The organism is Mycolicibacterium aubagnense, from assembly GCF_010730955.1.
Taxonomy (GTDB): Bacteria; Actinomycetota; Actinomycetes; order Mycobacteriales; family Mycobacteriaceae; genus Mycobacterium; species Mycobacterium aubagnense.
The window spans coordinates 4563648-4619881 of the sequence record NZ_AP022577.1; the positions used below are offsets into that span (position 1 = coordinate 4563648).

Consider the following 56234-nt stretch of genomic DNA (forward strand, 5'->3'; position numbering starts at 1 on the left):
GTCGATCTCTACGACGCAGTGCGTGCCGGCGATCGCGCACGCGCGCAGGAGATTTACGACGAGCTCGCGCCGCTGCTGCGCTTCATCGTCGCGGGCGGACTGCCGACGACCGTCAAAGCCGGACTGGAGCTGCTCGGCCGCAATGCCGGTGACCCGCGGCCGCCATTGTTGCCGCTTGACGAGGCCGGCCGCGCGGAACTCAAAGGCCTGCTGGCCAGTGCGTGAGTGCGCCTACTGAACCGGGCAGGCGTACTTCCTGGCCACGTCCAGTACTCGCTGCTGTGCTCCGGGGCCGATGACCCCCTGAGCGGCCAGCTCCAGGTTGATGTAGCCCGGGATGCCGCCGATGCAGGCCTGGTGGGCGACGCGCCATGCGGTATCCGGGTTCAGGTTGTAGCCGTTGCGCTCCAGGCCCTGCATGTACTGGTCGAATTCCGGCGTGCCCTGGTCCGGTATGGCGCTGGCCGCGCCGGCCAGGGCAACAGCGGTGGCCATCGCTGCGAAAAAAGCCGCGAATGCACGTCTCATGTCCGTTCCCCCTACAGGCATGTCACCGGTTATCGGCCTACACGTTCGCACATCGCACCGACGCGGAAACTCTGAACCGGCGGAATCCGTTCGCGGCTCAGCCGGCGCGGAGCGGGGTCCTAAACTGGCGTGATGTCGAAGCTGCAGCTGGTCCAGGAGCCGTCCGCCGACGCACTGCTCGAGTCCAACCCGTTCGCACTGCTGGTCGGGATGCTTCTCGATCAGCAGATCCCCATGGAGGTGGCGTTCGCCGGGCCGAAGAAGCTCGAGGACCGGATGGGTGGTCTCGATGCCCGCGAGATTGCCGACCACAACCCCGACAAGTTCGCCGAGTTGTTCGCGCAAACCCCTGCGGTGCACCGCTTTCCGGGGTCCATGGCCAAGCGGGTGCAGGCCCTGTCGCAGGTGATCGTCGACGAGTACGACGGCAACGCGGCGGCCCTGTGGACCACCGGCGCCCCCGACGGCAAAGAGGTGTTGCGCCGCCTCAAGGCGCTGCCCGGATTCGGAGAGCAGAAAGCCAAGATCTTCCTGGCGCTGCTCGGCAAGCAGTACGGCGTCACGCCCGACGGCTGGCGCGCCGCCGCCGGCGACTACGGCAAGCAGGGCACTCACATGTCCGTCGCCGACGTCGTCGACAAAGGCTCACTGGACCAGGTCCGCGCCTACAAGAAACAGATGAAGGCGGCGGCGAAAGCAGCCAAGGGCTGATTCCACGCTCGGCGCAATCACAGCGGCGGACCGTCGAACCGCTCCCGGGTGACGAACTCCGAAACGGGTCGACGGGTCAGCTTCGTCACCTGCTTGACCGGCTTGCCCAGCGGCAGCATGCACGCCACGGCGTAGTTGTCGGGGATGCCGAGTAGTTCGCGCACGGCGGGCTCCTGCGCGACCACCATGGTGGTTAGCACGCCGCCGAAGCCTTCGTTGCGGGCGGCCAGCAGAATGCCCCAGACGAACGGGTAGATCGAGGCGCCGCTGATCACCCCGATGCGATCCAGGTGCTGATCGAACGCCGCGGCCACGCCGAGGTCCAGACACACCACCAGCACCACGTCAGCACCCAACAGGGTGCCGGTGACCATGCCGTCGGGCACCGGCGTGGCATCTACGACAGCAGGGTCAACCCCGCAGGGCTGCAACGGGTTCCAGGGGCCCTCGCCGGCCGCGATCTGCGCTATGTACTGCCTGGCACCGGGCTTGGAGAGCTCGCCCAACTTCTTGCGGGTTTCGACGTCACGCACCGCGATCACCCGCGCGCCCTGCCGGTTGCCGCCGCTCGGGGCGAACCGCGCGTTGTCGAGGATGCGCTCGAGCACGTCGTCGGGGAGGGGCTCGCCGCTGAACTTGCGGACGGCACCGGTCGTGCGCATGACGTCGTAAATCTCCATACCGACCATCATGCGTATGGGAAGGTGATGTGTATGGCTAAGACACACTTGAATTGCCCCTGTGGCGAGGCGATTTCCGGCAAGGATGAGGACGATCTGGTCGAGAAGGCCCAGACCCATCTCGCCGAGCAGCACCCTGGTCGCGAATACGACCGCGAGATGATCCTGTTCATGGCGTACTGAGCCAAAAAGCAAGCGAGCGTGGCTGCCGTTGGGGGGCGGCCACGCTCGCTGTTGTGTAGGTGTGTCGAGTCCGACCGTCATACTGACGGGCGTGACGCCGAGAAAGGTGGGGGAGACACCCGAGCGGGGATGGCTCACGCCGAAGCAGCAGCGGGCCTGGGTGGCCTACATGCGGGTGCAGCTGCGGATGAATTACGAGATGAACCGGCAGCTGCAGGCCGATTCTGGGCTGTCCCTGGCCGACTACGACGTCTTGGTGGCGCTCAGCGGCGACAACGACGCCGGACTGCGGGTCAGCGACCTCGCCGCACAGATCGGCTGGGAACGCAGCCGGCTCTCGCATCAACTGCGGCGCATGGAAGAACGTGGCTTGACCGAGCGCCGGCCGAGTGCCGAGGACGGCCGCACCACCAATGTCGTGCTGACCGTGAGCGGTCGGCGGGCGATAGCCGAGGCCGCGCCCGGACACGTCGACCTGGTCCGGAGCCTGTTCTTCGATCCGCTGCCGGAGAACCTCCTCGGACCGTTCACCGCCGCATTGGAGCACATCCACGTCAACCTCGATCACAACAGCTCGCTGCCGCCGACACCAAGCTAGATTTAGGTGATCTATCACCTAAATAATCTGGAGTTGCGCAATGAGTGAAGTCGTCACCCGCCTAATGGAAGCGAACCTGCTGGCCGTGTTCGACGAGCGCGACCCGCAGCGGCGTGCGGCTGCGATTGCCAAGACCTACGCCGAGGATGTGAAGTGGATCGATGACGATGGTGTCGCCATCGGCCACGACCAACTGAACGCCAAGGCCGCTGAACTGCAGGAAAAGTTGACCGGTCTGCGTTTCGCGAAGGCTGGCCCGGTTCGCCAGACGCGTGGCCTGGGCATCCTGGCGTGGGAAGTTCGCGCCGCGGGCGAGGTCGCGGTGGCGTCGGGTCTTGACGTCGCCGAGATAGTCGATGACCGCATCGTTCGGTTGTGGACGGTGCTGAACAGTCGGGAATAGGTGATACATCACCTAAGTTGCTACGGGCGAAAGCGCCATCCACCCAGACAAGGAGCCCGATTATGGGACAGCTCGACGGCAAAACGGCACTGGTCACCGGAGGGACGTCGGGCATCGGCCTGGCGACCGCGAAGCGCCTCGCTGATGAGGGTGCGTACGTCTTCATCACCGGTCGTGATCGCACTCGACTCGATGAGGCGGCCGCCGCCATCGGCGCTCACGGTGTGCAGAGCGACATCAGCAAGCCCGAAGAACTCGACAGCCTGGCCGCCGAGATCGCCAAGCGCGGCCAGGGGCTCGACATCGTCTTCGCCAATGCCGGCGGTGGCGACTTCGCCACCCTCGCCGACGTGACACCGCAGCACTACCGGGACAACTTCGACCGCAACGTGGCCGGCACGGTGTTCACCGTGCAGAAGACGCTGCCGCTGCTCAACGAGGGCGCCTCGGTCATCCTCGCCGGATCCACCGCAGCGTCCGAGGGAGTCCCCGCTTTCGGGCTGTACGCCGCGTCGAAGGCCGCGATCCGGTCACTGGGCCGGACCTGGGCCGCCGAGCTGGCCGACCGCAAAATCCGGGTCAACACCATCGTTCCGGGCCCGATCGAAACTCCAGGGCTCACCGGCCTGGCACCCGCTGATCAGAAACAGGACCTGCTCGACGGTATGGCTGCTCAGGTGCCGATGAAACGTCTGGGTCGTCCTGATGAAATCGCTGCCGCCGTGCTGTTCCTGGCCTCGGACCAGAGCAGCTTCATGACCGGCGCGGAGTTGGCTGTCGACGGCGGCCAGATTCAGCTCTAGAAACAGGTCGAGAGGACGCCGGTCGGCGTCCTCTCGACCTGTTGGGTGAGGGTTTACGGCACCACCGACGAACCGATGGTGGGCATGAACTGGCACTGCTTCTCGGTCGTCGTCACCTGACCGAAGATCGTCGACATGATGCTGCCCGAGCCGGTGTCGACGATGGCGGTCAGCGTCGTCGGACCCTGCGGGTTGATGTCGGCTTGCGGCTTGAGGGTCGCGCTGCCCGACTTGCCGGTGGTCAGGTTGACCCAGGTGACGTTCAGCGGCAGCTTCTGCTCGGCGGCCGGGCCGGGGGTGCCGACCGCGGTGAACACATAGGCGGTCTGGCCGGGGCCGGGGCCCGGGGTCGGAATCTTCGCCGGGCCGGCGACCGAGATGGCCGTCGCGAGGACGTTTCCGCCATCGGCCAGGCATCCGTTGCTGATCGACGGGTACATGAAGTCCTGCGTGATGGGCGTGCCCGGTCCGAATGCCCCGGCCGCAGCCGGAGCGGCCGCCGGAGCAGGAGCTGCGGCGGGGGCGGGAGCCGCGACAGTCGCCGCGGCCTGGGTGACCGGCGCGGCGGCCGGCGTTGCGTCGGGAGCCGGAGCCGGAGCGGGCGCAGGGGCAGGGGCCGCTGCGGGGGCAGGGGCTGCGGCAGGTGCCGGAGCCGCCTCGGGGGCTGGTGCGGGAGCCGCCTCGGGGGCCGGTGCGGGTGCAGCTTCGGCCACCGGCCCGACGGCGTGCGCCGGGTCGATGCCGGCGGGCAGGTGGGCCTCGGCGCCCGGCACCGCGCCGGGGGCCGGGACGTGCGCGGACGCCGGGTCCGCCGCGAACTGGTTCACCGCGTTGGCCAAGTTCTTCGAATCCGACGGTGCGGCCTTGTTCCCGGCGAACGCCCGGGCTGCTGCCATGAGCAGCTCCGCGGCGCCCGCCGGGTCAGCGGCGGCTTGCTGGATCACCGGGGCGAGGGTCTGCATGGCCGGCAGGCCAGGGGCCTGCAAACCATCGATGGGCAGCGGCAACGGCAGTGGCGACGCCGGATCAGCGTGGGCGGCAGTGGCCGCGTTGATCGCGAGTGCGACGGATGCGCCGAGTGCGACGAACAGCTTCCTCGATTGCATGACTCTCTCTCCGGTTTCGTATCAGTTATCTAGTTGCGGATCACGGCAAGCCGGAGGTGATGACCGGCGCCAAGCTGGTCAGGCTCATGAGTCCCGGCACGACACCGGGGATGGCCTGTGCGGCCGGCGCTGCCGCGGCAACGGCGGCGGGCGCGGTCGCCAGCGGAGTCGACGCTGCCGGAGCGGCAGCCAGCGGTGCGGCGAGCGGTGCGGTGGCGGCGGCCAGCGGAGCTGCGGCAGCAGGAGCAGCAGCGGCCAGCGGTGCGGCAGCGGCGGCGAGCGGCGCGGTGGCAGCAGCCAGCGGCGAGGTCGCAGCGGTGGCGGCGGTCGCAGCAGGAGCGGCGGCGGCAGCCGGCTGGGGCAGCAGGTTCGCCAGCGGCGTACCTGCCGGCAGCAGCGAGGTCAGGTCACCCGGGAAGGCGATCTGCTTCGGCAGCGGCACGGGCGAGCCCGGAATCTGCGGCAGGTTGATGTTGGCCGAGGGGATCAGGCCCTGGGCCGGCGCAGCGGCTGCGGCTGCGGGTGCGGCAGCAGCGGCCGGCGCGGTGGCGCCGGGGACCAGGTTCTGCGGCAGGGTGACCGACGCGGTGGCGGCGGGAGCGGCCGGAGCGGCGGCCGGCGCGCCCGAGGTGAGGGCCTGGGTAACGCCCGACAGGGCCTGGACCGGAGCCTGGGCGAGTTCGTTCACCAACGGCGTGCCGGGCACGACGGGTGCCGGGGCCGCGGGGGCCGGGTCGGCGGCCGCCACCGCGCTGAGGGCGATCGCCATCGGGACTGCGCCCGCGGCGGCAATCATGCTGGTGGCCAGTAATTTTCCAGTGGTTCGGTTGCGCATGTTAGAGGTCCTCCCGGAGCGGTCGTGGTGCGTCAGGACCGACGCTATGCCGTTACTGGTGTTACTCAAGTGACACGTGTGGCATTTATAGATCCGTTACTGATCGGAAGGCGAAGGGTGACCGACCGTTACAGTCGTGCGATAAACACCGCCACGCGATCGGTCCTCCGCTGGGCGCCACTGATGCTGGCGCTCAGCGTCGCTGCGCGCTTCGCCTGGACCTATCTGGTGCCCAACGGGGCCAACTTCGTCGACCTCCACGTCTACGTCGGCGGCGCGGCGACGCTCGGCAGCGGCCACCCGCTGTATGACTACGTCTACGCCGACCAGACCCCGGACTTCCCGTTACCGTTCACCTATCCGCCGTTCGCGGCTGTGCTGTTCTATCCGCTGCACTTCGTGCCGTTCGGTTTGCTGGCGTTCTGCTGGCAGGTTGGCATCATCGGTGCGCTCTATGGCGTGGTGTGGATCAGCCTGCGGCTCATCGGATTATCGGATCCCGCGCACCGGCTGGCCATGACGTGGACGGCCGTCGGCATCTGGACCGAGCCGTTGCGCAGCACGTTCGACTACGGGCAGATCAACGTCGTCCTCGTGCTGGGCGTGCTCTACGCGGTCTACAGCACCCGCTGGTGGTGGTCCGGTCTGCTGGTCGGCGTGGCGGCCGGAGTGAAGCTGACGCCGGCGGTGACCGGGCTCTATTTCCTCGGCGTCCGCCGCTGGGGAGTGGTGATCTTCGCGGCCCTCACGTTCGTCGGCACGGTATTGGTGTCGTGGCTGGTGCTGCGCGATCAGGCGCTCTACTACTTCACCGACCTACTGGGCGACGCCAATCGGATCGGCCCGGTCGCAACGTCGTTCAACCAGTCCTGGCGCGGCGCGATCTCGCGCATCGTCGGGCACGACGCCGGTTTCGAGCCCGCCGTGGTGATCGCGGTGGTGCTGACCGCGGTGCTGGCCGTGTTCGCCTGGCGCGCGGTCTACGGTCCCGATCGGCCCGATCGGCTGGGCGCACTGCTCGTCGTGCAGTTGTTCGGGCTTCTCTTCTCGCCGATCTCGTGGACCCACCACTGGGTGTGGCTGATCCCGCTCATGATGTGGCTGTGGCACGGGCCGTTTGCGGCGCTGCGTTCCGCGCGGGCTTTGCGGTGGACCTGGCTGGTGCTGATGATCGTCGGGGTGCCGTGGCTGCTGAGTTTCGCGCAGCCGACGATCTGGGTGATCAGCCGCCCGTGGTACCTGGCATGGGCGGGGCTGATCTACCCCGTGATGACGGTGGCGACGCTCGGCTGGATGGCGAGACGAGCCCGCTAGACGAGCCCGTTGATGTCCTCGGCCATCGCGACATCCTTGTCGGTGATGCCGCCTTCGGAATGCGTAACCAGGACGAAAGTGACTGTCCGCCAACGGATATCGATGTCCGGATGGTGACCCTTGGCTTCGGCGTGGACCGCCACCCGGCGGACCGCATCGATCCCGTCGAGAAACGCCGGGAACTTCACGGACCTGCGTAGGGCGCCGTCGGCTCGTTCCCATCCCTCGGGCAGTGCGGCGTCTACTTGTTCATCGGTGAGGACGGCCATGGCCCCATTGTTCCGGCGAGCGTGGGAGATTACGAGGAATTCCTGCTGCCGAATTTCCGCGTAACCCGCACGCTCGGCGAGCAAGTAACCTGACCGACGTGATCGTCGTCGCGGGCGCCCTTATGGCAGACACCAAACTGCTGGTCGCTCAGCGCAATCGGCCGCCCGAGCTCGCCGGCCTCTGGGAGCTGCCCGGCGGAAAAGTCGCGCCGGGGGAGACGGACGAACAGGCGCTGGCCCGCGAACTCCACGAAGAACTCGGGGTCATCGTGACCGTCGGGAAACAGGTGGGCGACGACGTGCCGTTGTCCGACACCGTCACGTTGCGGGCGTACCGGGTATCGACCGACGACGCGCCCCACGCCCATGACCACCACGCCGTGCGTTGGGTGACCGCGGCCGAACTCGATGACCTGCCGTGGGTGCCTGCGGACCGCGCGTGGCTGGTCGAGCTGAAGGCCGCGCTGGCTCAGTAGTGCAGCTTGTCGCCGACGACGCGCGCCGAGGCCATCGCGGTGCCGTGCTGCGCGGTGTACAGCGGGTGCAGCAGCACGGGGTACTTGCAGTGCGGACAGTCGGTCTTCGGTTTGTTCACCGTGGAGAACGCCAAATGGTGACACGCAGCACACCTGACCACGAAGAATCCGCCGGCCCAGTTGGCCAATCCGGCGAATATCGCGGCTGTTGCGCCGAGCGCCAGCACGAACCCGACGATGCCGGTCAACACTTCGTAGATGGTCATGGCGACGACCTCCCCGCGCTGGTTCCCTGGAACTGACGAGACGCTTCCACGGTACTCGCGAAACCAGTAAAGAGGCAGGTCAATCGCTGTATATCAAGCCTTGCGGGCGCGCTTGTAGACCTTCTCCAGATCCTTGCCGTCCACCCCGTGGTGCGCTGCCTTCTGCACCTTGTGCAGCACCAGCGGACACCGCTTGCACCGGGGCTTGCTGCGACAGCATTTCTTCTTCGGTTTAGCCCCGGCGAGCTTGCTGGCCTTCATCGATGAGCAGTTTTGCCAGGGCGTCGGCAGTTTCGCAAACCGACCCCCTCGCTGCGACAATCTTGGGCGTGAGTGAGCAGCCCAAATTCCGCAATGTTGCCATCGTCGCGCACGTCGACCACGGGAAGACCACGCTCGTCGACGCCATGCTGCGGCAGTCCGGTGCGTTGACGCACCGCGGCGACGACGCTGTCGAGCGACTGATGGACTCCGGTGACCTGGAGAAGGAAAAGGGCATCACCATCCTGGCCAAGAACACCGCGGTGCACCGGCACCACGCGGACGGGACCATGACGGTCATCAACGTGATCGACACCCCGGGCCACGCCGACTTCGGCGGCGAGGTCGAGCGCGGTCTGTCGATGGTCGACGGCGTGGTGCTGCTGGTCGACGCCTCCGAAGGCCCGCTGCCGCAGACCCGTTTCGTACTTCGCAAGGCGCTGGCCGCGCACCTTCCGGTGCTGCTGGTGGTCAACAAGACCGACCGGCCCGACGCCCGCATCGCCGAGGTCGTCGAAGAGAGCCACGACCTGCTGCTCGATGTCGCGTCCGACCTGGACGAGGAAGCCCAGGCGGCCGCCGAGAAGGCACTGGACCTGCCGACGCTGTACGCGTCGGGCCGGGCCGGTATTGCCTCGACCACGCAGCCCGCCAACGGCGAGAACCCCGATGGCGAGAACCTCGATCCGCTGTTCGACGTGCTGCTCGAGCACATCCCGCCGCCAGCGGGCAACCCCGAGGCCCCGCTGCAGGCGCTGGTCACCAACCTCGACGCGTCGGCCTTCCTCGGTCGTCTGGCGCTGGTCCGCATCTACAACGGCAAGATCAAGAAGGGCCAGCAGGTGGCCTGGATGCGTGAGGTCGACGGCCATCCCGTGATCACCAACGCGAAGATCACCGAACTGCTGGTCACCGAGGGCGTGGAACGCACCGCGACGGCGGAGGCGGTGGCCGGCGATATCGTGGCCGTCGCGGGCATGCCGGAGATCATGATCGGCGACACCCTGGCTGATGTTGAGCACGCGCATGCGCTGCCCCGAATCACCGTCGACGAGCCGGCCATCTCGGTGACCATCGGTACCAACAGCTCGCCGCTGGCGGGCAAGGTTTCCGGTCACAAGTTGACGGCGCGGATGGTCAAGTCCCGCTTGGATTCCGAGCTGGTCGGCAACGTGTCCATCAAGGTGGTCGACATCGGCCGGCCGGACGCCTGGGAGGTCCAGGGCCGTGGTGAGCTGGCGCTGGCCGTGCTGGTCGAGCAGATGCGCCGCGAAGGCTTCGAGATGACCGTCGGCAAGCCTCAGGTGGTCACCCGGCAGGTCGACGGCAAGCTGCACGAGCCGTTCGAGGCCATGACCATCGACTGTCCCGAAGAGTTCGTCGGCGCCATCACCCAGCTGATGGCCGCCCGCAAGGGTCGCATGGAAGAGATGACGAACCACGCCGCCGGTTGGGTCCGCATGGACTTCATCGTGCCGTCGCGTGGCCTGATCGGTTTCCGCACCGACTTCCTGACTCTGACGCGTGGCACCGGTATCGCCAACGCCGTGTTCGACGGCTACCGCCCGTGGGCCGGCGAGATCCGCGCCCGGCACACCGGGTCGCTGGTCTCCGACCGCACCGGCACGGTGACCCCGTTCGCGATGATCCAGCTGGCCGACCGCGGTCAGTTCTTCGTCGAGCCGGGCCAGGACACCTACGAGGGCCAGGTCGTGGGCATCAACCCGCGCGCCGAGGACCTGGACATCAACGTCACCCGCGAGAAGAAGCTGACGAACATGCGCTCGTCGACCGCGGACGTCATGGAGACGCTGGCGCGGCCGCTGGAGCTCGGTCTGGAGCAGGCCATGGAGTTCTGCGCGGAGGACGAGTGCGTCGAGGTGACGCCTGAGATCGTCCGCGTCCGTAAGGTCGAGCTCACCGCCAGCCTGCGTGCCCGGGCCAAGTCCCGCGAGAAGGCTCGCAACAACTAACGACGCCGAAAGGCCGGCTGCCGCACGCGTTTTCGCGACGTGCGCTAGCCGGCCTTTTGGTTTTGGTCCAGCCAGGCCACGCCGTCCTGCGCCGCCTTGTTCAGCGCGCCGCGCTCGCCGAAGTATGTGGAGACGGCGCCGACCCAGGGCAGCGCGCTCATGCGCTGCCACCACTTGGTCGGTTGTGGCCGCTTGGCGATCTCGTCGAACGTCGCGCGCAGGACGCCGGCCAGCTGCCAGACGGTTTTGACGACCACCACCGGCATCGACGACGTGATGGCCTCCAGCGGCTTCCAGCCCGGCGGCGGCGTTTCGGGGAGCGGTTCGAGATTGGCGGCCGCCGGGGTGTCCAAGAATTCTTCGGGCAACTGCCGACGGCACAGCACCGCCGCAAGGAGCCGGACCTGCTCGCGCTGATCGGTGACGCCGTATTCGCGGGCCACCGCGCACAACACGATGGCGTGGTTGACGAACGCGGCCAGCTCGCTCACCGGCAGCACCCGGGCGAGCCAACCGAAGGCGCCCGGCGTGGCCACCAGCAGAGTGTTCAGCGCGCCGACGCGGTGTACCCACCAGTGGATGCGTTCGTCGCGGCTCATGCGCTCCCACGCGGCGGTGCCCGGCAGGTCGGCGGCATTCATCAGGTGGGCGCCGGCGTTCAGCGCACGGTCTGTGGTGCTGGGGCTGCGGCCGGCCTCGGCGCGCCGGTGCCGTACCCGCAGCCGACGGACCCGGTCGCTCAGCCCGCGGGGCGGGCGCAGCAGCCGGTGGGTGCGCTTGCGGAGCCCGATGGGATCGGCTTGCGACAGCACATTGAGCAATGGGTTGATGATCGCGACGGCGCGGCGCAACGCGTCGGCGACATCGGCATCGGAAAGCGGGGTGTACGGCTTCGGCAGTAGGCCCATACCGCAGATTGTGGACCACCAGGGGCGAGCGAAGCGACGGGGAACGGCCACGGATGGTGGTCGCGCAGTTGCCAGCCGATACCCTGAACGGCGTGCCGACCGCCCGCCGCCAGCTGATGACGACTGGGGCACTGGTATCGGTCCTGGCACTGGCCGCCTGCACGGTGAGCCCGCCACCGGCGCCCCGCAGCACCGAAACGACCAAGACTGTCAGCCCACCGCCGCCCAAGATGAACCAGATCATCATGGCCATCGACTGGATCGGCCCCGGGTTCAACCCGCATCTGCAGTCCGACCAGTCGCCGGTCAACGCGGCCATCTCGGCGCTGGTCCTGCCGAGCTCGTTCCGGCCCATCGCCGATCCGGTGTCGCCGTCGGGATCGCGCTGGGAACTCGACCCGTCGTTGCTGCTGTCGGCCGAGGTGACCAATCAGAACCCATTCACGGTCACGTACAAGATCCGTCCCGAGGCGCAGTGGACCGACAACGCGCCCATCGCCGCGGACGACTACTGGTACCAGTGGCGGCAGATGGTCAGCCAGCCCGGCGTCGTCGACCCGGCCGGCTACGACCTTGTGACCGGCGTCCAGTCTGTCGACGGCGGTAAGACGGCCGTCGTGACGTTCGCCCGCCCGTACCCGGCTTGGCGGGAACTGTTCAACAACATCCTGCCCGCGCACATCGTCAAGGACGTGCCCGGCGGTTTCGGTGCCGGACTGGCGCGGGCGATGCCGGTGACGGGCGGTCAGTTCCGCGTCGAGAGCATCGATCCGCAGCGCGACGAAATCCTGTTGGCACGCAACGACCGCTACTGGAGCGTGCCGTCGGTGCCCGATCAGGTGCTGTTCCGGCGTGGGGGATCGCCTGCCGCCCTTGCTGATTCGATCCGGAACCGGGACACCCAGGTGGCCCAGGTGCATGGCGGGCAAGCGACGTTCGCGCAACTCGCGGCCATCCCCGGCGTGCGGACCGCACGAATCGTCACTCCGCGGGTCATGCAGCTGACGTTGCGGGCACAGCGGCCGGGGCTGACCGACTCCCAGGTCCGCAAGGCACTGCTCGGTCTGCTCGACGTCGGCCTGCTGGCAGCTGTCGGCGCGGGCAGCGACAACACCGTCACGCTGGCGCAGGCCCAGGTGCGGACACCGTCCGACCCTGGCTACGTGCCGACGGCGCCGCCCGCTCTGGACCGCAACGCCGCGATGGACCTGCTCCACCAGGCCGGGTACAACATCGAGCCCGCTGTCGCGCCGCCATCGCTTCCCGGCACGCCGCCGCCACCGGGTCATGATCGACTGGTCAAAGACGGCAAGCCACTGGAGCTGGCCATCGGGGTCGCCGCCAACGACCCGACCTCGGTAGCGGTGGCGAACACCGCGGCCGACCAACTGCGCAGCGTCGGGATCGAGGCCACGGTGCTGGCCATGGATCCGGTGGTGCTGTACGCGGACGGTCTGGAGCGGGTCGATGCGATCGTCGGCTGGCGCCACGCCGGTGGTGATTTGGCGACGGTGCTGGCGTCGCGGTACGGCTGCCCGGGACTGGAGGCCACTGCGGTGTCGACCACGACGTCCCCGGCTCCCGCCCCGCAGCCGACGTCGACCTCCAAAACCGTTGCGCCCAAGCCGCAGCCGCCGACTCAGCCGCCGCCGCCGACGGTTACCTCCACCGCGCCGACCGTTCCGCTGCCCAAGCCACTCGGTGGCGATCAGCTGGTGCAGGCGCCCAGTAACTTGACCGGCATCTGCGACCACACAATTCAGCCGAAGATCGATGCGGCCCTGGCCGGTACCGAGAACATCGCCGATGTGCTGGGTGAGTTGGAGCCCAAGCTCTGGGCCATGGAGACGGTGTTGCCGATCCTGCAGGACACCACGATCGTCGCCGCCGGGCCGACGGTGCAGAACGTCAGCCTCACCGGCGCCGTCCCGGTCGGGATCGTCGGCGACGCGGGCAAGTGGGTCAAGGTTCCTTGATCTGCTCCCGGCGCCCGTAGAGGGTCGGAGCCGCTGCGCGTCGCGGAAAGATCTTCTGTCGAGTTCGTCGGTCGTGGCGGCCGCGTAGGCGCTATCGCGGGGGCGCGCGGGTTTTCGCCTCAATTGGTATGCCGGCCCCGTTCAAATACCGCCCAGCAAATTGCGTCCGAATTGGCTCGGTAGACGCGAAGCCCAGCTAACAAGGTGCTCCGAGCGTTGCTGCGGCACGTCTCAGACAACGCACCCACTTAGGGGATGTGTCGAAATTGGTGTTTGCTAGTTTTGCTGCTGGCGATAGCGTGTGGCCAAATTATGGGCTGTGAGCAGCGTTATTCAACTAACGTGCGTGTCATATCTCCTTCTGGAAGTAGCTAGGAGGATGAAGATTGTTATTGCTTTGAAACTTACTGACGGGTAGATTTTGCGACGCCCGCGGACTGAGATCACTGACACAATCGAGAGGTAAAGTAATGCAGCTAACGATGAGGCCGTATGTCACTGCGGGTGTCGCCCTGATGGGTGCCAGTGTCATCGCCGTCGCCCCGGTGGTGCCGAGCCAGCCTTTACATGCGCCGACGCTGCCCCAGGTGCATATGCCTGCGGTTCAGTTGACCGCCCTGGACAACCCGCTCGAGGTATTCGCCCCGATCGTCACCGCGGTCCAGCAATTGCTCGGCGACACCGCCAACGTCGCCGCAACCAGTATCAATCCGCTCCTCCGGCAAGTCGTGATGAATCAGCTGTACACCCTTCAGCAGGCGCAGCAGCTGATCGGCAACGTCGCCGGCGGGCTCGGCACCATCGGTGCCGCACTTCCCGGCACGCTGCAGGCGGTCGGCGCGCAGCTGGCCACCGGAAATGTCAACGGCGCCATCGACGCCTTCCAGAGCGGCATCATCTTGGGGGGGCTGCAGCTCATCACCGGCATTTCGCAGCCGATTCAGAACATCATGCAGCGGCCGCTTGCCGTCGCATCGGCGTTGGTTCCGGCACTGGTCACCACCGTTGGGTCCTTGGTCGTCTTCGCGGTGGGGTCGACGATCGGGATCGGCTGCAGTGACTGCGTCACCGTCAAGCCGATTGTTCAGCAGATGGTGAGCAGCATCCAGAGTGTGCTGCAGGCGGTTACGACGCTGAATCCCATCAACGTCATCAACGCCGTCCAGCACGGGATCGCGGATGTGACGATCGACGTCATCAAGCAGGTGGATCAGTTCGTGACCGACGCGGTGCCGTTCATCGCCAGCACGATTCAGGCTGCGCTGAACGTGAACCCGAACGCCCCGGGCGGGGTGACGGTCCCACCGGCCGCTGGCGCCACGACGGCCGCCGCGGTGAAGGTCAGTACCCTCGCCGCGGCCGCGCCGAAGGCGACCGATCCGGCGGCGGTGCCCGCGGTCACGCCCGCGGATTCTTCGGCGGCGGGCAAGCCGGCTGCCACGCCGGCCAGCGCAACGAAGGATGGCGCGTCGACGCCTGCCACCAAGCCCGATGTGGAGCCGACCTCGGGCACGTCGACTGGCACCGGTACGACCGGTACGACCGGTACGACCGGTACGACCGGTACGACCGGTACGACCGGTACGACTGGTACGACCGGTACGACTGGTACCGGTACGACCGGTACGACTGGCGCGACCGGCACCGGCACGACCGGCACCGGCACGACCGGCAGCGGTACGACTGGCGCCGGCGCGACTACCGGTTCAACCAAGTCCACGGACGGTTCAGCAGCTGGCACCAAGGGCTCGACCGGTGGGACGAAGACCGGCGACACCAAGTCCGGTGATACCAAGTCCGGTGACACCAAGTCGGGTGGCTCGAAGTCCGGCGATGCCGGTACTGCCGGAGGTGCTACGCACAGTGGGACCAAGTCCGGTGCGTCGAAGTCCGGCGACTCGGAGTCCGGTACTGCGGCGAAGCCGAAGGCTGTCAAGGCCGGTGGAAACGGTGAGGGCTCGTCCAGCCACGCTGCGAGCGGCGCCGGCGGTGGTCACGCCGAGTAATTGATCGAACTGTGGCCCTCTACCGGAAGGTGGAGGGCCACAGCCGTTTCGGCCGTTCGGACGCCCGGGCCGTCGACTGCTCTCGCAGCAGCCGGATGCCGTGCGAAGAGAAGGCGGCCACCGCGAAAACCAGGAGCAACCAGACTGGCGGATGGGCCAGCTCCCAGACGAAGAGTGCCGCGAATGCCGGTGCGCGTTGCGTTATCGCCAGCACGCCCGCAGCACAGGTCAGGGCCACCGCCGCCACATGCAGGTTGGTGTGGGCAAGGCTGTTGAGAGCAAGCGTGGCAACGGTTCCCGCGGCCGCGCCGGTCGCCAGGGCCGGGGTGATCAGGCCGCCGACCGCGCCCAACCGCAGATACAACGCGGTCAGGAGCGGTTTGAGCAGCAGGATGACGACCGCGGCGGCGAGGGTGAGATTGGAGCCGACGGCGACGACCAGGACGCTACGCCCATTGCCCGGAAGTTCGGGGCGGTAGATCGAGCAGATACCGGTGACCAGCCCGGCCAGTGCGACCCCGGGGATCAGCACCCACGAGGTCAGTTGCGGCTTGGGTCCGGCGAGCGACACGAGCCGGTTGAAGGTCAAGCCGACGACCACCGCCAACGGAGCGATGGCCACCGCCAGCATGGTGAACTGGTACGACAGTGCCGGATTGGGCCACACGAGATTGCGCTCGAAGTGGGTGACGGGGCGCGACACCGCGACTGCGAGGCTTGAGGTGAGGAGCGCTGTGCCGACAACCCTCGGGTGCCAGCTGCCCATCATGACGCGGGCGGCGAAGAAGGCCCCGCCCAGCGGCACGCTGTACACCGCGCCCAGGCCGGCACCCGCGGCGCAAGAGAGCAGAATCTCGCGGTCGCGGGCGGTCAGCGTACCCATGGTCGACGCGGTGAGCCGGCCGAGCCAGGTCGTGCCGTAACTACTGAGGACCGCGGCCAATTGACGTGGCGCCGTTTCCCGGCCGAGCGAGGCGCCCGATCCGACAGCCACGACCTGCAATGCCGCGTCGGCCGCCATGGGCAGATGCTGCATGGGCTTCTTCCCGGCGATGGTCGCCGACAGCGACGGGACGCCGCTGCGTCGGCGCAAGATCCACCAACCGAATCCGGCCAGCGCCCCGCCGACGGCCGGGGCCAGCGCGCGGCGGACCGGCGAGCTGGCACCGATGCCGTCGAGCAACAGGCCGTACGAATAGTGGTAGGCGAGGTGTTCGACAGCGTGCAGCAGCGAGACCGTCGTCGCTCCGGCGACGCCGGCGAGCAGGCCGGTAAGCAGCACCGCAGTGCCGAACTCCAGCGCACGTCGCGTCACAGGGTGAATGTATGTCAGCCTGGGGGACATGGAGACCCCACGGCTGCTGTTCGTCCATGCCCATCCGGATGACGAGACACTCACTACCGGAGCGACCATCGCGCACTACGCCTCCCGCGGCGCCGACGTACGGGTGCTCACCTGCACCTTGGGCGAAGAGGGTGAGGTCATCGGTTCCCGGTGGGCACAGTTGGCGGTCGACGGAGCTGACCAGCTGGGCGGCTACCGCATCGGTGAATTGACCTTGGCGCTAAGGGAATTGGGCGTCGACCAGCCGCGGTATCTGGGCGGGGCCGGGCGTTGGCGCGACTCCGGCATGGAAGGGAGCCCGGGGCGGCACCGCCAGCGATTCGCGGACGCCGACATGGACGAGGCGGTCGCGGAGCTGGTGGCCGTGCTGCGCGACTTCCGCCCACATGTCGTCGTCACCTACGACCCCAACGGCGGCTACGGGCACCCGGACCACGTCCAGGCCCACCGGGTGACGACGGCCGCGGTCGCCGCGTCGTCGGGTGACGGACACCCGGGCGAGCCCTGGCAGGTGCCGAAGTTCTACTGGACCGTGATGGACGGCGAGTCGATGGCCGAGGCCCTGGACTCGCTGAACGGGATCGAGCTGCCCGAGAGTTGGCTGCGGATTCCGGCCAGTGCCCTGCCGTTCGACCTCGGCCATCGCATCGACGCCGTCATCGACATGCCGGACAGCCTGCCGGCCAAGGTCGCCGCCATGCGCGCCCACCAAACGCAGGTGACGGTCGAGCCGACCGGCCGGGTCTTTGCGTTGTCCAACAACATCGCGCTGCCGATCACTGCCCGCGAGCACTACCTGTTGGTCGACGGCACGGCGGGCGAGCGCGACGACCGTGGGGTGGAAACTGACCTACTCAGCGGGATAAACCTGGCGTGACACCGGGATCGGGGGGAGTAGGGTAGCCGCCATGGACTCGGATCTGGACCCCAACTTGCAGCACCTGCAGGGCCTTGGCGACAACTATCAGTGGGTCGTCGGTTCTCTGGTCGGGCTGCTCGACAGCATCCCGACCTGACGTCTGCCCCGGTGCGCGCCGACTCCGGTCGCGCGCGCGCATGGATGCTCGGTGTGCTGGCGTTCGACGGCGCCCTGTCGGCCATCGCCGGTGCACTGTTCCTGCCGCTCTATCTCGGCCCCGTGCCGTTCCCGATCAGTGCCCTGATCAGTGGGCTGGTCAATGCCGCCCTGGTTTGGGCCTGCCTGCAATGGACGTCCCACCCTCGACTGGCCGCGCTCCCGATGTGGGTCTGGCTGTCCACCGTCGTGATACTGCTTCTCGGTGGCCCGGGCGATGACGTCGTGTTCGGCGGCACCGGAATCATGCAGGCCTCGCCCTTGATCTTCTTGCTGTTCGGTGCGACACCGCCGGGCGTGCTGCTGTGGTGCCACGCCCGCCGGCGGGCCGAACTGCCGGGCTGATGGCGCAGTCCGGTGTTCCGGCACAGCTTTCGTCCGGAGCCGTCAGCTTTCCTTGACTGTCAAGGAAAGCTGACGCTGCCCCGACCGGATATGTAACAAGAAGAGGAGCCGGTTCAGCCTTTGATTGCGTGGCTATCCGAACCGGTGTTCTGGCCCGCGCCCGTCCCGCTCGGCGTGGTCTTGGTGCCCTTGCCGCCCCGCACATTGTCGCCCTTGCCCGGCTTCGTCGTGCCGGTGCTTTCGGTTTGTTGACCTGCAGCGTCCTTGGTGTTCTTCACCTCGGTGGTCTTGTCATCGGCCTTCTTGCCCGGCGTCTTGACCGGCTTGGACGGCTTGACGCCGTCCTGCTGGGCGGTCGGTCCTTCGGTGTCGCCCGCGGTCGGAGCGCCGGCCTTCGGGCCTGAAGCCTTGGTGTCGCCGGCCGTCGGGCCTGAAGCCTTGGTGTCGCCGGCCGTCGGGCCTGAAGCCTTGGGATCGGAGGCTTGCGGGCCTGAAGCCTTGGGATCGGAGACCTTCGGGTCGGTGCCCTTGGGGTCGGTGCCGGCCGGGTCAGCGCCCTTGGTTTCCGTCGTCCGATCGGACTTGGTGTCGGTCTTGGGTTCGCCCGCCTGTGGGTCCGTCGGCTGCTGACCGGCTGCACCGCCCGCAGCCTGCGTCCCCTTCTCGGCGGCCTTGCCCTTGTCTTCGGCACCGGCGGGCGTCTCCGCCGGCTTTTCGGCCGGATCCTGGGTCTGCGTGGCGGTCGGCGTGAGCTTGACGGCGGCGTCGGTCTTGGTGGACGTCTTGGCCGGGTTGATCGCGGCGGCCAGGCTGGTCAGCGCGGTCTGCACCGACTTGGCGATCGATTCGAGGGTGGGCGTCGTGGCAGCCAGCGATCCGATGGGCGGCAGTGGCGGGATCGGCGGGATGAGCCAACCGAAGAAGTAGTTGAACTCCGCGATACCGAAGTTGATGACGTCGTTGACGGAGTAACGGACCGCGTTGCTGATGCCGTTGACCCACACGCCGAGGTTGAGTGGATCGTTCACGATCGGGACAACCGCTTGATAGAAGATGTTGTCCGAGACCGGCCGGATCAGCGTCCAGTAGAAGATGTCGGTCTGCGCGGCGATCGTGCCTGAGAACGGCACGAACCAGCCGGCCCAGTAGAGCAGGTCGGTCGCGTAGTTGACGCCCCAGTCGACCCATGCCTGAATGCCTTGGTAGGCGCCGGTCAACCAGTCGCTGGCTGCGTTCTGCGTGCCGACGACGGGCGCGGCGGCCGAGGGGGCCGCTGCCAGCGGGTTGGGGCCGACCTTGGGGACGACGCCCGCGGCCGGCAGCTTGGCCGCGGTCATATTGCTTGCCGCGGCAAGCAATTTCACCATGGCGTCGGTCAGGTGGGGCTGGACTGTGGTCGGGTGCGCCGAGACCGCGACGTCAGCGGGGACTATCTGAATCGGGGTCAGTGCGAGAGCAGTGGCGGTCGCCGCGGCCGCGCCCGCCATCAGATACGAACGGACAGAAACGGACACCATGGCTCCTCGAAATGATCGCGTCCCGACGCCACGAACTTACGCTGTCGTCACTAAGTTCTCCTAACAATCTGCGCGTCAGCTGTGTGTGTCGGGGCATGCGGCCCGCGCCGTGCGAACGTGCTGGCGCTACTGTGGCCGGTATGCCAGGCGCAGTGGTTTCAGAATGTGAGACGCGTGGATGATCGCCGACACCACCGGGGTTACACGGAAGTGGCTCTGAACCCCCCGAACGGCGCAGACCTGCCCATTCCCGTGGTCCCACCGCTCGCCGCGCCGTCTTCGTCCGCGTTACGCCGCGTGCTGCGCCGCGCGCGTGACGGTGTTGCGCTGAATGTGGACGAGGCCGCGATCGCGATGACGGCCCGCGGCGACGACCTTGTCGACCTCTGCGCCAGCGCCGCCCGAGTCCGTGACGCCGGGTTGGAAGCGGCGGGACGGCGCGGCGCCACCGGTCGGCTTCCGGTGTCGTTTTCACGCAAGGTGTTCATCCCCGTCACCCATCTGTGCCGCGACACCTGCCACTACTGCACGTTCGTGACCGTGCCCGGCAAGCTGCGCGCCCGCGGCATGGGCATGTACATGGAGCCCGACGAGATTCTCGACGTGGCCCGCCGCGGCGCCGAGTTGGGTTGCCAGGAGGCGCTTTTCACCCTCGGTGACCGCCCGGAGGACCGGTGGGACGAAGCCAAGCAGTGGCTCGACGAGCGTGGCTATGACTCCACCCTCGATTACGTGCGGGCCATGGCCATCCGTGTCCTCGAGGAAACCGGTCTGTTGCCGCACCTGAACCCGGGCGTCATGAGCTGGTCGGAACTGTCGCGGCTCAAGCCCGTGGCACCGTCGATGGGCATGATGCTGGAGACCACCTCACGGCGGTTGTTCGAGACCAAGGGCCTGGCGCACTACGGCAGCCCTGACAAGGACCCGGCGGTGCGGCTACGCACGCTCGACGATGCGGGCCGGCTGTCCATCCCGTTCACCACCGGCTTGTTGGTGGGCATCGGGGAGAATCTCACCGAGCGGGCCGAGACCATGCACGCGATCCGCAAGTCCCACAAGGAGTTCGGGCACGTGCAGGAAGTCATCGTGCAGAACTTCCGGGCCAAGGATCACACCGCCATGGCCGCGGCGCCCGATACCGGGATCGATGATTTCCTGGCCACCATCGCGGTGGCGCGCCTGGTGCTCGGACCCAAGATGCGGATCCAGGCGCCACCGAACCTGGTGTCCCGCGAAGAGTGCCTGGCGCTGATCGGCGCCGGCGTCGACGACTGGGGCGGCGTCTCACCGCTGACCCCCGACCACGTCAACCCGGAACGGCCCTGGCCGGCTCTCGACGACTTGGCTTCTGTGACTGCTGAAGCCGGCTATGACCTGGTGCAGCGGCTGACGGCGCAGCCGTCTTACGTGCAGGCCGGCGCGGCGTGGATCGACCCGCGCGTGCGCGGGCACGTGGATGCCCTGGCAGACCCGGAGACCGGGTGGGCGCGCGACGTCAACCCCGTTGGGTTGCCGTGGCAGGAGCCCGACGAGGCGTCAGAGTCGTTGGGCCGGACCGATCTGCACACCGCGATCGACACCGAAGGCCGGCTGACGCAGACGCGCAGCGACCTCGGCAGCGCGTTCGGTGACTGGGAGTCCATCCGCGAGAAGGTCTCCGAGCTGGCGGCCCGCGCCCCCGAACGCATCGACACCGACGTGCTTGCTGCCCTGCGCTCCGCGGAACGCAACCCGGGCGGCTGCACCGACGACGAGTACCTGGCCCTGGCCACCGCCGACGGTCCGGCGCTGGATGCGGTTGCCGCGCTGGCGGATTCGCTCCGGCGTGACGTCATGGGCGACGACGTCACCTTCGTGGTCAACCGGAACATCAACTTCACCAACATCTGCTACACCGGCTGCCGGTTCTGCGCGTTCGCGCAGCGCAAGGGTGACGCCGACGCCTACTCGCTTTCGGTCGACGAGGTCGCCGACCGGGCCTGGGAGGCGCACGTCGCCGGGGCCACCGAGGTCTGCATGCAAGGCGGTATCGACCCCGAGCTGCCTGTCACCGGGTACGCCGATCTGGTGCGCGCGGTGAAGAAGCGGGTGCCGTCGATGCACGTGCATGCCTTCTCGCCCATGGAGATCGCCAACGGCGTGACCCGCAGTGGCATGTCGGTGCGGGAATGGCTGACCGCGTTGCGTGAGGCCGGACTGGACACCATCCCGGGTACCGCGGCGGAGATTCTCGACGACGAGGTGCGCTGGGTGCTGACCAAGGGCAAGCTGCCCACCGCCGAGTGGATCAACGTGGTGACCACCGCGCACGAGGTGGGGCTGCGGTCGTCGTCGACCATGATGTACGGGCACGTCGATACCCCGAAGCACTGGGTGGGCCACTTGAACGTGCTGCGCGGAATCCAGGACCGCACAGGCGGTTTCACCGAGTTCGTGCCGCTGCCGTTCGTGCACCAGAGCTCGCCGCTGTATCTGGCCGGCGGGGCGCGCCCGGGACCGACGCACCGCGACAACCGCGCTGTGCACGCGCTCGCGCGGATCATGCTGCACGGCCGGATTCCCAGCATCCAGACCTCGTGGGTCAAGCTGGGCGTCGAGCGTACCCAGGTGATGCTGCAGGGCGGCGCCAACGATCTCGGTGGCACGCTGATGGAGGAGACCATCTCCCGCATGGCCGGTTCCGAGAACGGCTCGGCCAAGACCGTCGCGGAGCTGGTGGCCATCGCGGAAGGCATCGGCCGCCCGGCCCGCCAGCGCAGCACCGACTACTCACCACTGGCTGCCTGACTTCGCTCAGCTGGCACAAATGTCCCGCGACACGCCGCGGTTGGAGTGCATTTAGGTGTGCGTGCGGTGAGACTTGACGGGTGAACACCATCGGGGGCATCCCCGCGCACCCGTTTTTCGTCCACTTCGTCGTGGTCCTGGCCCCACTGACGGCGATCCTCGTGGTCCTCTGCGCGGTGTGGACTGCTGCTCGTGAGCGCTTGGTGTGGCTCACGCTGGCCCTGGCCGTCGTGCTGACGGTGCTGACCCCGTTGGCCACCGACGCCGGCGAGTGGCTGGAGCATCAGCAGCAGACCCGGACGCCGACCCTGCACGAACACACGGAACTCGGCGACACGGCGATCTACTTCGTGCTCGGTCTGCTGGTGGTGTCGCTGGCGCTGGCATTCCTGCACCGGTGGGGCGCGCGCCTCGGGGAACGTCGCGGCCTGGCGGGCGTCGTGGTGACGGTGCTGGCGGTGGTGATCGGGGTGGCCACGATCTACCAGATCGTGCGCATCGGCGACAGCGGCGCTCGCGCGGTGTGGGGTAGCGGCGGCTCGTAACCGGCGCACGTGCCCGCGGCGTACTACAGCTTCGCCGCCAACTCGGTGCCCTGCCGAATGGCCCGCTTGGCGTCCAACTCGGCCGCGACGGCGGCGCCGCCGATGACATGCGGGGTGATCCCGACGCGGCGCAAGCTGTCTTCTAGGTCGCGGACCGACTCCTGGCCCGCGCAGATGACCACGTTGTCGACCTCGAGGACACGCGCTCCGGAGCGGTCCGACCCGAAGCTGATGTGCAGCCCGGCGTCGTCGATCTTCTCGTAGTTCACCCCGGACAGCTGCTGCACGCCTTTGGCTTTGACCGACGCCCGGTGCACCCAGCCGCTGGTCTTGCCCAGACCCCGCCCTTGGGCGCCCTTGGTACGTTGCAGCAGGTAGACCTCGCGGGCCGGCGGCAGCGGGATCGGTGTGGTCAACCCACCGCGGGAGTCGCCGCCGTCGGCGATGCCCCACTCGGCCCGCCATTCCTTGAGGTTCTGCGGAGATCCGCGTCCGTCGTCTGCCGGCTCGGCCGGCGTCGTGAGGAACTCGCTGACGTCGAAACCGATTCCGCCGGCGCCGATCACAGCCACCCGCTTACCTACGGGCGCACCGGTGATCGCCTGGGCGTAGGACAGCACCATGGGGTGGTCGATACCCGGGATGTCCGGCAGGCGCGGTGTCACGCCGGTGGCCAGCACCACCTCGTCGTAGCCGGATAGCTCATCGGCCGAAGCCCGGGTGTTCAGTCGCACGTCGACCCGGCGTTTGGCCAGCATTGTGGTGTAGTACCGGAGGGTCTCGTTGAACTCCTCCTTGCCGGGAATCCTTCGGGCCAGGTCGAATTGGCCGCCGATGTGGTTGCCGGCCTCGAACAGTGTCACGTCGTGGTCGCGCTCTGCGGCGGTGACGGCGGCGGCCAGCCCGGCCGGTCCGGCACCGACCACCGCAATCCGCTTCGTCACCCGAGTCTTGCCCAGCACCAGAGTGGTCTCGTGCCCGGCCCGCGGATTCAGCAGGCACGACACGGTCTTGTGGACGAAGGCGTGGTCCAGACAGGCCTGGTTGCAGGCGATGCAGGTGTTGATCTCGTCGGCGGCGTCGTGCTGCGCCTTGCGCACCCAGTCCGGGTCGCTGAGCAGCGGCCGGGCCATCGAGATCAGTTGCACCGCACCGTCGGCCAGAATCTGTTCGGCGGACTGCGGCATGTTGATCCGGTTGGAGGCCACCACCGGAATGGTGACGTGTTGGGCCACCGCGTTGCTGATATCCGCGAACGCACTGTTGGGTACCGACGTGACGATGGTCGGCACCCGAGCCTCGTGCCAGCCGATGCCGGTGTTGATGATCGTCGCCCCGGCCGCTTCGATTTCCGTTGCCAGCGTCAGGATTTCCTCCCACGTCTGGCCGTCTTCGACGTAGTCGGCCATCGACAGCCGGTAGCAGATGATGAAGTCGCGGCCGACGGACTCGCGCGTGCGCCGGACAATCTCGACCGGGAACCGGCGGCGTTTCTCGGGCGTGCCACCCCACGCGTCGGTGCGCTTGTTGGTGCGCGGCGCCAGGAACTGGTTGAGCAGATAGCCTTCGCTGCCCATGATCTCGACGCCGTCGTACCCGGCTTCGCGAGCCAATAGCGCGCACTTCACGAAGTCGTTGATGGTGCCTTCGACGTCACGTAGCGCCCGCGGCCGAAATGGGTTGATGGGGGCCTTGATCGACGATGCGCTGACCGAAAGCGGGTGGTAGGCATAGCGTCCCGCATGCAGCACCTGTAGCAGGATCTTGCCGCCCTCGGAATGTACTGCGGTGGTGACCTTTTGGTGGCGGCGCGCGTCACTCGACGACAGCATCTCGGCCGCGAACGGCAGCAGCCACCCGGTGCGGTTGGGCGCGTAGCCGCCGGTGATGATCAGCCCGACGCGGCCGCGGGCCCGCTCGGCGAAGTACTCGGCCAGCTTGCCGGTGTCGCGGGCCCGGTCTTCGAGGCCGGTGTGCATCGAGCCCATGATCACCCGGTTGCGCAGTGTGGTGAAGCCAAGGTTCAACGGGGACAACAGGTTCGGATAGGGCGTTGAATGCGGTACAGTCATCGGTTTCCTCTCAATGCCAGCAGAACTTCGTCCAACCAGTCCACCGATCCCTGCTCGGCGCGGATACCGCCGCGCAGCACCAGGTATTGGTGCAGCGCGCTGCCGGTGAGCGTGGATGGATCGGGGAACTGACGTTTCTCGTAGCCGAAGTAGGTGTCGAGCAGGGCGGCGCGTTCAGCGCGCAGTGCGTGAATCTGCGCGTGCAGGGCGTCGGTGCTCTCCGTGGATCCGTACGCCGCCCCGCGTAGCTTCACCGCGAGTTCGCGAGTGCGTGCGTCGGTGACGGAACTGCCGCGGCCGGTGAGCGGTTCGGCGATCCAGCGCTCGAGTTCGGCCCGGCCGGTGTCCGTCACCGAGTAGACCTTTTTGTCCGGCCGCCCGTGCTGCGAGACGACTTCGACGGTGACCCAGCGGTCGGCGTCCATGGCCCGCAGCGTCTTGTAAATCTGCTGGTGGGTGGCGGCCCAGAAATAGCCGATCGACCGGTCGAACCGGTTCGCCAATTCATAACCAGAACCGGCTTGTTCGCAGAGCGCCACCAGGATCGCGTGGGGGAGGGCCACGGCATGAGCCTAGGTGCTACCGGCGGTCCTATGCAACAAATTGCAAAGCGAAAATGACACGCGTAAAAAGCTGCGGGTAGGAGCTAGTCGGACGGTATGTGCAACGTCTAGTATCAGTAACCACGCGCCACCCTCCCCGGGCGGCGCGTAAAGTTAGGTAACACTGAGCCAGACGCTTCGGTACGGGCGCACCATACTGACGTCTGCTCGTTGATTCCTGACGAGCCAGCAGCCCACTGGAACAGGAGAACTACCGGTGACGTACGTCATTGCCGAACCCTGCGTCGACGTCAAAGACAAGGCATGTATCGAAGAATGCCCGGTCGATTGCATCTACGAGGGTGCACGCATGCTGTACATCCACCCCGATGAGTGCGTGGACTGCGGCGCTTGTGAGCCCGTCTGCCCCGTCGAGGCCATCTACTACGAGGACGACGTCCCCGACCAGTGGAGCGGATACACCCAGAGCAACGCCGACTTCTTCGCCGAGCTCGGCTCGCCGGGTGGTGCGTCGAAGGTCGGCCAGACCGACAACGACCCGCAGGCGGTCAAGGATCTCGCGCCGCAGGGCGAGTGACCCTGTCCGCTAGAGCGAAAGTCTCGGCTGCGCTGCCGGTGTTCCCGTGGGACACGCTGGCCGACGCAACCGCGACCGCACGTGCCCATCCGGACGGCATCGTCGATCTGTCCGTCGGCACGCCCGTTGACGCGGTGGCCGATGTCATCAGGGAGGCGCTGGCCGCTGCCAGTGCCTCACCCGGTTACCCGACGACGGCCGGCACGCCGGCCCTGCGCGCGTCGGCGGTGGCTGCCCTGCAGCGTCGCTACGGCATCACCGGCGTGCCGGAGCAGGCAGTACTGCCTGTCATCGGCACCAAAGAGGTGATCGCCTGGCTGCCGACCCTGCTCGGGTTGGGGGCCGCCGACACCGTCGTGGTGCCCGAGCTGGCCTATCCGACGTACGACGTCGGCGCGCGGCTGGCCGGTGCCCAGGTGCTGCGGGCTGATTCGCTGACTCAGATCGGGCCGCAGACGCCCGCCCTGATCTACCTCAACTCGCCCAGTAACCCGACCGGCAAGGTGCTGGGGGTCGACCACCTGCGCAAGGTCGTCGGCTGGGCCCGTGAGCGCGGTGTCATCATCGCGTCAGACGAGTGCTACCTCGGTCTGTCGTGGGACGCCCAGCCGCTGTCGGTCCTGCATCCCGACGTCTGCGACGGTGACCACACCGGTCTGCTCGCCGTGCACTCACTGTCCAAGACGTCGTCCCTGGCGGGCTACCGGGCCGGTTTCGTCGCCGGTGACCCGGCGCTGGTCGCCGAACTCCTCGCGGTCCGCAAGCACGCCGGCATGATCGTCCCGACACCCGTGCAGTCCGCGATGGTCGCCGCCCTCGACGACGACGAACACGAACGCGTCCAGCGGGACCGCTACGCCACGCGTCGCGACGCACTGCTGGCCGCGGTCCGCGGTGCCGGCTTCACCGTCGAACACTCCGAAGCCGGCCTGTACCTGTGGGCCACCCGTGGTGAGTCCGGGCGCGCGACCGTCGCCTGGCTGGCCGAGCGCGGCATCCTCGTCGCCCCCGGCGAGTTCTACGGCCCGGCCGGTGAGCAGTTCGTGCGCATCGCACTGACCGCGACCGACGAGCGCATCGCCGCCGCGGTTTCCCGGCTGGCCTAGTTTCCGCGAACGCGAAGTCCCCCAGCCGCTGGTGGGTGGCGACCCTGGTCCTGGTGGAAATCATCGCTTTCTTTTACGTGTCTTGCCTGTCCATGATGGGCACATGACCCAGCTGAGCCGGGAAGAGGACGACCTCCTGACCGAGGTGGTGGCCCAGGTCCGGTGCTGGCTCGACGACGCCGCGCGCCTGCCCGTTGCCCCGGCCGGTCGTCGATTGGCTGATGTGCTTCGCGATCCGCATGGCCTGGAATTCACCGTCGGATTCGTCGACCGCGTGATCCGGCCCGAAGACCATCGGGTCGCGGCTGCCAACCTGCGCGCCCTCGCGCGTAACGCCCCTGGCTTCCTGCCGACGCATGAACGGCTGTTGATCAAGCTCGGGGCTCTGGTGTCGGTGATCGCGCCCGGCCTGGTCATCCCAGTCGCCCGGAATATGTTGCGCCGCATGGTCGGTCACCTCCTTGTCGACGCGACCGACGCCCGTCTCGGACGATCCATCGCCCGGATTCGCAAGCGCGGCGTGGGGCTCAACATCAATTTGCTCGGTGAGGCGGTGCTGGGGCGGGCCGAGGCGGCCAGACGGCTGAAAGGCACCGAACGGCTACTTGCCCGTCCCGACGTCGACTACGTGTCGATCAAGGTCTCGGCCACGGTGCCGCCGCACTCGCCGTGGGCGTTCGACGAGGCCGTCGATCACATCACGCAGAACCTGCTGCCGTTGTTCACCCAGGCGGCGACCGCACCGACGAAGAAGTTCATCAACCTCGACATGGAGGAGTACCGAGACCTGGAGCTGACGATCGCGGTGTTCACCCAGCTGCTGGACCGGCCCGAACTGCTCGACCTCGAAGCCGGGATCGTGTTGCAGGCTTATCTGCCCGATGCGCTCCGCGCGATGATGCGACTGCAGGACTGGGCTCATGCGCGCCGCGAGCGGGGCGGTGCGGGCATCAAGGTTCGGCTGGTCAAAGGCGCCAACCTACCGATGGAACACGTGGAGGCGTCGCTGCACGGCTGGCCACTGGCGACCTTCTCGACCAAACAGGACACGGACACGAATTACAAGCGGGTGCTGGATTATGCACTGCGGCCCGGCCACACCGCGAATGTCCGTGTCGGTGTCGCCGGGCACAACCTCTTCGATATCGCCTATGCGTGGACGCTCGCCGGGCGTCGCGGCGTCCGGGATCACGTGGAGTTCGAGATGCTGCTGGGCATGGCCGAGGCACAGGCCGAAGCCGTCCGGCGCACCGTCGGCGGTCTGCTGCTGTACGTACCGGTGGTGCACCCCAAGGACTTTGACGTGGCCATCGCCTACCTCGTGCGCCGGTTGGAGGAAGGTGCCAGCCAGGACAACTTCATGTCCGCGGTGTTCGAGTTGCACGACGACCAGGCACTCTTCGAGCGGGAGAAGGACCGATTCGTGGCCGCACTGGCCGAAGTCGACGACAGTGGGGCGAGCGAAGCGACGGGGGGAGCCGGCGTTCCGGAGCCGAATCGCCGACAGGACAGGCGAACTGATGACCCTCGAGCGGCGATGAGCCCGGCCGGTGGGTTCACGAATATCGCCGACACGGATCCGGCACTGCCCGGCAATCGACAGTGGGGACGAGCGATCACCGACCGGATCGCCGCGTCGTCGGCAGGTGTGGAGCTGGTCGCCGAGCACACCGTGCGGAGCGCCGCCGCGCTGGACGGGATCATCACCGACGGCGTGGCCGCGGGCGCGAAGTGGGCGGCGTCAACCGGTGCCGAACGTGCGGCAGTCCTTCGGCGTGCGGCCGCAACGCTGCAGGCAGCGCGGGCGGTATTGCTGGAGGTGATGGCATCCGAGTGCGGCAAGACGCTGGATCAGGGCGATCCAGAGGTCTCTGAGGCCATTGATTTCGCGAATTACTATGCGGCACAGGCGGAAAGTCTCGGTGCCGTCGACGGCGCCGTCGCGGTGCCGGCTGGACTGACGGTGGTGACGCCACCATGGAACTTCCCGGTGGCGATCCCCGCCGGATCGGTGCTGGCCGCACTGGCCGCGGGCAGCCCGGTCCTCGTCAAACCTGCCACGCAGGCCAGGCGGTGTGGATCCGTTATGGTGCAGGCGCTTTGGGACGCCGGGGTGCCGCGCGATGTGCTGCAGTTGGTACACCTCGATGAGGGCGAGCTCGGCACCCAATTGGTATCCGACCCGCGAGTTGCCCGGCTGATCCTCACCGGCGCCTTTGACACCGCGGAATTGTTTCGCAGCTTCCGGCCCGACCTGCCGCTGCTGGCAGAGACCAGCGGCAAGAACTCCATCATCATCACGCCGCATGCCGACCTCGATCTCGCGGTGAAAGACCTGGTGTACTCGGCCTTCGGACATGCCGGGCAGAAGTGTTCGGCAGCGTCGCTCGGCATTGTGGTGGGCTCCGTCGCCCGGTCCGCGCGGTTCCGTGACCAGCTCGTCGATGCCGTCACCTCACTGAAGGTCGGCCACCCGACCGATCCGACCGTGCAGATGGGGCCCATCATCGAACCCGCGCACGGCAAATTGTTGCGTGCACTCACGCAACTGGCGCCCGGGGAGCAGTGGCTGGTGGCACCCCGCCAACTCGATGACACCGGACGGCTCTGGTCCCCGGGGGTGAAGACCGGAGTTCGGCGCGGCTCGGAGTTCCACCTCACCGAATACTTCGGCCCGGTACTGGGTCTCCTTGCCGCCGATGACCTCGATGAGGCGATCGCCATCCAGAACCAGGTCGACTACGGACTGACGGCCGGCCTGCACAGCCTGGACCGCACCGAGATCGAAAGATGGATCGACCGCGTCCAGGCGGGCAACGCCTACGTGAACCGCTCGACCGTCGGGGCGATCGTGCGGCGTCAGCCCTTCGGCGGGTGGAAGAAGTCGGCGGTTGGTGCCGGCGCGAAGGCCGGGGGCCCGAATTACCTGATCGGGCTGAGTGATTGGCGTTCCGTGCCGGCGACCGAAACGGCCTCGGTGTCACCATCGGTACGCGCGATCCTCGACGCCGCGCGGAATTTCGCGCTGGGACCCGAAGAATTGGATTTCCTCGAGCGGTCGTTCGGATCCGACGCACACGCCTGGGCGACGGAGTTCGGCGTAGCGCGCGATGTGTCTGCGCTGATGGCAGAGAAGAACGTCTTCCGGTACCTACCGGTCCGGGTGACGGTGCGCGCCGAGAATGCTGGTCTGGCAGTCGTGCTGCGGGTGGTCGGGGCGGCTGTCCTGGCCGGTTCCCGCGTGACCGTCTCCACTCGCGAACCGCTCGACGCGGCGATCGTCGACCTGCTGGAAACCGCCGGTGTCGCCTGCCGGGTCGAAGATTCGGTAGCGTGGCGGAACACTCTGCGCGACAAGGCACCTGGACGGGTTCGCCTGCTCGGCGGCAGCCGGGAACAGTTCGGCCGCGACAGTTCCGGCAACGTCGGTATTGCGCTCTACGCGGGGCCGGTTGTCGAAGCCGGGCGGATCGAGCTGCTGACGTTCTTGCGCGAGCAGGCGATCGCGGTGACCGCGCACCGATTCGGTTCTCCGACGCCGTTGTCCGAGAACTTGTTTCGATGAAGCGGTCTCGTCAGAGCGCGTACGCCAGCTTGAACTTGTCGAGCAGATACGGTCCCGATACCACCGGCTCATACCGTGGCGGATTGTCGCCTGTCGTGCACGTGGGGATGCACTCGATCACGGCATCGAAGTTGGGCTGATGAAAGAACGGGAGGCTGTACCGCTCCCCACCGGTGCCGGTGCTCACCACGCGGTGGACTGTGCTGACCCAGCGGTCGTTGGTCCACCGGGCCAACAGATCACCGATATTGATGACGAACGCTCCGGGGACCACGGGCACGTCGAGCCACTCGCCGCCCTCGCCCCGAACCTGCAGCCCGCCTTGAGATTCATCCTGCAACAGGATCGTCAGATTGCCCCAGTCGCTGTGCTCACTCAGCCGGACTTCGCCGGCGGGCCGGTCGTCGGCGGGGTAGTAGTTGGCCATCAGATTGGAGTGGTGCCGGTCGATCGACGCGTCGAACCAGTCCTCGCGCAGGCCGAGTGCGAGTGCGAACAGCCGGGATAATTCAGTGGCCAGCAACTCCATTTCGGCGTAATAGCGCTCGTATGCCTTGCGGAAACCCGGCAGTTCGGGCCACATCTCGGCGATGGGCACTCGCTCGTCGGTCCAGCCGGCACCGCCGAGGCCTTCCGGGTTGCCCAGCGGGAAGTGGACGAACTTCTCAACGCGGTCCGGCGCTTGGTGCTCGGCTTGGACGTCGGCGCCGGCATTGGTGGCGGCGAGCTTGCCGGCGCTGCTGAATCCGCGGGCCAGCGGGTCGCAGGGTTGCGCCCTGACGCGGTCCTTCTCGGCCTGCGGCAGCGCGAAGAACTCGCGCAGGGCGTGCTTGATGTCGTTGACGGCCTTGTAGGGCACGCCGTGGCCGACAAGGAGCAGGAAACCACTGGTCTCGCAGCACCGGCCGATCGCGTCGGCCACCGCTTGGCGCCGGCTGAGGTTGCCGCTGCGCGCGCTGCTGATGTCTATCACTGGGACGAAGCCGTCCTGCCGGACGACGCGGTCGACTATCACTTCTGGTTGGCTCATGCGCTCGACGCTAGAACCTCAACTTAGGTTTAGATCAAGCGGGAAAATTCTTCTTGCGCAAGGGCGCCGACCGCGGGTCGGTGAATCACTGGCTCTGGTGCACGGTGGTGTCGACGTGCGGCGCCTGGGCGTGTGGCTGCATATCCTGGATCCACTGCAGCTGATCGATGCCGTGGTTGTTGTGGGACGCCACAACGGTTTCCGGTAGCGCGGTCTGGGTGCCGTCGGTGAACGACCACACGATCGGAGACACCAGGACTCCGACAGTCAGTGCGCCTGCGAAAACGTAACGACCCACCGTCTGCTGTGCAAACCCGCTGATCGCCTTCATATCGCTGCCTCCTGCTTGGGTGTTATGCCCAGATCAACAGGCGGCCGCAACGGCATCATCCCAGGTGGCGCGATGTTTACCCGAGTTGGCAGGATTCCATTACCGAGCCGTGTGCAACCGCAGTAACGTCCACGCCGCCAGCGATTGTGCGTCGGTGATGTCGCCGCCGCGGATCATGTCCTCGATCTGCCCGGCGGTGAACCACTCGCTGTGCATGTCCTGTTCTTCATGCTCGCGCTCGTGTTCGCCTTCGGTGATGCCGGTGGCGAGGTAGGCCCAACCGCGTTGACTGCACATCCCCGGCGCGACATCGAGCTGTCCCAACACTTCCCACGTGCCGGCTCGCAGCCCGGTCTCCTCGCGAAGTTCCTGCGCGGCCAGATCGGCGGGCGCGGGCTCGTCGCCGTCCAACGTGCCCGGTGCGGTGCCCTGGACAAACTCCCAGCGCCGCAACCCAATTGGATAACGGAACTGCTCCACCATCCGGTACCGGTCGCCGTCGCGGGCGATCACCAGTGCATACGTCGGTTTGTCCACCACCCCGTAGATGCCAGTGGTGCCGTCGGGGCGGCGGATGTCGTCTTCGCGCACCGACATCCAGTTGTTGCGGTACACCTCACGACTGGCCAGTCTCTCGATCGGGTCCACCCGCTCAGAGTAGCCTCACGCACATGCTGCTGACCTCCCTCAACCCCGCCGTGGTGGCTGCCGGGCACGACCTCGAAGACGCGGTGCGCATCGACAGCGCGGTGTTGTCCCGCAGCGATCTGGTCGGAGCCGCGACCTCGGTTGCCGAGCGGGTCGCGGGTGCGTCGCTGGTGGCGGTGCTGGCCCGCCCGACCGCCACCACGGTGCTGGCGATCGCGGGTTGCCTGATCGCGGGGGTGCCCGTGGTTCCGGTGCCGGCCGATGTTGGTACCGCAGAACGCCGGCACATGATCACCGATTCCGGTGCGCAGGCATGGCTGGGGGAGGCGCCTGACGAAACCGAAGGACTGCCGGTTATTCCGGTCCGGCTGCACGCCCGGTCCTGGCACCGGTACGCCGAACCGTCGCCCGACTCGACCGCGCTGATCATGTACACCTCAGGCACCACCGGGCTGCCCAAAGGCGTGGTGATCAGCCGTCGCGCCATCGCCGCCGACATCGACGCGTTGGCCAAGGCCTGGGCCTGGACCCCGACTGACACTCTGGTGCACGGCCTGCCGCTGTTCCACGTGCACGGGCTGATCCTCGGGCTGCTGGGCTCGCTGCGGATCGGAAATCGCTTCGTGCACACCGGGAAGCCCACACCGGCCGCTTATGCCGCGGCGGGTGGCTCGCTGTACTTCGGGGTCCCGACCGTCTGGTCCAGGGTGGTGGCCGACGCCGCGGCCGCCGAGGCGCTTCGGGGAGCGCGGCTGCTGGTGTCGGGCAGTGCGGCACTGCCGGTGCCGGTATTCGACGATCTCGCGCGGCTCACCGGGCACGCGCCGCTGGAGCGCTACGGCAGCACCGAATCGCTGATCACCCTGTCCACCCGGATCGACGGCGAACGCCGGCCCGGCTGGGTGGGGTTGCCGCTGGACGGGGTGCAGACGCGGTTGGTCGCCGAGGATGGGTCTGCGGTGCCCCATGACGGGGAAACCATTGGTCGCCTTGAAGTTTCGGCGCCGACGATCTTCAGTGGCTACCTGAACCGGCCCGAGGCGACGGCCGAGGTGCTGGGCGACGACGGTTGGTACCGCACCGGCGACGTCGCCGTCATCGACGGCAGTGGCATGCACCGCATCGTCGGCCGCGAGTCGGTGGACCTCATCAAATCCGGTGGTTTCCGGATCGGAGCCGGGGAGATCGAGACCGTCCTGCTGGGCCACCCAGGGGTGACCGAAGCCGCGGTGGTCGGCGTACCCGACGATGACCTGGGGCAGCGGATCGTTGCGTTCGTGGTCGGTTCGGCGTCGTCGCAGGAGCTCATCGACTTTGTGGCGGGGCAGCTTTCGGTGCACAAACGGCCGCGCGAGGTGCGCTTGGTCGACGGCTTGCCCCGCAATGCCATGGGCAAGGTGCAGAAGAAGCTCCTCGTCTAACTCCCGCGAGTGTGCGTGTCTGCGTGCGACACACCGTGTTCAGCGCGCAGTTCGCGCACGTTCGAGGGCGGTGAGCGTGCGGGAATGCCGCACGTCTCCACGGCCTTATAGATGCCATGCGACTCACAGACGAAGCCCGCGCCCTGATCGGGGACGGGGCCAACGCGACGCTGGTGACTTTGAATGCCGATGGCAGCCCGCAGGTTTCCGTGGTGTGGGTGGAATTGCAAGGCGACGAACTGGTCAGCGCGCACCTGGCCGACTACAAGAAACTACGCAACATGCGCCGCGACCCGAGGGTTGCGGTCACCATCATCGGCGCCGACCGGGGTGAAGCTTCGGTGAATCCCTACCTCGCCATCAGCGGGACGGCCCGGATCGTCGAGGGCGGCGCACCCGAAGTGCTGACCCGGCTGACCAACGTGATGGCGCCGGAGTTCAAGGGCAAGTTCCCGCCGCCGGGCGCAGCGCCGGGCTACCTGACCCGCATCGCCATCGACAAGGTGACCGGCGTCGGCGTCTAGCTATCTGCCGCTCAGCGGTGCCCGACGTAAATAGCATCCGCTGCCGCTGTGGGGACTCCGAGTTCGGCCGCAACCGCATCGATCGCGCGACTGGCAACGGCAGCGTCCACGTGCCCGTCTGAGGTGTAGTACGGCTGGATGTAGCGCTCGTAGTAGCACTGCACCTCGTCGTGTGTCATCCGATTCAGAAACGATGCGACGTACCTGACCGCCAGATCGGGTTGCTCAGCCAAGAGTTTCAGCGCCCGCCGGTTGGCTCGCACCAGCGCCTGCACAGCCGGGCTGTCAATCGGGTTATGGGCCGGGTCAACGGCGATTCCCACGGTCGGAATCTGAAAGTGATCACCAACCCAGGCCAGTACGTGGAAGCCTTCCTCCTCGGCGACTTGTTCCGGCCCGATGGTGCTTCCGACGTAGGCCGCGTCGATCGAACCGTCGCGAAGCTGCCGCAGGTCCATCTGATAGTCGCCGGGATGCCGAGCCACGCAGTGCAGGTCGCGGTCCGGATCCAGATCGTGTTTGCGCAGGACGATGCGCGCGAAGCAACCCGGCGGGTTATCTGGTGCGTGTACTGCCAGACGCCGACCGCGCAGGTCGGTCATCGATGTGACGTCGGGGCCGCCGAGGAACCAGAACAGCGGACGATCGGTGTTGGCACTGAGCACGGCCCATTGGAAGCCGTCTGTCAGCCGCGACAACACTGCCCGGCCGAGCCCGATGGTCGCACAGGTACGCACCCGCGCTATGTCCCAACGAGTGCCGTCCCGCATCGCGACGTGAACGCCCTCGTCTTCGAAGAAGCCCTCCTGATCTGCCACATAGGCGACCAGCTCCTCGTGGATACCGCGCCCGACGTAGGCCAGGTCGATCGTGTCCATGACTCGGGGTCCTTTCCCGATCGTGATGAGAGCTGTTGTAGTGCAGTCGCATTCAGTCCATCGTCAAGCCGCCGTCGAGCGGGAGATAGTGCCCTGTGGTGAAACCCGAATCCTCACCGGCCAAGAACGCCAAGGTGTTGGCGACTTCGTCGGGCGTGACCAGTCGTCCCATCGGCGCAGCGGCACCGAGTGCGGTCAGTTGCGCCGCCGTCAGTTTCTCGCTCATCGAACTTCCCTGCACGGTTGCCGGGGCGACCAGGTTGGCGGTGATGCCGTGCGGCGCCAGTTCGAGCGCCAGGTAGCGGACAAACTGATTCATGGCCGCCTTGGCCACGCCGAGGTTGATCATGCCGTTGCGCGGGTGCCGTGACGGCGCGGCGGTGAGGTAGAGCAACCGGCCATAGCCGCGGGACGTCATCCCTGGCACAGCGGCTTTGGTGAGCAGGAACGCGGCGTGTAGCTCGCGGTCCAGCTTGCCGCCGAGTTGCTCCCAGGTCAGGTCGGCGAACGACGTGATGTCGTAAGGAATGAGCGCGTTGTGGACCAGCACATCGACCGGACCCCAGAGCCGCTCAGCAGCGGCGAACATTGCCGCGACGTCGTCGGCCACGGTCACGTCCGCCCTGACCGAGATCGCCTCACCCCCGGCCGCGGCAATGGCCGCGACCACTTCGTCGGCCTCCTGGGCGCTGGCACGGTAGTTGACGACCACGCGAAACCCGCGGTCGGCCAGGACCCGTGCGGTCGCCGCACCGATTCCTCGGCTGGCTCCGGTGATCACCGCGACTCGTGACATCAGGGTCGGCCTCCGGTTGACGGGAAGAACTCTGTGGCGCGGTACTCGTACATGCGAAGATCGGGCGACGCCTTGGCCCCAGTGAAACACGCTGGCTGCACGGCAGATTCGCCCCTGGTCCGTCACGATCGTACGACGGGATGCGGCTGCGGTATAGATGTCGCGCACGATTTCCCCCACGACCACGCGCTGATCCGTCGCTGTCAGGCGATTGTGAAAGCTGCGACTTGTCATGTTTCCGGGGTAGCCATGCGGGTCGCAAGCGCGCGAAGATGCTGATGCGACGGCGCACCGGCTCCGCAGAAGGTGCCGAGGTTACGCAAGGAGGCGCAGGTGGCCACGCTTGTCTCGGTCAACGTCGGGATGCCCAAACACGTGCCATGGAAGAACAGCACCATCTTGACCGGTATCTGGAAGATGCCGGTGGCTGGTCCAGTCATGGTGCGGCGGCTCAACATCGACGGCGACGGTCAAGGCGATCGAACAGGTCATGGCGGCGAACAGCGCGCGGTCATGGTCTACCAGACGGAGTCCTACCGCTTTTGGCGTGAATACCTGGACAGAGACGATCTCTCGCCCGGAGACTTCGGCGAGAACTTCACGGTCAGTGGACTCGCCGACGACGAGGTCTGTATAGGCGATCACTACCGCATCGGAGATGCCGAGTTCGAGGTCACCCAGCCCCGCGTCACCTGCTTTCGTCTCGGTATTCGGCTCAATGAGCCGCAGATGCCCAAACTGCTTGTCTCCCAGCGCCGCCCAGGATTCTACTTCCGTGTCATCAAGGAAGGGCAGGTGCGGGCGGGCGACGACGTGGTCAGGACTCGGCGCGGACTACATGAGCTCAGCGTCAGTGATGTCGATGCTCTGCTCTACCTGCCGGATCGCAATGTCGGACAACTTCGCGAGATCGTCGAAGTTCCGGCGTTGAGCGCCGGTTGGCGGCAGTCGTTTCGCGACATGCTTGCGGCGCACGACGCCTCAGGGGTCCTTACCGGACCGCCTGTCGGGACCGAACCGGGGTGGAACGGATTTCGTGCGTTGCAAGTGACTGCCGTGCACCCCGAAACCTCGGCAGTGGTGTCCGTTTGGCTGCAAGCGCAAGACCGCAGCCCGTTGCCAAGGCCGCTTGCGGGCCAGTACCTCACGATCAGGGTTCCGCAGGCCGGTGAACCAGCACCGGTGCGGAGTTACTCGATATCGGGCAGCCCCGCCCGCAGTGGCTACCGCATCAGCGTGAAGCGCGAAGAACGGGGGATGGTCAGCAGCTGGTTGCACGCCCACGCGGCCCCGGAGCTTGTGCTCGAGGTCGCTGCCCCGCGCGGCGATTTCTGTCTCGCCGACGAGACCTCACCGCTGGTCTTGATCTCCGCGGGCATAGGCGTAACTCCGGTTCTGGCCATGCTCCATTGGCTGTCGGCAACGGGCAGCGGCCGGGAAATCTGGTGGCTGCACACCACTCGCAATCGTGAAACACATTCTTTCGCAGCCGAAATCGACGCGCTGATTGCGACGCTGCCCAACGCGCGTCAACAGACCATTTACACGCAGACTCAAGGACGATTGAACCGGGCGACGTTGGTTGCGCTCGGCCTGCCGAACACCGCAGCAGCATACCTTTGCGGGCCAACCGATTTCATGGCGGACGTTCGAGATGGCCTCCTGGCCGCCGGCTTGGACCCGGCGCGGGTGCACACGGAGACGTTCGGCGCCTTACCCTCGATACACCCCGGCGTGGTCGACGACGCGGCCCGCAAAGCTCCGCATCCGCCGCCGGGCCCGATGGGTACCGGGCCTGCCGTGGTCTTCTCCCGCAGCGGGCTCACGGTGCGGTGGTCGCCGGACTACGACAACCTTCTCGACCTGGCTGACGCGTGCGATGTCCCGACCCGCTTCGCTTGCCGAAGCGGTGTGTGCCATCTGTGCGAGACCGAAATCATTTCTGGCACCACTACATACATCCGGGAACCGCTCGAACCGCCCCGAGTGGGAGCGGTCTTGATCTGCTCGGCCGCCCCGGAAAGCGATGTGGTGCTTGATATCTGATCAGTTGGCGTGCAGCGCCTCGTTCAGGGTGATGCCGGTGCCGTCGCGCTTGACGACCTCGACCGCGCCGCTGACCGAGTTCCGGCGGAACAGCAGGTTGTTCGAGCCGGACAGCTCCTTGGCCTTGACGGTCTGACCGTCGGCGGTGGTCACCTTGGTGCCGCCCGTGACGTACAGACCGGCCTCGACGACGCAGTCGTCGCCAAGCGAGATGCCGAGGCCGGCGTTGGCGCCCAGCAGGCAGCGCTTGCCCACAGAGATGACTTCCTTGCCGCCGCCGGACAGCGTGCCCATGATCGAAGCGCCGCCACCGACGTCGGAACCGTCATCGACGACGACGCCCGCGGAGATGCGTCCCTCGACCATGGACGTGCCGAGGGTGCCGGCGTTGAAGTTGACGAAGCCCTCGTGCATGACGGTGGTGCCCGACGCGAGGTGTGCACCCAGGCGGACGCGGTCGGCGTCGGCGATGCGCACGCCGGTGGGCAGGACGTAGTCGACCATCCGGGGGAACTTGTCGACGCCGAACACGGTGACCGTGCCGCGACGGCGAAGCTTGGCGCGGACGGTCTCGAAGCCCTCGACCGCACAGGGACCGAAGTTGGTCCACACCACGTTGGTCAGCAGGCCGAAGATGCCGTCCATGTTGGCGCCGTGCGGTGCGACGAGACGGTGTGACAGCAGGTGCAGGCGCAGGTAGGCGTCGTGCGCGTCGGCGGGCTTGTCGTCCAGCGAGGCGATGGTGGTCCGCACGATCTCGGTGCGCACGCCGCGGTCCTCATCGGTGCCGACGAGGGCTTCCAGCTCGGCGGGGACCGGGCCGGCCGCGGCGTCAGCCGAGAGCGCGGGCGCGGGGAACCAGGTATCCAGGACCGTTCCGTCGGCGGTGATGGTGGCGATGCCGATGCCAGATGCACCAGAAGAAGAAGTCACGTTGGCCAAGGTTACTGGAGGGCCGCCCGGATCAGGACCTCAGCTGCGGCCCGCGCGCGCAGGGCTACGGTGGGATCCCGATCCATTCGGGCGCTGAGCCCCGAGCCGTCATAGATCAGCTGGAGTTGGCTGCCCAAGGTCTCGGGATCGGTGACGCCGGCATCGCGGGCCAGGTCGGTGAACAGGGTGCGGACGTCCGCGCGGAACTCGTCCGCTGCCCGCGCGATGACACCTCCTTCGGGAGCCTCTGCGCTGGCTGAGATGAACGCACAGCCGTGAAAGTCGGGCTGGCGGAACAACTCTGCCTGTACGTCGAACGCGGCCAGCAGCCGTTGGACCGGATCGGTGCGTTCCTTGATCGCGGAACGCAGCCGGTCGGTGGTGCCCGCATGACGGGACTGCAGGTACGCCTTGACCAGTTCGTCCTTGCTGCCGAATGTGTTGTAGAGCGACGCCTTGGCCACTCCGGCCCGTTCGATGATCCGGTCTATGCCGACGGTCTGCACCCCTTCGGAATAGAAGAGCTCATTGGCGGCGTCGAGCAGCTTGTCCCGCGCGCTCATCAGTTGTCGCCGCCCACCAATGGTTCGAGCACGATGACGGGGATTTCGCGGTCCCCGGCGCTGGCCCGGTATTGCGGGAAATGCGGCCAGAACTGTTCGGCCACGCCCCACAGTCGCGTCTTCTCAGCGCCGTGGGCCTCTCGCGCGCGCAGCCGGCGCACCGTCGCGCCGTCCTGCAGCCACACGTCCGGGTTGGCGACCAGATTCCGGTACCAGGCCGGGTGGCTGGTCGCGCCGCCGGCGGAGGCGACCGCGAGGTAGTTGTGGCCGTCTACGATCCGCATGACCGGAGTCTTCCGGAGTTCACCGCTTTTGACGCCGACGGTGGTCAAAATGACCACCGGTCGGTCTTCCAACGTGCCGCCTTCACGCCCATCAGTGGCTTCGTACAGGGCGACCTGCTCGCTCGGAGTGAGTCCGTCCGTCGTCATGTCACACCGCCGTCCGGCCGCCGTCGACGGGGATCAGCGCGCCGGTGATGTAGCTGGCCTTCGGGGAGACCAGGAACGCCACCACCGCGGAGATTTCCTCGGGCTGGGCACCGCGATTCAGCAGTGTCGTCGCCGCGAGGTTTTCGATGAGGTCTCGCTTGGATTCATCGGTGAATACCGGTCCGGGGGCCACCGAGTTGACGCGCACTCCGGCCGGGCTGAACTCCGCGGCCCAGGCGCGGGTCAGGGCGGTCAGCGAGGCCTTGGTGGCGCTGTAGGCGGCGCCGCCGGCGATGCCGACGTGGCCGGCGATGCTGTCCACGCTGACGATGCTGCCGTGTCCACGCTCGGCCATGCCGGGCGCCAGCGCGGCGACCAGTTGGTACGACGCCCGCACGTTGCTGCCGAACAGCTCATCGAAGGTCGCGACGTCGAGGTTCGCGGTGGGGCCGAACCAGGAGAATCCGCCGTTGTTGACCAGCACGTCGACCTCACCGGCTTCGGCGGCCAGGGCGGCGACGGCCGCGGGGTCGTTGAGGTCTGCGGCAACGAACCGGGCCTGTCCGCCTCGGGATTCGATTTCCCGGACGGTGTCGGCGCCGCGGACGGCGTCGCGGCCATGCACGATCACGGAGAAGCCGTCGCGGGCCAGGTCGAGCGCGATGGCCCGCCCGATGCCTGCGGTGGCTCCGGTGATCAGAGCGACCTCGTGGGTGGGTGAGTGGGCCATCATGTCTCCTAATTGAGTAGACCTGTCTGTCTAGTGATCGAGTCAACGGGCGTTCGGCTCGATCTATTCCAGGGGTCCGCTCCAGAGTTCGATGGAGCCCGCTCACTGCAGGTGGTGGACCTCCTGCAGCCCGTAGACCGGTGTCGCGATGCCTTCGTACCGGGCCTTCAGTTGCAGTGCCAGGTACAGCGAGTAGTGCCGGGACTGGTGCAGGTTGCCGCCGTGGAACCAGAGGTTCTCCTGTTGTGTCGGCTTCCACATGTTGCGCTGCTCGCCCTCCCAAGGCCCAGGGTCCTTGGCGGTCCCGCTGCCCAGGCCCCACACCTTGCCGATGCGGTCGGCGATCTCCTGGCCCATCAGGTCGGCGGCCCAGCCGTTCATCGACCCGTAGCCCGTCGCGTACACGACGACGTCGGCCGGCAGCTCGGTGCCGTCGGCCAGCACCACCGCGTCCTTCGTCAGGTGCGACACCTGGCCGTGCGCCAGCTTGATCGACCCGTCGGCCACGAGTTCGCACGCGCCGACGTCGATGTAGTAGCCCGAGCCGCGGCGCAGGTACTTCATGAACAATCCGGAGTCGTCGTCGCCGAAGTCCAACTCGAATCCGGCCGCCTCCAGCCGGTCGTAGAAGTCCTTGTCCCGCAGCCGGATTGCGTCATAGATGGGCCGCTGGAAGTCGGCCATGATCGCGTACGGCAGCGACGCGAACGTCAGGTCGGCCTTCTCGGTCGTCATGCCCGCGGCGACGGCCCGCTCGGAGTAGAGGTCGCCGAGGCCCAGCTCCATCAGTGAATCCGACTTGACGACATGCGTCGACGAGCGCTGCAGCATCGTCACGTCGACGCCGTTCTCGTACAGGGCTTTACAGATGTCGTGCGCGGAGTTGTTGGACCCCACCACCACGACCTTCTTGCCGACGTAATGGTCCGGACCGGGGTGAGCCGAAGAGTGGTGTTGTTCCCCGGCGAAGATGTCCTGGCCGGGAAGCGTTGGCACGCTGGGCTTCCCGGACATCCCGGTCGCCAGTACCAATTGTGGCGGGTGCAGGGTCAGGCGCTCGCCGCCCCGGTTGACCTCGACCGTCCAGCGGCCGGCCGCGGAATCGTAAGTGGCCGAGAGGCATTCGGTGCGCGACCAGTACGGTACCTCCATCACCTTGGTGTAGAACTCCAGCCAGTCGCCGACCTTGTCCTTGGGCGCGAACACCGGCCAGTTGGCCGGGAACGGCAGGTACGGCAGGTGGTCGTACCACACCGGGTCGTGCAGGCACAGCGACTTGTAGCGCCCCCGCCACTGGTCACCGGGCCGGTCGTGCTTGTCGACCACGATGGACGGCACCCCGAGCTGACGCAGGCGAGCACCCAGTGCGATGCCGCCCTGGCCACCGCCGATCACCAGCACGTAGGGCTGCTTCTCGCGCCCCAGCGTCGCCTCTTCCTCGGCGCGCTTCTCGGCCCACGACCGCGGGTCGGGATCGGACCCGTGCACGGCGCCGAGCACCCGGGTCGCGCCCTTGCGCTCCTCATGGCCCTTGAGTTCCTGCAGCGTCGTCAGCAGCGTCCAGCCCTCGTCGCCGCGCAGCCGCAGGTGCCCGGAGCCGCGCCCGGTGGCCGTCTCGAACTCGATGAAGGCCGATGTCACGTCGCCGTCGGCGGTCGCGGGTTCGCGGGTTCGGAACCCGGACGGCGTGGTGTCGGCCAGCCGGGCGCGCAGCATGGCGGCGATCTGGTCGCGACCCTCGATGGTCTTGAGGTTCCAGGTGAAGGCGACGAGGTCGCGCCAGAAGCTGTCGACGGCGAACATCCCGGCCGCGCCGTCGACGTCCTGCGCGGCCAGCGCCGCTTCGAAATTGGCGAGCCAGGTCTCGACGCGCTGCTGCGGAGAGACGGCGGTGGTGGGTTCCAGTGTTGCGGTCATGTGACTCAGGACACAGCCAAGTCGCATCCTGCGGCAAGAGTTGCACCGCGTTGCAGCGGTGCAACCCCCTGCAACTCTGTCGGGTGTGGTCGCCGTCACATACAACTGGGCTCATGAGAGCAGCTGTCTATTACGGACCCAACAAAGTCTCGGTCGAGGACGTCGCCATCCCGACCCCTGGACCGGGCCAGGTGCAACTGCAGGTCGGCTTCAACGGCATCTGCGGCACCGACCTGCACGAGTACTACGCCGGCCCCATCTTCGTTCCCACGCAGCCGCATCCGCTGACCCACCAGGAGCTGCCGCTCACGCTGGGCCACGAATTCTCCGGCACCATCACGGCCGTCGGCGCCGGCGTCACGGAATGGCGTGAGGGTGACCGGGTGGCCGTCGAGCCGATCTACAAATGCGACCACTGTGGCCCCTGTGCGGCGGGCAATTACAACGTATGCCAGCAGATCGGCTTCCACGGCCTGATGTCCGACGGTGGCATGGCCGAATACACCGTGGTGCCGACGAACATGCTGCACCGATTGCCCGACAACGTCTCGCTGGAACTCGGCGCGCTCGTCGAACCGATGTCGGTGGCCTACCACGCCGCCACTCTCGGCGACGTGCGTCCCGGTGACACCGCGATGGTGTTCGGCGCGGGCCCGATCGGCATCGGGCTGTGGTTCGCCTTGCGTGGCAAGGGACTTCAGGAGGTCTTCGTCGTCGAGCCGTCGCCGACCCGGCGGGCCGCCATCGAAGCGCTCGGCGCCGTCACCCTCGACCCGACGGCCACCGACGTGCCCGGCTTCATTGCCGATCACACCTACGGCGCCGGAGCCGATGCCGTGTTCGACGCCGCCGGCGTCACCCCCGCCGTCGAGACGGCGTTGGCCTGCGTCGGATCGCGCAAGCCGATGGTCAGCGTCGCGATCTACGAAAAGCCGCTGCAGACCCCGCTTTTGAACCTCGTGATGAACGAGTCCCGGATTCAGGGCTCGCTTTGTTACACCGGTGCCGACTTCGAGGCGGTCATCGCGTTGATGGCGCAAGGCGCCTACGACACCACCGGCTGGGTGGCCCAGATCCCGATCGGCGACGTGGTCGGCGAGGGGTTCGACGCGCTGCACGCGGGGAACAAGATGAAGGTTCTGGTCGACCCGACGCGATGAGCGGAGAAACAGCAATGACATTGACAGGAAGAGTCGCCCTGGTCACCGGTGCCGGCCGCGGCATCGGACGTGGCATCGCGTTACGACTGGCCCGCGACGGCGCTGACGTCGCGCTCGTCGACGTCGAAGCCGACCCGTTGGCGGACGTGGCCGCCGAGATATCTGAAATCGGCTCCAAATTCACCACTTTCGTGGCCGACGTCAGTAACCGGGATCAGGTGTTCGCTGCCGTCGACTACGTCGCGACCGAACTCGGCGGGCTCGACATCATGGTGAACAACGCCGGTATCGCACTGGTCGGCCCGCTCGTCGACGTCACACCCGAGGATCTCCAGCGGTTGTGGTCCATCAACGTCGACGGCGTGCTGTGGGGCATCCAGGCCGCGGTCGCGAAATTCAAAGAACTCGGGAACCAGGCGGAAGGAAAAATCAGCAAAGTAATCAATGCCTCGTCGATCGCCGGGCACGACGGTTTTGCCATGCTCGGGCCGTACAGCGCCACCAAATTTGCCGTGCGCGCCTTGACCCAAGCCGCCGCCAAGGAGCATGCCGCCGACGGCATCACCGTCAACGCATACTGTCCCGGCGTGGTGGGCACCGACATGTGGGTGGAGATCGACAAGCGGTTTGCCGAACTCACCGGCGCGCCAGTGGGAGAGACGTACGCGAAGTTCGTCGGCGGGATTGCCTTGGGCCGCGCGGAAACCCCGGACGATGTTGCCGGGTTCGTGTCGTATCTGGCCGGACCGGACGCCGACTACATGACCGGGCAGTCCGGTCTGATCGACGGCGGTCTGGTTTATCGCTGACATGCGGAGCACAATCGGCGATGATGCAGAGCCCGGCCGTGCCTGAACCAGCGGTAGCCGTTGGCGAGGACCCGCGCAGCTATGCGCGGTTGATGTCGGCTGTCTACGACGCGACCATGTCCGGCGGCCGCGCGCCCGCGCGACCCCGCGACGTGATCGGTGAATCCTGGCAGCGGATGCTGGCTCGGGGCGTCAACCCCGACACACACATCCCTCCGGTCATCGAAGCATCCGGGCTGGACGCATTGCGCAAGTCATCGGGCTTGCTCGCGGTGCTCGACGAGGTGTCCAGGGGTCTGGAATCCATTGTCGCCGACGGGGACAACATCCTGGTGCTGGCCGACGCCCGGGGCCGGGTGTTGTGGCGGTCCGGATCCGCGGCGGTGCTGGGCAAGGCCGACCGGCTCGGGTTCGTCGAGGGCGCCAACTGGGGCGAGGGTGCCGTCGGCACCAACGCCATCGGCACCGCGCTGGCGTCCAACCGGGCCGTGCAGGTGTTCTCTGCCGAGCATTTCCTGCGCAGCCATCACGCATGGACCTGCGCCGGCGCACCCGTCCGCGACCCGCGCACCGGCCAGGTGATCGGTGTCGTCGACGTCTCCGGGCCCGCCGCGACGGTGCATCCCACCACCGTCGCGCTGGTCGATGCCGTCGCGCGACTCGCGGAATCGCACCTGCGCGAGCAGCATGACCGGACGCTGAACCGGCTGCGAATGGTCGCCGCACCCATCCTCGCGCGGATCGGCAGTCCGGCGCTGGCTGTCGACGCCGACGGCTGGGTGGCCGCTGTCGATCAGCTGCCGCTGCACAACCGGATTCTGCTGCCCGACGAGCTGGCCCCGGGCAGCGTCTGGATCCCGACGCTGGGCCGGTGCGAGGTCGAGATTCTGCCCGGCGGGTGGCTGGTCCGGCCATCTACCGCCGCGGCCGACGACGGCGCGACCGCCACCCGCGTTGTCCTGGACCTGCGGGGTGCGCCCGTCCTTGAGATGGCCGGGCAGTTCGGTGGGTGGTGCCATGACATCTCACTGCGGCACGCCGAAATCCTGCTGGTGCTGGCGATCCACCGGAACGGGAGGTCGGCGTCGGAGCTGGCCGAGGACCTCTATGGTGACCGGAGCCGGGTGGTCACCGTGCGAGCGGAGCTGTCCCGGATGCGAAAGCAATTGGCGGGTTTGATTCTTGGCAAGCCCTATCGGTTCGGTGACGATGCCGTCATCGACGTGCGCTACCCGGCCGACCGCTCGACACTGCTGGGCGCCTCGACCGCACCGGCCATCCGGGCCTTGCGAGCGGTCGCCTGAACCGGCCGACCGACTAACCTGGCTGGATGCTGGATCTCACCGCCGACCCGATCGCTCTGACCGCCGCGCTGGTCGACATTCCCAGTGAATCGCGGCACGAACAGCTCATCGCCGACAAGATCGAGACCGCGCTCAAGGCCCAGGCCCCGCATTTCGAGGTGATCCGCAACGGCGACGCCGTGCTGGCCCGGACCAACCTGGGCCGGCCGTCGCGCGTGCTGCTGGCCGGGCACACCGACACGGTTCCGGCGGCGGACAACCTGCCGAGCCGCCTCGACGGCGACGAACTCTGGGGCTGCGGCACTTCCGACATGAAGGCCGGCGACGCGGTGTTCCTGCACCTGGCCGCCACCGTCGCCGAGCCGGCGCACGACATCACCCTCGTCATGTACGACTGCGAGGAGATCGAGTCCAGCGCCAACGGGCTCGGCCGCATCGAACGTGAACTGCCCGATTGGCTCCAGGCCGACGTCGCCATTCTCGGTGAGCCGTCGGGGGGCCTCATCGAGGCCGGTTGCCAGGGCACGTTGCGCGTCATCGTCCACACGACCGGTACCCGCGCGCATTCGGCGCGATCGTGGCTGGGGGACAATGCGATTCACAAGCTCGGTGCCATCCTGGATCGGCTCACCGCGTATCAGGCCCGGCAGGTGGACATCGACGGCTGCGTCTACCGCGAGGGTCTGTCCGCGGTTCGGATCGACGGCGGCATCGCCGGCAACGTCATCCCCGACGCGGCGTCGGTCACGGTCAACTTCCGGTTCGCCCCGGACCGCAGCGTCGAGCAGGCGCTCGCCCACGTGCACGAGGTCTTCGCCGGTCTCGACGTCAGCATCGAACTGACCGACTCCGCCGCGGGCGCGCTGCCCGGGCTGACGCAGCCCGCCGCGGCCGCGCTGGTCGCTGCGGCCGGGGGACAGGTGCGCGCGAAGTACGGCTGGACCGACGTGGCACGCTTTGCCGCCCTTGGCATTCCGGCGGTCAACTATGGGCCGGGTGACCCGAACCTGGCGCACAAGGTCGACGAACGGGTGTCGACGGCGGCCATCACCGCGACCACCAAGATGTTGCGGCGGTACCTGACACGTTGAGTAGCGTCCGCGTCGACAGCTGGATTTTCGCCGTCCGGATCACCAAGACCCGGGCGACGGCGGCCGCTGCCTGCCGCGCCGGCCATGTCCGCGTCAACGGCGTCGCGGTCAAGCCGGCGCAGCTGGTCAGCCCGGGCGACGAGGTCCGGGTCCGGATCGAGGGCCGTGAGCGCATCGTCGAGGTCCTCCGTCCGATCGCCAAGCGGGTCGGGGCGGCCATCGTGCCGGAATGCCTGATCGACCGCAGTCCGCCGCCACCCGCCAAAGAGACGATGCCCGCGGTGCCCGTCCGCGATCGGGGAGCCGGCCGGCCGACCAAACGCGAACGGCGACAACTGGATCAGTTGCGCGGGTACTGACCGGAGCTAAATCAGTTGCGCCGGTGAGTACTGTGGTTTTTGCAACTGCTGTCAACCGAGGTGGGCCGAAAACATGCTGGGAGAAGACATCTCCGGATAACCGGAGTACGCCCTCGCCCTATTCACTCTCACGAGAGCTTTTGCATGTCTTCAATCACCTGTTCCCATTTGTCGTTTTCCTGGCCCGATGACACCGAGGTCTTTTCGGACCTGTCGTTCACCGTCGGAGCCGGTCATACCGGACTGGTCGCCCCCAACGGTGCCGGTAAGAGCACACTGCTCAAACTCATCGCCGGAGAGCTGCAGCCGAGCGACGGCAGCGTTACCGTCGACGGCTCCCTCGGCTACCTGCCGCAGACCCTGCCGTTCGCCACCGATCTGACGGTCGCCGAAATGCTCGGGGTGGCACCCGTTTTGGCTGCCTTGTCGGCACTGGCGGACGGTGATGCCGCCGAGGCGGTGTTCGCTGCGATCGGCGACGACTGGGACATCGAGGAACGCAGCACGGCGCAGTTGGCGCGGCTCGGCCTCGACGTCTCTCTCGACCGGGTGCTCGGCACTCTGTCCGGTGGAGAGGTCGTCACCCTCGGGTTGGCCGCCCACTTGCTCCGGCGCCCCGATGTGCTGCTGCTCGACGAGCCCACCAACAACCTGGATTCCGCTGCGCGACAACGGCTGTACGACGAGCTGGATCGCTACCCGGGCACCCTGCTGTTGATCAGCCACGACCGTGCGCTGCTCGATCGCATGGACCGCATCGCCGAACTACGCGATGGCGACATCCAGTTCTACGGAGGGAACTTCACGGCCTACCAGGACGCCGTGGCGGAAGCGCAGCGGGCCGCAGTGGATGAGATGCGCAACGCGGAGTCGCAACTCAAGCTCCAGAAACGGCAGATGCAGCAGGCCCGGGAACGCGCCGCTCGGCGATCGGGTACCGCTGCCCGCAACGTCAAGGACGCCGGACTGCCGAAAATCGTTGCAGGCAAGCTCAAGCGCGATGCTCAGGAGTCCGCCGCCCGCGCCGATGAGGTCCACGCGCGTCGCATCGATGATGCCCGGGCACGTCTCGATGCCGCCGAACGCGCGGTGCGTGACGATGACGTCATTGCCCTCGACCTGCCGAACACGGAAGTGCCCGCAGGCCGGACCGTGCTCAGTGCGACCGGGCTGAACATCCAGCGCGACGGCCGGATGTTGTTCGCCGACAACGAGATCGACCTCGACATCCGTGGACCCGAACGCATCGCCCTGACCGGCCGCAATGGTGCCGGCAAGTCGACCCTGCTCAGGATGATCAACGGCGACCTCCAGCCTGATGTAGGCACCCTGACCCGGGGCGACGGCCGCGTCGCGTATCTCTCGCAGCGCCTCGACCTGTTGGACGAGCAGCGCAGCGTCCTGGAGAACCTGGTGTCCTGGGCGCCGACCCTCAGCATCACTCGCAGGCGGCACCTCCTGGCGCAGTTCCTGTTCCAGGACAACAGGGTTGATCTTCCCGTGTCGGTCCTGTCGGGCGGCGAGCGCCTGCGCGCAACGCTGGCGTGCGTGCTCTACGCCGAACCCGCGCCGCACCTGCTGCTGCTCGACGAACCGACCAACAACCTCGACCTCGTCAGCGTCGGGCAATTGGAGTCGGCGCTCAACGCCTATCGCGGCGCCTTCATCGTGGTCAGCCACGACGAGCGCTTCCTGGACGCGATCGGCATCGAGCGGTGGATGGCGCTGCCGGGCGAAAGTTGACCGTGCGTCGCTGCTTTTCGCTACTCGACGGTTGTCTGACGCAGTGCACACTCAACGCCAGGCTGCGCACCACCGCGTTGACTGTGCGCTGCTGCAGAACAACTTCGAGGCGGGACAGCGTGGCTTCACGGTAATCGGGCGGCCCGACGCTCCTAGATGTCCTGCGGCCGGGTCTGGGCCGGGCGCCGCGGCGGGGGAGTGGCGCCGCCCGCCGGCCCGGCTTCGTCCGCCTCGGAACCGCCAGGCTGTCGGTGCTCGACCGAGAGGATCCGATTGTCGTCCTCGCCCTTTTCGTGGCGCTCCGGATCCCGCTGGTCCTGACGGTCCCGATCCCGGTCATCGGAGTCCGACTTGTCATGTCCGCCAACGGAATCCATGCCGCCGGAGTCGCTCAGCCCACCGAGTCCCGAACCTGCCGCGTGTCCGGCCCCGACGCCGCCGTCGATCCCGCCCAGGCCGCTGGCTATCCCGCTGAGCACCCCGGTGAGGCCTTGCGCCAAATGTCCGGGAATCTGTCCCAATGTCTGCGCCACCCCCTGCGCGATCTGTCCGGCTTGCTGGCCCACCTGCCCGAGCGTCTGCGCCACGTCGCCACCGCCGGCGGCCGGGCTGCCCGGAACCGCCGCGCCGAGACCACCCGGCGTGCCGGCACTGACACCGCCGCCGCCCCCGGGCATGCCCTCGGCCGCCGAGGACAGACCGCGCGCGCCCTGCTCGTCACCCGCCCGGTAGGCCTCGGCGGCGCGATGCAACTGCTCGGACATCTGCTGGCCCGCCGCACCCGTCGACTGCAGGATGTTGTCCCGCCGCGCCATGACCCCGCCCAGCGCCGAATTCATCCCGAAGGCGATCAGCCCGTGCGTCTTCGCTGGGCCGGCCGACTCCCCGAGACCACCGCTGTTCTGGAGCTGACCGAGCCCCGCTGCGACCGCGTCGTGCACGCGGGCCATGCCCAGTACACCCTCGGTATTGACGTGTAGCCGATCGCCCATGACCTGACCCCTCGATGTCCTGTTGCGGTCAATCCTATGGCGGTGTCGACAACCGACCCTGCGGCAAATGGTCAGGCGCGATCGGCGGCGACCTCCGCCGCCACCCCTCGGGCCTGCCTGCCGAAGGCGCAGTCGAGGCCGACGCGGTCGAAACAGTCGGCGGCCCGGACGTCGCCCAGGAGCGCGGCGTCGTGCAGGGCACGTAGCGCCACGGCCGACTGGCCGCCCCGCTCAGCGGCGCGGAATGCCTCGCGGGCGGCGGCGATGGCGCCGTTCCGGTCCCGCCGAGCCGCGTTGGTCCAGGCGCGGGCCAGCGCCAGTTCGGGCGCGAACAACATCGACTTCAGCCCGTGCCGGGCCTCGGCGCGGGAAAGAGCCCGGCCCGCCTCGGCGGTCGCACCGCGCTGCCCGAGCGCCTGCGCCAACAACATCCAGGCCAGCGGGCCCCACGAATATCCGGTGGGCGCCAGCACTTTTGCGGCGTCCTGCAGCAACGCGATCGCCGAGTCGAGCTCACCGCGCGCGATCAGCACGTCGGCCAGTAGCACTTCGCCGATGGCTCGCCCAGGTTGTTGAGACTGGGTGAAGTCGATGAGCTCCTGAGCCAGCTGCTGAGCTTTGTCCGGCTCGCCGGCCAACAGCAGCGCCGTGGTCTGCCCAAAACCACTGGTGAACCGCAGCAGACCCGGTTGCCCAGCGGCGAGGGCGCGTTCGGCGAAGGCGTCCACCTCGGTCAGCCGGCCCGTGCGAGCGCAGCTCAGCGCCGCCGCCGATGCCGCCCAGCCGACGGCCGTATCGCTCGGGTCCGCACTGGCCAACACCGAGCCGGCCAGCTGCATGGCCTTCGCGAGGTTGCCCGCATTCATCGCGAACGTCGCGGACAGGGCGTCCAGCGTGATCTGCGCGGCTGACGTCTGCACCCGGCCCCGGACGGTGCGCAGGAAGGCGGTCGCGCGTTCGGGCTCGGACAGCATCCAGAACTGGTTGGCCGCGCGGGGCAGTGCCCACGTCATCAATTCCGGCTCGGACAGCGCCGCCGCGTCGACCTCGGCCAGCACAGCATGGGCATCCAGACCGCGGCCCTGCCAGGCCAGCGCGTAGCTCAGTGTCACCCGCGTGGCCAGACCGCCGGCCGGCAGCGCTGCCCGGCCCAGCCGCTCCGCCAACTCCAGATCGCCCAGGCGCAGGGCATCGTCGGCGGCGGCAGCCAACTCGGCCTCGGACTGTTCGTCGGCGGCATCGAGTGCCCGCACCGCGCGCCGCAACCGGGCGACGACGCCGTCGCCGTCCAGCGGCGGCAGCGCGGGCTCCGGGACTGTGGGAGCCACCGCGCCATCGGGCCCCTCGGCTGCCACCGCAACCACCAGTCGGTCCCGCACCAGGCCTGAAATGCCTTCGGGGAGAGAATGATTGGCTTCGGCGGTCACGATCACCCGCGCCGCGCCGGACACCGCGAGCTGGTACACCAACGACGCGGAGAGCCGGTCCAGCAGATGCCCGTCGTCGACAACCAGTAGCAGTCCCGTCCCGAGCGCTTCCCGCGCCGCTTGCAGGACCTGCACCGTCCGCCCGGTCTCGGGCACCGTGAACAGCCGCTCGAACGCGGCGAACGGAACTGCGGAGTCGGCCGCCGTGCCGGTGATCCACGCGGCTCGTTCGAACCCCGGCGCCAGCTCGTCGTACGCGGCCCGCGCGGCGGTGGTCTTGCCGGACCGCCGGGCACCGGTCAGCAGCGCACCGGACCGGGTTTCGACGCCCGCTTTCAGCTGGCTGAGCACCACCGTTCGATCCTATGGCCGCGCGACGGACAGCATCGCTCGATTAGCGTTGTGCTGTGCTGGCCGACAACATCTCCGAAAACGCCTACGCCGTCTGTGTCTACTGCGCTGCCGGTCCCCGTCATCCTGAATTGCTGACCCTCGCGGGCGACGTCGGCCGGGCCATCGCAGCAAGAGGCTGGACCCTGGTGTCCGGCGGCGGCAACGTTTCGGCCATGGGTGCCGTCGCCGACGGTGCGCGGGCGAACGGGGGCCGCACCGTCGGGGTCATCCCGAAGAAACTGGTGCACCGCGAACTTGCCGACGTGAACGCGAGCGAACTGATCGTCACCGACACCATGCGTGAGCGGAAGCAGATCATGGAGGACCGGTCCGACGCGTTCATCGCGCTGCCCGGCGGTATCGGCACCCTGGAGGAGTTCTTCGAGGCCTGGACCGCCGGCTACCTCAATATGCACGACAAGCCTCTGGTCATGCTCGACCCGTACGGCCACTACGACGGCCTGCTGACCTGGCTGCACACCCTGGTCGACACCGGATACGTGCAGCAGGCCGCGCTGGACCGGCTGGTGGTCGCGACAGACGTCGACGAAGCCGTAGCTGCTTGTGCACCGGGTCACACCGCTCATTAGGCTCACCACGCATGAGTGACGAGACATCACGCACCGGCGTCGGCCTGCTCGACATTGCCAAGCAGCTGCCCGGTTTCCTGTCGGACGCCCCGGTGATCCTTCGGGGCCTGATCACCGGCTTCGGCGCCAGCCCGACGGCGAAGACGTCCATCGGCAAGGTGTTCCAGGAGCGCGCCGAGGCGAACAGGGACAAGGTCTTCATCAAGTTCGACGACCACCGCATCACCTACGGCCAGGCCAACGCGACGGTGAACCGCTACGCGTCGGTGCTCGCGGCGAAGGGCGTCGGCCCGGGTTCCGTGGTCGGCATCATGCTGCGCAACTCGCCGGATGCCGTGCTGCTGATGCTGGCAACGGTGAAGTGCGGCGCGATCGCCGGAATGATCAACTACAACCAGCGCGGCAATGTCCTGGCGCACAGCCTGGGCCTGCTGGGCGCCAAGGTCCTGGTCGCCGAGTCGGACTTCATCGAGCCGGTTACGGAATGCGGCGCCGATCCGGAGCTGACCAAGGGCCTCATCTCGGTCGCGGAACTACGTGAGCTCGCCATCGGCCAGTCGACCGCCAACCCGGTGGGCACCAGCCAGATCCTGGCCAAGGAGAAGGCGTTCTACATCTTCACCTCGGGCACCACGGGCATGCCCAAGGCCAGCGTCATGACGCACTACCGCTGGCTGCGCGCCCTCGGCGGTTTCGGCGGCCTGGGGCTGCGCCTGAACACCAGCGACACCCTGTACTGCTGCCTGCCCCTGTACCACAACAACGCCCTGACGGTCGCGACGTCATCGGCCCTCAACTCCGGCGCCGCGCTGGCCCTGGGCAAGTCGTTCTCCGCCTCGCGCTTCTGGGACGAGGTCATCCGGTACGAAGCGACCGCGTTCATCTACATCGGCGAGATCTGCGGCTACCTGCTGAACCAGCCGCAAAAGCCGACGGACCAGGCGCACAAGGTCCGCGTCATCGCCGGCAACGGGCTGCGACCCGCGATCTGGGACGAGTTCACCTCCCGCTTCGGCATCAAGCGGGTCTGCGAATTCTACGCCGCGAGCGAGGGCAACACCGGCTTCGTCAACGTGTTCAACATCGACAAGACCACCGGCATCTGCCCGTCGCCGGTCGTCTACGTCGAGTACGACCTGGAGACCGGCGAGCCGGCCCGCGGCCCCGACGGCCGGCTGCGCAAGGTCAAGCGTGGCGAACCGGGCCTGCTGCTCAGCAAGGTCAACAGCCTGCAACCGTTCGACGGCTACACCGACAAATCGGCCAGCGAGAAGAAGCTGGTACGCAACGCATTCAAGGACGGCGACGTCTGGTTCAACACCGGTGACCTGATGCGGTCGCAGGGCTTCGCCCACGCCGCGTTCGCCGACCGCCTCGGCGACACCTTCCGCTGGAAGGGCGAGAACGTCGCCACCACCGAGGTCGAGGCCGCGCTCGGCGCCGACGACCAGGTCGAGGAATGCACCGTCTACGGCGTCGAGGTGCCGGGCTGCGGCGGCCGCGCCGGCATGGCCTCGGTGCAGTTGCGTGACGGCGCCGAATTCGACGGCGCCGCACTGGCCAAGGCCGGGTTCGAGCATCTCCCCGCCTATGCGGTGCCGCTGTTCATCCGGATCGTGCCCGCGCTGGCGCACACCTCGACGTTCAAGAGTCAGAAGGTCGATCTGCGTAAGCAGGGCTATGGCGACGAGGTGACGGACCCGATCTACGTGCTGGCCGGGCGCGACGAGGGCTACGTGCCCTTCTACCCCGACTACCCGGCCGAGGTGAAGGACGGCAAGCGACCCAAGTAGCCGCCCTGGCTGCTGCTGATGGTGCGGGTGGGGCCCCTGATGCCGCTTGGCGGGCATGGTCGACGACGAATGCGCAGTCAGCGCGCCGTTTCGGCGGTCCGTCGCGCTGAGTGCACATTCGGCCCGCCCGAGACTTCCGGTTAGCCTGGGAGTCGTGCAGTTCTGTCCAAGGGGCCAGTTCCTGGGCCGCCAGGTGGCCGGCGATCGCGCGCTGATCATGGCGATCGTCAACCGCACCCCGGATTCCTTCTATGACCGGGGGGCGACGTTCAGTGATTACGCTGCCAAGGAGGCCGCCCACCAGAAGATCGCCGAGGGCGCTGACATCATCGACATCGGCGGCGTGAAGGCCGGGCCGGGCAGCACTGTCGAGGCCGACGAGGAGATCGCCCGCGTGGTGCCGTTCATCGAATGGCTCCGGGGCGAATATCCCGACCAACTGATCAGCGTCGACACCTGGCGCGCGACCGTGGCCAAGCAGGCCTGCGCCGCCGGAGCCGACCTGATCAACGACACCTGGGCCGGTGCCGATCCCGGGCTACCGGAGGTGGCCGCCGAATTCGGTGCGGGGCTGGTCTGCTCGCACACCGGCGGAGCGGTGCCGCGCACCCGGCCCTTCCGCGTCAACTACGGCGTCACCGAGCGGGGTGTGGTCGACGACGTCATCGCCGAGGTGACGTCAGCGGCGCAGCACGCCGTCGATGTCGGCGTCGCGAAGGACGCGATCCTGATCGATCCGACGCACGATTTCGGCAAGAACACTTATCACGGCCTTAGTTTGTTGCGCCACGTGAAAGATCTTGTAAATACCGGATGGCCAGTGCTGATGGCCCTCAGTAACAAGGATTTTGTGGGGGAGACTTTAGGTGTCGAACTGACCGAGCGCCTGGAGGGGACGCTGGCCGCGACGGCACTCGCCGCCGCTGACGGCGCCGCCATGTTCCGGGTGCACGAGGTGGGCCCGACCCGACGCGTGCTGGAAATGGTCGCGTCGATCCAGGGCGGTCGTCCACCGAGCCGAACAGTGAGGGGACTGGCATGACCCAGCCAGCGAGTGGCCGGAGGCAGATCGCGCATGACTCTGCCAGCGAGCAGCCGGAGGCGGATCGCGCGTGACGCTGAGTCCTGAATTGACCGCAGAGGGCATCGCCCGCCATGCGTGGCTGGCCGAACGGAGCTGGAGCCGTCCGACCTGGACCATCGCCGAGCTCGAGGCTGCCAAGGCTGGCCGGACCATCTCGGTGGTGCTGCCCGCGCTGAACGAGGAAGACACCGTCGCCGACGTCATCGACAGCATCAGCCCGCTGCTGGGTGGCCTGGTCGACGAGCTGGTGGTCCTCGACTCCGGTTCGACCGATGAGACCGAGCTGCGTGCCATCGAGGCCGGGGCGCGGGTCGTCAGCCGCGAACAAGCGCTGCCCGAGGTGCCGGTGCAGCCCGGCAAGGGCGAGGCGCTGTGGCGCTCGCTGGCGGCCACCACCGGCGACATCATCGTGTTCATCGACTCCGACCTGCTCGACCCCGATCCGATG

General features: G+C 67.6%; 55 protein-coding genes (2 of these 55 cut by a window edge). 31 read left to right on the top strand and 24 right to left on the bottom strand.

Annotation, left to right across the window (positions count from 1 at the left end; genetic code table 11):
- Positions 1-225: the 3' portion of a dihydrodipicolinate synthase family protein gene (locus G6N59_RS21885; protein ID WP_138228924.1), read on the top strand. Its footprint begins 654 nt before the window's first position; the window shows 225 of its 879 coding nt (coding positions 655-879); its start codon lies off the left edge, out of view; the stop codon is at positions 223-225.
- A 6-nt stretch (positions 226-231) separates the two neighbouring features.
- Here G6N59_RS21885 and G6N59_RS21890 read toward each other — a convergent pair whose 3' ends face one another.
- Complete coding sequence (locus G6N59_RS21890) at positions 232-528, bottom strand: DUF732 domain-containing protein (protein WP_138228925.1); 297 nt, start codon at positions 526-528, stop codon at positions 232-234.
- A 132-nt stretch (positions 529-660) separates the two neighbouring features.
- Between G6N59_RS21890 and G6N59_RS21895 the strand changes: the two genes are divergently transcribed.
- Positions 661-1239, top strand: a complete 579-nt coding sequence (locus G6N59_RS21895) for an HhH-GPD-type base excision DNA repair protein (protein ID WP_138228926.1) — start codon at positions 661-663, stop codon at positions 1237-1239.
- Positions 1240-1256: 17 nt separating this feature from the next.
- Here the strand turns inward: G6N59_RS21895 and G6N59_RS21900 are convergent, their stop codons facing one another.
- A complete protein-coding gene (locus G6N59_RS21900) occupies positions 1257-1919 on the bottom strand; it encodes a nitroreductase family protein (RefSeq protein ID WP_163911575.1) in 663 nt (220 codons plus the stop codon).
- A gap of 33 nt (positions 1920-1952) precedes the next feature.
- Here G6N59_RS21900 and G6N59_RS21905 point away from each other — a divergent pair, with 33 nt between their 5' ends.
- From G6N59_RS21905 to G6N59_RS21920, 4 genes are all read left to right on the top strand, one after another.
- A complete protein-coding gene (locus G6N59_RS21905) occupies positions 1953-2102 on the top strand; it encodes a DUF1059 domain-containing protein (RefSeq protein WP_138228928.1) in 150 nt (49 codons plus the stop codon).
- A 169-nt stretch (positions 2103-2271) separates the two neighbouring features.
- Positions 2272-2700 (top strand): MarR family winged helix-turn-helix transcriptional regulator, encoded by a 429-nt coding sequence (locus G6N59_RS21910; protein WP_234884093.1) that lies wholly within the window; start codon positions 2272-2274, stop codon positions 2698-2700.
- A 40-nt stretch (positions 2701-2740) separates the two neighbouring features.
- Complete coding sequence (locus tag G6N59_RS21915; protein WP_234884090.1) at positions 2741-3103, top strand: nuclear transport factor 2-like protein; 363 nt, start codon at positions 2741-2743, stop codon at positions 3101-3103.
- Positions 3104-3165: 62 nt separating this feature from the next.
- Positions 3166-3906, top strand: a complete 741-nt coding sequence (locus tag G6N59_RS21920) for an SDR family NAD(P)-dependent oxidoreductase (RefSeq protein ID WP_138228929.1) — start codon at positions 3166-3168, stop codon at positions 3904-3906.
- Positions 3907-3959: 53 nt separating this feature from the next.
- On the opposite strand, the gene G6N59_RS21925 is transcribed toward G6N59_RS21920, so the two are convergent.
- Together G6N59_RS21925 and G6N59_RS21930 are read right to left on the bottom strand one after the other, a co-directional pair.
- The gene (locus G6N59_RS21925) at positions 3960-5012 is read right to left on the bottom strand and encodes an Rv1157c family protein (protein WP_163911578.1); all 1053 of its coding nucleotides are present in this window, start codon (positions 5010-5012) and stop codon (positions 3960-3962) included.
- A 40-nt stretch (positions 5013-5052) separates the two neighbouring features.
- The gene (locus G6N59_RS21930) at positions 5053-5847 is read right to left on the bottom strand and encodes a hypothetical protein (protein WP_306789595.1); all 795 of its coding nucleotides are present in this window, start codon (positions 5845-5847) and stop codon (positions 5053-5055) included.
- A gap of 117 nt (positions 5848-5964) precedes the next feature.
- On the opposite strand from G6N59_RS21930, the gene G6N59_RS21935 reads away from it, so the two are divergent.
- A complete protein-coding gene (locus G6N59_RS21935) occupies positions 5965-7161 on the top strand; it encodes a mannosyltransferase (RefSeq protein ID WP_407665775.1) in 1197 nt (398 codons plus the stop codon).
- On the opposite strand, the gene G6N59_RS21940 is transcribed toward G6N59_RS21935, so the two are convergent.
- Positions 7158-7430: a 4a-hydroxytetrahydrobiopterin dehydratase gene (locus G6N59_RS21940; RefSeq protein ID WP_138228952.1), complete on the bottom strand. Its 273-nt coding sequence runs from the start codon at positions 7428-7430 to the stop codon at positions 7158-7160. The genes G6N59_RS21935 and G6N59_RS21940 overlap by 4 nt on opposite strands.
- Positions 7431-7519: 89 nt before the next feature.
- Between G6N59_RS21940 and G6N59_RS21945 the strand changes: the two genes are divergently transcribed.
- Entirely contained in the window at positions 7520-7906 is a 387-nt protein-coding gene (locus tag G6N59_RS21945) for a (deoxy)nucleoside triphosphate pyrophosphohydrolase (RefSeq protein ID WP_138228953.1), read from the top strand.
- On the opposite strand, the gene G6N59_RS21950 is transcribed toward G6N59_RS21945, so the two are convergent.
- A complete protein-coding gene (locus G6N59_RS21950; protein ID WP_138228954.1) occupies positions 7900-8172 on the bottom strand; it encodes a hypothetical protein in 273 nt (90 codons plus the stop codon). The two genes, G6N59_RS21945 and G6N59_RS21950, sit on opposite strands and share 7 nt — an antisense overlap.
- A 93-nt stretch (positions 8173-8265) precedes the next feature.
- Positions 8266-8433, bottom strand: coding sequence for a hypothetical protein (locus G6N59_RS30615; protein ID WP_138228955.1), 168 nt, complete (start codon positions 8431-8433; stop codon positions 8266-8268).
- A gap of 68 nt (positions 8434-8501) precedes the next feature.
- On the opposite strand from G6N59_RS30615, the gene typA reads away from it, so the two are divergent.
- Complete coding sequence (gene typA / locus G6N59_RS21955) at positions 8502-10406, top strand: translational GTPase TypA (RefSeq protein ID WP_138228956.1); 1905 nt, start codon at positions 8502-8504, stop codon at positions 10404-10406.
- Between the two features lie 44 nt (positions 10407-10450).
- On the opposite strand, the gene G6N59_RS21960 is transcribed toward typA, so the two are convergent.
- Entirely contained in the window at positions 10451-11314 is an 864-nt protein-coding gene (locus G6N59_RS21960) for a hypothetical protein (RefSeq protein WP_138228957.1), read from the bottom strand.
- Between the two features lie 53 nt (positions 11315-11367).
- Between G6N59_RS21960 and G6N59_RS21965 the strand changes: the two genes are divergently transcribed.
- Both G6N59_RS21965 and G6N59_RS21970 read left to right on the top strand, forming a co-directional pair.
- Entirely contained in the window at positions 11368-13290 is a 1923-nt protein-coding gene (locus G6N59_RS21965) for an ABC transporter family substrate-binding protein (RefSeq protein ID WP_179970225.1), read from the top strand.
- A gap of 482 nt (positions 13291-13772) precedes the next feature.
- The gene (locus tag G6N59_RS21970) at positions 13773-15296 is read left to right on the top strand and encodes a hypothetical protein (protein WP_163911581.1); all 1524 of its coding nucleotides are present in this window, start codon (positions 13773-13775) and stop codon (positions 15294-15296) included.
- Positions 15297-15315: 19 nt separating this feature from the next.
- Here the strand turns inward: G6N59_RS21970 and G6N59_RS21975 are convergent, their stop codons facing one another.
- Positions 15316-16611, bottom strand: coding sequence for a chloride channel protein (locus tag G6N59_RS21975; protein ID WP_138228959.1), 1296 nt, complete (start codon positions 16609-16611; stop codon positions 15316-15318).
- Between the two features lie 28 nt (positions 16612-16639).
- Between G6N59_RS21975 and mshB the strand changes: the two genes are divergently transcribed.
- Positions 16640-17518, top strand: a complete 879-nt coding sequence (mshB, locus tag G6N59_RS21980; RefSeq protein ID WP_138228960.1) for an N-acetyl-1-D-myo-inositol-2-amino-2-deoxy-alpha-D-glucopyranoside deacetylase — start codon at positions 16640-16642, stop codon at positions 17516-17518.
- Between the two features lie 90 nt (positions 17519-17608).
- A complete protein-coding gene (locus G6N59_RS21985; RefSeq protein ID WP_407665776.1) occupies positions 17609-18061 on the top strand; it encodes a hypothetical protein in 453 nt (150 codons plus the stop codon).
- A gap of 113 nt (positions 18062-18174) precedes the next feature.
- Here the strand turns inward: G6N59_RS21985 and G6N59_RS21990 are convergent, their stop codons facing one another.
- On the bottom strand, positions 18175-19575 hold the full coding sequence (locus tag G6N59_RS21990) for a hypothetical protein (protein ID WP_138228962.1): 1401 nt from the start codon (positions 19573-19575) through the stop codon (positions 18175-18177).
- A gap of 213 nt (positions 19576-19788) precedes the next feature.
- Here G6N59_RS21990 and G6N59_RS21995 point away from each other — a divergent pair, with 213 nt between their 5' ends.
- A complete protein-coding gene (locus tag G6N59_RS21995) occupies positions 19789-22365 on the top strand; it encodes a bifunctional FO biosynthesis protein CofGH (protein ID WP_138228963.1) in 2577 nt (858 codons plus the stop codon).
- A gap of 80 nt (positions 22366-22445) precedes the next feature.
- Positions 22446-22910 (top strand): DUF2231 domain-containing protein, encoded by a 465-nt coding sequence (locus G6N59_RS22000; protein WP_138228964.1) that lies wholly within the window; start codon positions 22446-22448, stop codon positions 22908-22910.
- Between the two features lie 23 nt (positions 22911-22933).
- On the opposite strand, the gene G6N59_RS22005 is transcribed toward G6N59_RS22000, so the two are convergent.
- Positions 22934-24982, bottom strand: coding sequence for an NADPH-dependent 2,4-dienoyl-CoA reductase (locus tag G6N59_RS22005; protein WP_138228965.1), 2049 nt, complete (start codon positions 24980-24982; stop codon positions 22934-22936).
- On the bottom strand, positions 24979-25545 hold the full coding sequence (locus G6N59_RS22010; RefSeq protein WP_138228966.1) for a PadR family transcriptional regulator: 567 nt from the start codon (positions 25543-25545) through the stop codon (positions 24979-24981). The genes G6N59_RS22005 and G6N59_RS22010 overlap by 4 nt, the downstream gene beginning before the upstream one ends.
- 256 nt (positions 25546-25801) lie before the next feature.
- Between G6N59_RS22010 and fdxA the strand changes: the two genes are divergently transcribed.
- The 3 genes from fdxA (at position 25802) to G6N59_RS22025 (ending at position 30793) form a co-directional block, all read left to right on the top strand.
- On the top strand, positions 25802-26122 hold the full coding sequence (fdxA, locus tag G6N59_RS22015; protein WP_020099322.1) for a ferredoxin: 321 nt from the start codon (positions 25802-25804) through the stop codon (positions 26120-26122).
- Positions 26119-27228 (top strand): succinyldiaminopimelate transaminase, encoded by a 1110-nt coding sequence (gene dapC, locus G6N59_RS22020; protein ID WP_275938273.1) that lies wholly within the window; start codon positions 26119-26121, stop codon positions 27226-27228. Before fdxA ends, dapC begins: the two co-directional genes overlap by 4 nt.
- 103 nt (positions 27229-27331) lie before the next feature.
- Positions 27332-30793 (top strand): proline dehydrogenase family protein, encoded by a 3462-nt coding sequence (locus tag G6N59_RS22025; RefSeq protein WP_138228967.1) that lies wholly within the window; start codon positions 27332-27334, stop codon positions 30791-30793.
- 10 nt (positions 30794-30803) lie between these two features.
- Here the strand turns inward: G6N59_RS22025 and G6N59_RS22030 are convergent, their stop codons facing one another.
- The 3 genes from G6N59_RS22030 to G6N59_RS22040 form a co-directional block, all read right to left on the bottom strand.
- Positions 30804-31823, bottom strand: a complete 1020-nt coding sequence (locus G6N59_RS22030; RefSeq protein WP_138228968.1) for an isopenicillin N synthase family dioxygenase — start codon at positions 31821-31823, stop codon at positions 30804-30806.
- Between the two features lie 85 nt (positions 31824-31908).
- The gene (locus G6N59_RS22035; RefSeq protein ID WP_138228969.1) at positions 31909-32154 is read right to left on the bottom strand and encodes a hypothetical protein; all 246 of its coding nucleotides are present in this window, start codon (positions 32152-32154) and stop codon (positions 31909-31911) included.
- 99 nt (positions 32155-32253) lie between these two features.
- On the bottom strand, positions 32254-32751 hold the full coding sequence (locus G6N59_RS22040; protein ID WP_407665904.1) for an NUDIX domain-containing protein: 498 nt from the start codon (positions 32749-32751) through the stop codon (positions 32254-32256).
- 74 nt (positions 32752-32825) lie between these two features.
- Between G6N59_RS22040 and G6N59_RS22045 the strand changes: the two genes are divergently transcribed.
- Together G6N59_RS22045 and G6N59_RS22050 are read left to right on the top strand one after the other, a co-directional pair.
- Complete coding sequence (locus tag G6N59_RS22045; protein ID WP_138228971.1) at positions 32826-34223, top strand: acyl-CoA synthetase; 1398 nt, start codon at positions 32826-32828, stop codon at positions 34221-34223.
- Between the two features lie 116 nt (positions 34224-34339).
- Entirely contained in the window at positions 34340-34747 is a 408-nt protein-coding gene (locus G6N59_RS22050) for a TIGR03618 family F420-dependent PPOX class oxidoreductase (RefSeq protein ID WP_138228972.1), read from the top strand.
- Positions 34748-34758: 11 nt separating this feature from the next.
- Here the strand turns inward: G6N59_RS22050 and G6N59_RS22055 are convergent, their stop codons facing one another.
- Both G6N59_RS22055 and G6N59_RS22060 read right to left on the bottom strand, forming a co-directional pair.
- Positions 34759-35625: an ABC transporter substrate-binding protein gene (locus tag G6N59_RS22055; RefSeq protein WP_138228973.1), complete on the bottom strand. Its 867-nt coding sequence runs from the start codon at positions 35623-35625 to the stop codon at positions 34759-34761.
- Positions 35626-35677: 52 nt separating this feature from the next.
- Positions 35678-36421 (bottom strand): SDR family NAD(P)-dependent oxidoreductase, encoded by a 744-nt coding sequence (locus G6N59_RS22060; protein ID WP_138228974.1) that lies wholly within the window; start codon positions 36419-36421, stop codon positions 35678-35680.
- 333 nt (positions 36422-36754) lie between these two features.
- On the opposite strand from G6N59_RS22060, the gene G6N59_RS22065 reads away from it, so the two are divergent.
- Positions 36755-38467: an MOSC domain-containing protein gene (locus G6N59_RS22065; protein ID WP_138228975.1), complete on the top strand. Its 1713-nt coding sequence runs from the start codon at positions 36755-36757 to the stop codon at positions 38465-38467.
- Here the strand turns inward: G6N59_RS22065 and dapD are convergent, their stop codons facing one another.
- The 5 genes from dapD to G6N59_RS22090 all read right to left on the bottom strand — a co-directional run bounded on the left by dapD (position 38468) and on the right by G6N59_RS22090 (position 43041).
- Positions 38468-39400: a 2,3,4,5-tetrahydropyridine-2,6-dicarboxylate N-succinyltransferase gene (gene dapD / locus G6N59_RS22070; protein ID WP_138228976.1), complete on the bottom strand. Its 933-nt coding sequence runs from the start codon at positions 39398-39400 to the stop codon at positions 38468-38470.
- Between the two features lie 11 nt (positions 39401-39411).
- Positions 39412-39963 carry a TetR/AcrR family transcriptional regulator gene (locus tag G6N59_RS22075; protein WP_138228977.1) on the bottom strand — a complete coding sequence of 184 codons (552 nt, stop codon included), beginning with the start codon at positions 39961-39963 and terminating at the stop codon, positions 39412-39414.
- Entirely contained in the window at positions 39963-40394 is a 432-nt protein-coding gene (locus tag G6N59_RS22080) for a nitroreductase family deazaflavin-dependent oxidoreductase (protein WP_138228978.1), read from the bottom strand. The genes G6N59_RS22075 and G6N59_RS22080 overlap by 1 nt, the downstream gene beginning before the upstream one ends.
- Position 40395: 1 nt before the next feature.
- Positions 40396-41124: an SDR family NAD(P)-dependent oxidoreductase gene (locus tag G6N59_RS22085; RefSeq protein ID WP_170212355.1), complete on the bottom strand. Its 729-nt coding sequence runs from the start codon at positions 41122-41124 to the stop codon at positions 40396-40398.
- Positions 41125-41226: 102 nt separating this feature from the next.
- Entirely contained in the window at positions 41227-43041 is a 1815-nt protein-coding gene (locus tag G6N59_RS22090) for an NAD(P)/FAD-dependent oxidoreductase (protein ID WP_138228980.1), read from the bottom strand.
- Positions 43042-43154: 113 nt separating this feature from the next.
- On the opposite strand from G6N59_RS22090, the gene G6N59_RS22095 reads away from it, so the two are divergent.
- The 6 genes from G6N59_RS22095 (at position 43155) to abc-f (ending at position 49507) form a co-directional block, all read left to right on the top strand.
- Entirely contained in the window at positions 43155-44201 is a 1047-nt protein-coding gene (locus tag G6N59_RS22095; protein WP_138228981.1) for a 2,3-butanediol dehydrogenase, read from the top strand.
- A gap of 14 nt (positions 44202-44215) precedes the next feature.
- Positions 44216-45010 (top strand): acetoin reductase, encoded by a 795-nt coding sequence (locus G6N59_RS22100; RefSeq protein ID WP_138228982.1) that lies wholly within the window; start codon positions 44216-44218, stop codon positions 45008-45010.
- A 23-nt stretch (positions 45011-45033) separates the two neighbouring features.
- Positions 45034-46314 (top strand): GAF domain-containing protein, encoded by a 1281-nt coding sequence (locus G6N59_RS22105; RefSeq protein ID WP_138228983.1) that lies wholly within the window; start codon positions 45034-45036, stop codon positions 46312-46314.
- A 26-nt stretch (positions 46315-46340) separates the two neighbouring features.
- Positions 46341-47405, top strand: coding sequence for a succinyl-diaminopimelate desuccinylase (gene dapE, locus G6N59_RS22110; RefSeq protein ID WP_138228984.1), 1065 nt, complete (start codon positions 46341-46343; stop codon positions 47403-47405).
- Positions 47402-47764 carry an RNA-binding S4 domain-containing protein gene (locus tag G6N59_RS22115; protein ID WP_138228985.1) on the top strand — a complete coding sequence of 121 codons (363 nt, stop codon included), beginning with the start codon at positions 47402-47404 and terminating at the stop codon, positions 47762-47764. The genes dapE and G6N59_RS22115 overlap by 4 nt, the downstream gene beginning before the upstream one ends.
- Positions 47765-47908: 144 nt before the next feature.
- Positions 47909-49507 (top strand): ribosomal protection-like ABC-F family protein, encoded by a 1599-nt coding sequence (abc-f, locus tag G6N59_RS22120; RefSeq protein ID WP_138228986.1) that lies wholly within the window; start codon positions 47909-47911, stop codon positions 49505-49507.
- Between the two features lie 152 nt (positions 49508-49659).
- On the opposite strand, the gene G6N59_RS22125 is transcribed toward abc-f, so the two are convergent.
- Together G6N59_RS22125 and G6N59_RS22130 are read right to left on the bottom strand one after the other, a co-directional pair.
- Positions 49660-50499, bottom strand: a complete 840-nt coding sequence (locus tag G6N59_RS22125; RefSeq protein ID WP_138228987.1) for a type VII secretion target — start codon at positions 50497-50499, stop codon at positions 49660-49662.
- A gap of 71 nt (positions 50500-50570) precedes the next feature.
- Positions 50571-52232, bottom strand: a complete 1662-nt coding sequence (locus tag G6N59_RS22130; RefSeq protein WP_407665906.1) for a tetratricopeptide repeat protein — start codon at positions 52230-52232, stop codon at positions 50571-50573.
- Between the two features lie 101 nt (positions 52233-52333).
- On the opposite strand from G6N59_RS22130, the gene G6N59_RS22135 reads away from it, so the two are divergent.
- The 4 genes from G6N59_RS22135 to G6N59_RS22150 form a co-directional block, all read left to right on the top strand.
- On the top strand, positions 52334-52909 hold the full coding sequence (locus tag G6N59_RS22135; protein WP_138228989.1) for a cytokinin riboside 5'-monophosphate phosphoribohydrolase: 576 nt from the start codon (positions 52334-52336) through the stop codon (positions 52907-52909).
- A gap of 11 nt (positions 52910-52920) precedes the next feature.
- Positions 52921-54702 carry a long-chain-acyl-CoA synthetase FadD6 gene (gene fadD6 / locus G6N59_RS22140; RefSeq protein WP_138228990.1) on the top strand — a complete coding sequence of 594 codons (1782 nt, stop codon included), beginning with the start codon at positions 52921-52923 and terminating at the stop codon, positions 54700-54702.
- 55 nt (positions 54703-54757) lie between these two features.
- Positions 54758-55744 carry a dihydropteroate synthase gene (folP, locus tag G6N59_RS22145; protein WP_407665777.1) on the top strand — a complete coding sequence of 329 codons (987 nt, stop codon included), beginning with the start codon at positions 54758-54760 and terminating at the stop codon, positions 55742-55744.
- A 70-nt stretch (positions 55745-55814) separates the two neighbouring features.
- On the top strand, positions 55815-56234 hold the 5' portion of the coding sequence (locus G6N59_RS22150; RefSeq protein ID WP_138228991.1) for a glucosyl-3-phosphoglycerate synthase. The gene runs 522 nt beyond the window's last position; the window shows 420 of its 942 coding nt (coding positions 1-420); the start codon lies at positions 55815-55817; its stop codon lies off the right edge, out of view.

Bases quoted from the DNA above. Each gene is read 5' to 3' on its own strand.
- G6N59_RS21890 (WP_138228925.1), bottom strand. From the start codon at position 528: ATGAGACGTGCATTCGCGGCTTTTTTCGCAGCGATGGCCACCGCTGTT.
- G6N59_RS21895 (WP_138228926.1), top strand. From the start codon at position 661: ATGTCGAAGCTGCAGCTGGTCCAGGAGCCGTCCGCCGACGCACTGCTC.
- G6N59_RS21900 (WP_163911575.1), bottom strand. From the start codon at position 1,919: ATGGAGATTTACGACGTCATGCGCACGACCGGTGCCGTCCGCAAGTTC.
- G6N59_RS21905 (WP_138228928.1), top strand. From the start codon at position 1,953: ATGGCTAAGACACACTTGAATTGCCCCTGTGGCGAGGCGATTTCCGGC.
- G6N59_RS21910 (WP_234884093.1), top strand. From the start codon at position 2,272: ATGCGGGTGCAGCTGCGGATGAATTACGAGATGAACCGGCAGCTGCAG.
- G6N59_RS21915 (WP_234884090.1), top strand. From the start codon at position 2,741: ATGAGTGAAGTCGTCACCCGCCTAATGGAAGCGAACCTGCTGGCCGTG.
- G6N59_RS21920 (WP_138228929.1), top strand. From the start codon at position 3,166: ATGGGACAGCTCGACGGCAAAACGGCACTGGTCACCGGAGGGACGTCG.
- G6N59_RS21925 (WP_163911578.1), bottom strand. From the start codon at position 5,012: ATGCAATCGAGGAAGCTGTTCGTCGCACTCGGCGCATCCGTCGCACTC.
- G6N59_RS21930 (WP_306789595.1), bottom strand. From the start codon at position 5,847: ATGCGCAACCGAACCACTGGAAAATTACTGGCCACCAGCATGATTGCC.
- G6N59_RS21940 (WP_138228952.1), bottom strand. From the start codon at position 7,430: ATGGCCGTCCTCACCGATGAACAAGTAGACGCCGCACTGCCCGAGGGA.
- G6N59_RS21950 (WP_138228954.1), bottom strand. From the start codon at position 8,172: ATGACCATCTACGAAGTGTTGACCGGCATCGTCGGGTTCGTGCTGGCG.
- G6N59_RS30615 (WP_138228955.1), bottom strand. From the start codon at position 8,433: ATGAAGGCCAGCAAGCTCGCCGGGGCTAAACCGAAGAAGAAATGCTGT.
- G6N59_RS21960 (WP_138228957.1), bottom strand. From the start codon at position 11,314: ATGGGCCTACTGCCGAAGCCGTACACCCCGCTTTCCGATGCCGATGTC.
- G6N59_RS21965 (WP_179970225.1), top strand. From the start codon at position 11,368: ATGGTGGTCGCGCAGTTGCCAGCCGATACCCTGAACGGCGTGCCGACC.
- G6N59_RS21970 (WP_163911581.1), top strand. From the start codon at position 13,773: ATGAGGCCGTATGTCACTGCGGGTGTCGCCCTGATGGGTGCCAGTGTC.
- mshB (WP_138228960.1), top strand. From the start codon at position 16,640: ATGGAGACCCCACGGCTGCTGTTCGTCCATGCCCATCCGGATGACGAG.
- G6N59_RS22005 (WP_138228965.1), bottom strand. From the start codon at position 24,982: ATGACTGTACCGCATTCAACGCCCTATCCGAACCTGTTGTCCCCGTTG.
- G6N59_RS22025 (WP_138228967.1), top strand. From the start codon at position 27,332: ATGACCCAGCTGAGCCGGGAAGAGGACGACCTCCTGACCGAGGTGGTG.
- G6N59_RS22030 (WP_138228968.1), bottom strand. From the start codon at position 31,823: ATGAGCCAACCAGAAGTGATAGTCGACCGCGTCGTCCGGCAGGACGGC.
- G6N59_RS22035 (WP_138228969.1), bottom strand. From the start codon at position 32,154: ATGAAGGCGATCAGCGGGTTTGCACAGCAGACGGTGGGTCGTTACGTT.
- G6N59_RS22040 (WP_407665904.1), bottom strand. From the start codon at position 32,751: ATGTCGGTGCGCGAAGACGACATCCGCCGCCCCGACGGCACCACTGGC.
- G6N59_RS22045 (WP_138228971.1), top strand. From the start codon at position 32,826: ATGCTGCTGACCTCCCTCAACCCCGCCGTGGTGGCTGCCGGGCACGAC.
- G6N59_RS22050 (WP_138228972.1), top strand. From the start codon at position 34,340: ATGCGACTCACAGACGAAGCCCGCGCCCTGATCGGGGACGGGGCCAAC.
- G6N59_RS22055 (WP_138228973.1), bottom strand. From the start codon at position 35,625: ATGGACACGATCGACCTGGCCTACGTCGGGCGCGGTATCCACGAGGAG.
- G6N59_RS22060 (WP_138228974.1), bottom strand. From the start codon at position 36,421: ATGTCACGAGTCGCGGTGATCACCGGAGCCAGCCGAGGAATCGGTGCG.
- G6N59_RS22075 (WP_138228977.1), bottom strand. From the start codon at position 39,963: ATGAGCGCGCGGGACAAGCTGCTCGACGCCGCCAATGAGCTCTTCTAT.
- G6N59_RS22080 (WP_138228978.1), bottom strand. From the start codon at position 40,394: ATGACGACGGACGGACTCACTCCGAGCGAGCAGGTCGCCCTGTACGAA.
- G6N59_RS22085 (WP_170212355.1), bottom strand. From the start codon at position 41,124: ATGGCCCACTCACCCACCCACGAGGTCGCTCTGATCACCGGAGCCACC.
- G6N59_RS22090 (WP_138228980.1), bottom strand. From the start codon at position 43,041: ATGACCGCAACACTGGAACCCACCACCGCCGTCTCTCCGCAGCAGCGC.
- G6N59_RS22095 (WP_138228981.1), top strand. From the start codon at position 43,155: ATGAGAGCAGCTGTCTATTACGGACCCAACAAAGTCTCGGTCGAGGAC.
- G6N59_RS22100 (WP_138228982.1), top strand. From the start codon at position 44,216: ATGACATTGACAGGAAGAGTCGCCCTGGTCACCGGTGCCGGCCGCGGC.
- G6N59_RS22105 (WP_138228983.1), top strand. From the start codon at position 45,034: ATGCAGAGCCCGGCCGTGCCTGAACCAGCGGTAGCCGTTGGCGAGGAC.
- dapE (WP_138228984.1), top strand. From the start codon at position 46,341: ATGCTGGATCTCACCGCCGACCCGATCGCTCTGACCGCCGCGCTGGTC.
- abc-f (WP_138228986.1), top strand. From the start codon at position 47,909: ATGTCTTCAATCACCTGTTCCCATTTGTCGTTTTCCTGGCCCGATGAC.
- G6N59_RS22125 (WP_138228987.1), bottom strand. From the start codon at position 50,499: ATGGGCGATCGGCTACACGTCAATACCGAGGGTGTACTGGGCATGGCC.
- fadD6 (WP_138228990.1), top strand. From the start codon at position 52,921: ATGAGTGACGAGACATCACGCACCGGCGTCGGCCTGCTCGACATTGCC.
- folP (WP_407665777.1), top strand. From the start codon at position 54,758: ATGGTCGACGACGAATGCGCAGTCAGCGCGCCGTTTCGGCGGTCCGTC.